Source organism: Butyricicoccus sp. AM27-36, assembly GCF_003480945.1.
GTDB lineage: Bacteria > Bacillota > Clostridia > Oscillospirales > Butyricicoccaceae > Agathobaculum > Agathobaculum butyriciproducens.
The window spans coordinates 57,672-115,342 of record NZ_QUJR01000007.1 but is presented as its reverse complement, the minus strand read 5'-3'; the positions used below and the strand labels follow the sequence as shown (position 1 = coordinate 115,342).

At 54.9% G+C, this 57,671-nt stretch carries 49 protein-coding genes, 3 tRNA genes and 2 riboswitches (2 of these 54 cut by a window edge); of the genes, 24 read left to right on the top strand and 28 right to left on the bottom strand.

Translation table 11 applies throughout. The features are described 5' to 3' along the window. Positions 1 to 38 carry the 3' portion of an MATE family efflux transporter gene (locus tag DW724_RS10725; RefSeq protein ID WP_442861280.1) on the top strand. The gene continues 1,336 nt to the left of window position 1, outside the view, so the window shows 38 of its 1,374 coding nt (coding positions 1,337–1,374); its start codon lies beyond the left edge, outside the window; its stop codon occupies positions 36 to 38. A 201-nt stretch (positions 39 to 239) separates the two neighbouring features. Here DW724_RS10725 and DW724_RS10720 read toward each other — a convergent pair whose 3' ends face one another. Further along, a complete protein-coding gene (locus DW724_RS10720; RefSeq protein WP_116705310.1) occupies positions 240 to 890 on the bottom strand; it encodes a peptidylprolyl isomerase in 651 nt (216 codons plus the stop codon). A gap of 366 nt (positions 891 to 1,256) precedes the next feature. Continuing rightward, positions 1,257 to 2,621, bottom strand: coding sequence for an alanine/glycine:cation symporter family protein (locus tag DW724_RS10715; protein ID WP_118761508.1), 1,365 nt, complete (start codon positions 2,619 to 2,621; stop codon positions 1,257 to 1,259). Positions 2,622 to 2,801: 180 nt separating this feature from the next. Continuing rightward, positions 2,802 to 2,905, bottom strand: a riboswitch (glycine riboswitch). 292 nt (positions 2,906 to 3,197) lie between these two features. Here DW724_RS10715 and DW724_RS10710 point away from each other — a divergent pair. The 4 genes from DW724_RS10710 (at position 3,198) to rsmI (ending at position 8,029) form a co-directional block, all read left to right on the top strand. Continuing rightward, complete coding sequence (locus tag DW724_RS10710; protein ID WP_118761456.1) at positions 3,198 to 4,946, top strand: FtsW/RodA/SpoVE family cell cycle protein; 1,749 nt, start codon at positions 3,198 to 3,200, stop codon at positions 4,944 to 4,946. Positions 4,947 to 4,948: 2 nt separating this feature from the next. Further along, positions 4,949 to 6,322 carry a penicillin-binding transpeptidase domain-containing protein gene (locus tag DW724_RS10705; protein ID WP_118761455.1) on the top strand — a complete coding sequence of 458 codons (1,374 nt, stop codon included), beginning with the start codon at positions 4,949 to 4,951 and terminating at the stop codon, positions 6,320 to 6,322. Positions 6,323 to 6,335: 13 nt separating this feature from the next. After that, positions 6,336 to 7,034 carry a tRNA1(Val) (adenine(37)-N6)-methyltransferase gene (locus tag DW724_RS10700; protein ID WP_118761454.1) on the top strand — a complete coding sequence of 233 codons (699 nt, stop codon included), beginning with the start codon at positions 6,336 to 6,338 and terminating at the stop codon, positions 7,032 to 7,034. Between the two features lie 146 nt (positions 7,035 to 7,180). Further along, positions 7,181 to 8,029, top strand: coding sequence for a 16S rRNA (cytidine(1402)-2'-O)-methyltransferase (gene rsmI / locus DW724_RS10695; RefSeq protein WP_243105736.1), 849 nt, complete (start codon positions 7,181 to 7,183; stop codon positions 8,027 to 8,029). A 44-nt stretch (positions 8,030 to 8,073) separates the two neighbouring features. Here the strand turns inward: rsmI and DW724_RS10690 are convergent, their stop codons facing one another. The 3 genes from DW724_RS10690 to DW724_RS10680 form a co-directional block, all read right to left on the bottom strand. After that, positions 8,074 to 8,424, bottom strand: coding sequence for a DUF134 domain-containing protein (locus tag DW724_RS10690; protein ID WP_118761453.1), 351 nt, complete (start codon positions 8,422 to 8,424; stop codon positions 8,074 to 8,076). 3 nt (positions 8,425 to 8,427) lie between these two features. Beyond that, positions 8,428 to 8,820, bottom strand: a complete 393-nt coding sequence (locus tag DW724_RS10685) for a NifB/NifX family molybdenum-iron cluster-binding protein (protein ID WP_118360585.1) — start codon at positions 8,818 to 8,820, stop codon at positions 8,428 to 8,430. Between the two features lie 170 nt (positions 8,821 to 8,990). Beyond that, positions 8,991 to 9,066: transfer RNA gene (locus tag DW724_RS10680), tRNA-Thr, on the bottom strand. Positions 9,067 to 9,252: 186 nt separating this feature from the next. Here DW724_RS10680 and rpsF point away from each other — a divergent pair. The 3 genes from rpsF to rpsR are packed head-to-tail and all read left to right on the top strand — an operon-like array spanning position 9,253 to position 10,349. Next, on the top strand, positions 9,253 to 9,549 hold the full coding sequence (gene rpsF / locus DW724_RS10675; RefSeq protein ID WP_110435639.1) for a 30S ribosomal protein S6: 297 nt from the start codon (positions 9,253 to 9,255) through the stop codon (positions 9,547 to 9,549). A gap of 14 nt (positions 9,550 to 9,563) precedes the next feature. Continuing rightward, positions 9,564 to 10,055: a single-stranded DNA-binding protein gene (locus DW724_RS10670; RefSeq protein WP_110435640.1), complete on the top strand. Its 492-nt coding sequence runs from the start codon at positions 9,564 to 9,566 to the stop codon at positions 10,053 to 10,055. 21 nt (positions 10,056 to 10,076) lie between these two features. Further along, complete coding sequence (gene rpsR / locus DW724_RS10665; RefSeq protein ID WP_110435641.1) at positions 10,077 to 10,349, top strand: 30S ribosomal protein S18; 273 nt, start codon at positions 10,077 to 10,079, stop codon at positions 10,347 to 10,349. 135 nt (positions 10,350 to 10,484) lie between these two features. Here the strand turns inward: rpsR and DW724_RS10660 are convergent, their stop codons facing one another. After that, a complete protein-coding gene (locus DW724_RS10660) occupies positions 10,485 to 11,819 on the bottom strand; it encodes a zinc ribbon domain-containing protein (protein WP_118761452.1) in 1,335 nt (444 codons plus the stop codon). 945 nt (positions 11,820 to 12,764) lie between these two features. Between DW724_RS10660 and DW724_RS10655 the strand changes: the two genes are divergently transcribed. The 3 genes from DW724_RS10655 (at position 12,765) to trpS (ending at position 17,464) form a co-directional block, all read left to right on the top strand. Next, complete coding sequence (locus DW724_RS10655; protein ID WP_158580275.1) at positions 12,765 to 15,569, top strand: L,D-transpeptidase family protein; 2,805 nt, start codon at positions 12,765 to 12,767, stop codon at positions 15,567 to 15,569. A gap of 252 nt (positions 15,570 to 15,821) precedes the next feature. Beyond that, entirely contained in the window at positions 15,822 to 16,388 is a 567-nt protein-coding gene (locus DW724_RS10650) for a TetR/AcrR family transcriptional regulator (RefSeq protein ID WP_110435644.1), read from the top strand. A gap of 14 nt (positions 16,389 to 16,402) precedes the next feature. Continuing rightward, positions 16,403 to 17,464: a tryptophan--tRNA ligase gene (trpS, locus tag DW724_RS10645; protein ID WP_118761450.1), complete on the top strand. Its 1,062-nt coding sequence runs from the start codon at positions 16,403 to 16,405 to the stop codon at positions 17,462 to 17,464. 44 nt (positions 17,465 to 17,508) lie between these two features. Here the strand turns inward: trpS and aguA are convergent, their stop codons facing one another. Next, positions 17,509 to 18,603 carry an agmatine deiminase gene (aguA, locus tag DW724_RS10640; protein ID WP_118761449.1) on the bottom strand — a complete coding sequence of 365 codons (1,095 nt, stop codon included), beginning with the start codon at positions 18,601 to 18,603 and terminating at the stop codon, positions 17,509 to 17,511. Positions 18,604 to 18,945: 342 nt separating this feature from the next. On the opposite strand from aguA, the gene DW724_RS10635 reads away from it, so the two are divergent. From DW724_RS10635 to pepF, 5 genes are all read left to right on the top strand, one after another. Then, on the top strand, positions 18,946 to 19,404 hold the full coding sequence (locus DW724_RS10635; RefSeq protein ID WP_118761448.1) for a DUF4282 domain-containing protein: 459 nt from the start codon (positions 18,946 to 18,948) through the stop codon (positions 19,402 to 19,404). Positions 19,405 to 19,559: 155 nt separating this feature from the next. After that, on the top strand, positions 19,560 to 19,943 hold the full coding sequence (locus DW724_RS10630) for a metal-dependent transcriptional regulator (RefSeq protein ID WP_110435666.1): 384 nt from the start codon (positions 19,560 to 19,562) through the stop codon (positions 19,941 to 19,943). Positions 19,944 to 20,122: 179 nt separating this feature from the next. Then, on the top strand, positions 20,123 to 21,295 hold the full coding sequence (recA, locus tag DW724_RS10625) for a recombinase RecA (RefSeq protein ID WP_118761447.1): 1,173 nt from the start codon (positions 20,123 to 20,125) through the stop codon (positions 21,293 to 21,295). After that, complete coding sequence (locus tag DW724_RS10620) at positions 21,295 to 21,762, top strand: regulatory protein RecX (protein WP_118761446.1); 468 nt, start codon at positions 21,295 to 21,297, stop codon at positions 21,760 to 21,762. The genes recA and DW724_RS10620 overlap by 1 nt, the downstream gene beginning before the upstream one ends. Before the next feature lie 127 nt (positions 21,763 to 21,889). After that, positions 21,890 to 23,689 (top strand): oligoendopeptidase F, encoded by a 1,800-nt coding sequence (gene pepF / locus DW724_RS10615; protein ID WP_118761445.1) that lies wholly within the window; start codon positions 21,890 to 21,892, stop codon positions 23,687 to 23,689. Positions 23,690 to 23,945: 256 nt separating this feature from the next. On the opposite strand, the gene DW724_RS16435 is transcribed toward pepF, so the two are convergent. The 7 genes from DW724_RS16435 to DW724_RS10580 form a co-directional block, all read right to left on the bottom strand. Continuing rightward, positions 23,946 to 24,323, bottom strand: a complete 378-nt coding sequence (locus tag DW724_RS16435; RefSeq protein ID WP_442861282.1) for a transposase — start codon at positions 24,321 to 24,323, stop codon at positions 23,946 to 23,948. 523 nt (positions 24,324 to 24,846) lie between these two features. Next, positions 24,847 to 29,118: an S-layer homology domain-containing protein gene (locus tag DW724_RS10605; protein ID WP_118761443.1), complete on the bottom strand. Its 4,272-nt coding sequence runs from the start codon at positions 29,116 to 29,118 to the stop codon at positions 24,847 to 24,849. A gap of 389 nt (positions 29,119 to 29,507) precedes the next feature. Further along, positions 29,508 to 29,583, bottom strand: a tRNA-Met gene (locus DW724_RS10600). Between the two features lie 99 nt (positions 29,584 to 29,682). Then, positions 29,683 to 31,209, bottom strand: coding sequence for a sensor histidine kinase (locus tag DW724_RS10595; RefSeq protein ID WP_118761442.1), 1,527 nt, complete (start codon positions 31,207 to 31,209; stop codon positions 29,683 to 29,685). Then, positions 31,206 to 31,886, bottom strand: a complete 681-nt coding sequence (locus DW724_RS10590) for a response regulator transcription factor (RefSeq protein WP_110435724.1) — start codon at positions 31,884 to 31,886, stop codon at positions 31,206 to 31,208. The genes DW724_RS10595 and DW724_RS10590 overlap by 4 nt, the downstream gene beginning before the upstream one ends. Before the next feature lie 228 nt (positions 31,887 to 32,114). Then, a complete protein-coding gene (locus DW724_RS10585; protein ID WP_118761441.1) occupies positions 32,115 to 35,807 on the bottom strand; it encodes a M56 family metallopeptidase in 3,693 nt (1,230 codons plus the stop codon). Positions 35,808 to 35,819: 12 nt separating this feature from the next. Continuing rightward, the gene (locus DW724_RS10580) at positions 35,820 to 36,191 is read right to left on the bottom strand and encodes a BlaI/MecI/CopY family transcriptional regulator (protein WP_118360575.1); all 372 of its coding nucleotides are present in this window, start codon (positions 36,189 to 36,191) and stop codon (positions 35,820 to 35,822) included. A 1,035-nt stretch (positions 36,192 to 37,226) separates the two neighbouring features. Between DW724_RS10580 and DW724_RS10575 the strand changes: the two genes are divergently transcribed. From DW724_RS10575 to DW724_RS10565, 3 genes are read left to right on the top strand one after another with little or no spacing between them, the layout of a single operon-like run. Further along, the gene (locus DW724_RS10575; protein ID WP_117750705.1) at positions 37,227 to 37,664 is read left to right on the top strand and encodes a hypothetical protein; all 438 of its coding nucleotides are present in this window, start codon (positions 37,227 to 37,229) and stop codon (positions 37,662 to 37,664) included. Between the two features lie 6 nt (positions 37,665 to 37,670). Next, the gene (locus tag DW724_RS10570) at positions 37,671 to 38,144 is read left to right on the top strand and encodes a ribonuclease domain-containing protein (RefSeq protein ID WP_118761440.1); all 474 of its coding nucleotides are present in this window, start codon (positions 37,671 to 37,673) and stop codon (positions 38,142 to 38,144) included. Between the two features lie 34 nt (positions 38,145 to 38,178). Next, positions 38,179 to 38,445: a barstar family protein gene (locus DW724_RS10565; RefSeq protein ID WP_158580273.1), complete on the top strand. Its 267-nt coding sequence runs from the start codon at positions 38,179 to 38,181 to the stop codon at positions 38,443 to 38,445. A gap of 54 nt (positions 38,446 to 38,499) precedes the next feature. Here the strand turns inward: DW724_RS10565 and DW724_RS10560 are convergent, their stop codons facing one another. From DW724_RS10560 to DW724_RS10510, 10 genes are all read right to left on the bottom strand, one after another. Then, positions 38,500 to 39,351, bottom strand: coding sequence for a MetQ/NlpA family ABC transporter substrate-binding protein (locus tag DW724_RS10560; protein WP_118761439.1), 852 nt, complete (start codon positions 39,349 to 39,351; stop codon positions 38,500 to 38,502). Between the two features lie 69 nt (positions 39,352 to 39,420). After that, a complete protein-coding gene (locus DW724_RS10555) occupies positions 39,421 to 40,074 on the bottom strand; it encodes a methionine ABC transporter permease (RefSeq protein WP_117750702.1) in 654 nt (217 codons plus the stop codon). Further along, positions 40,061 to 41,086, bottom strand: coding sequence for a methionine ABC transporter ATP-binding protein (locus DW724_RS10550; protein WP_118564341.1), 1,026 nt, complete (start codon positions 41,084 to 41,086; stop codon positions 40,061 to 40,063). The genes DW724_RS10555 and DW724_RS10550 overlap by 14 nt, the downstream gene beginning before the upstream one ends. Before the next feature lie 281 nt (positions 41,087 to 41,367). Next, a complete protein-coding gene (locus DW724_RS16060; RefSeq protein WP_243105733.1) occupies positions 41,368 to 42,171 on the bottom strand; it encodes a lysozyme family protein in 804 nt (267 codons plus the stop codon). A 126-nt stretch (positions 42,172 to 42,297) separates the two neighbouring features. After that, positions 42,298 to 43,419 (bottom strand): ABC transporter ATP-binding protein, encoded by a 1,122-nt coding sequence (locus DW724_RS10540; RefSeq protein WP_118761438.1) that lies wholly within the window; start codon positions 43,417 to 43,419, stop codon positions 42,298 to 42,300. 674 nt (positions 43,420 to 44,093) lie between these two features. Continuing rightward, positions 44,094 to 45,089, bottom strand: a complete 996-nt coding sequence (locus DW724_RS10530; protein ID WP_118761506.1) for a FecCD family ABC transporter permease — start codon at positions 45,087 to 45,089, stop codon at positions 44,094 to 44,096. 34 nt (positions 45,090 to 45,123) lie between these two features. Further along, the gene (locus tag DW724_RS10525) at positions 45,124 to 46,269 is read right to left on the bottom strand and encodes an ABC transporter substrate-binding protein (RefSeq protein ID WP_118761436.1); all 1,146 of its coding nucleotides are present in this window, start codon (positions 46,267 to 46,269) and stop codon (positions 45,124 to 45,126) included. Next, positions 46,266 to 47,162 (bottom strand): hypothetical protein, encoded by an 897-nt coding sequence (locus DW724_RS10520; RefSeq protein WP_118761435.1) that lies wholly within the window; start codon positions 47,160 to 47,162, stop codon positions 46,266 to 46,268. Before DW724_RS10520 ends, DW724_RS10525 begins: the two co-directional genes overlap by 4 nt. 526 nt (positions 47,163 to 47,688) lie before the next feature. Beyond that, a complete protein-coding gene (locus tag DW724_RS10515) occupies positions 47,689 to 48,702 on the bottom strand; it encodes a sirohydrochlorin cobaltochelatase (RefSeq protein ID WP_442861279.1) in 1,014 nt (337 codons plus the stop codon). Positions 48,703 to 48,866: 164 nt separating this feature from the next. Beyond that, positions 48,867 to 49,232, bottom strand: a riboswitch (cobalamin riboswitch). A gap of 87 nt (positions 49,233 to 49,319) precedes the next feature. Next, positions 49,320 to 50,672: an MATE family efflux transporter gene (locus DW724_RS10510; protein WP_118729249.1), complete on the bottom strand. Its 1,353-nt coding sequence runs from the start codon at positions 50,670 to 50,672 to the stop codon at positions 49,320 to 49,322. 161 nt (positions 50,673 to 50,833) lie between these two features. On the opposite strand from DW724_RS10510, the gene DW724_RS10505 reads away from it, so the two are divergent. The 3 genes from DW724_RS10505 to DW724_RS10495 all read left to right on the top strand — a co-directional run bounded on the left by DW724_RS10505 (position 50,834) and on the right by DW724_RS10495 (position 52,303). Then, positions 50,834 to 50,992 carry a hypothetical protein gene (locus DW724_RS10505; protein WP_055186498.1) on the top strand — a complete coding sequence of 53 codons (159 nt, stop codon included), beginning with the start codon at positions 50,834 to 50,836 and terminating at the stop codon, positions 50,990 to 50,992. 109 nt (positions 50,993 to 51,101) lie between these two features. Next, positions 51,102 to 51,848 (top strand): hypothetical protein, encoded by a 747-nt coding sequence (locus DW724_RS10500; protein ID WP_118761434.1) that lies wholly within the window; start codon positions 51,102 to 51,104, stop codon positions 51,846 to 51,848. Positions 51,849 to 51,877: 29 nt separating this feature from the next. Then, the gene (locus tag DW724_RS10495) at positions 51,878 to 52,303 is read left to right on the top strand and encodes an N-acetyltransferase (protein ID WP_118761433.1); all 426 of its coding nucleotides are present in this window, start codon (positions 51,878 to 51,880) and stop codon (positions 52,301 to 52,303) included. 123 nt (positions 52,304 to 52,426) lie between these two features. Here DW724_RS10495 and DW724_RS10490 read toward each other — a convergent pair whose 3' ends face one another. The 4 genes from DW724_RS10490 to DW724_RS10475 form a co-directional block, all read right to left on the bottom strand. Next, entirely contained in the window at positions 52,427 to 54,535 is a 2,109-nt protein-coding gene (locus DW724_RS10490; RefSeq protein ID WP_118761432.1) for a heavy metal translocating P-type ATPase, read from the bottom strand. A 209-nt stretch (positions 54,536 to 54,744) separates the two neighbouring features. Continuing rightward, positions 54,745 to 55,056 (bottom strand): DUF6110 family protein, encoded by a 312-nt coding sequence (locus DW724_RS10485; RefSeq protein ID WP_116705070.1) that lies wholly within the window; start codon positions 55,054 to 55,056, stop codon positions 54,745 to 54,747. Between the two features lie 263 nt (positions 55,057 to 55,319). Beyond that, positions 55,320 to 56,210 carry a helix-turn-helix domain-containing protein gene (locus tag DW724_RS10480; protein ID WP_158580271.1) on the bottom strand — a complete coding sequence of 297 codons (891 nt, stop codon included), beginning with the start codon at positions 56,208 to 56,210 and terminating at the stop codon, positions 55,320 to 55,322. Between the two features lie 95 nt (positions 56,211 to 56,305). Then, a complete protein-coding gene (locus DW724_RS10475; RefSeq protein WP_116705072.1) occupies positions 56,306 to 56,563 on the bottom strand; it encodes a heavy-metal-associated domain-containing protein in 258 nt (85 codons plus the stop codon). Between the two features lie 499 nt (positions 56,564 to 57,062). On the opposite strand from DW724_RS10475, the gene DW724_RS10470 reads away from it, so the two are divergent. Together DW724_RS10470 and DW724_RS10465 are read left to right on the top strand one after the other, a co-directional pair. Beyond that, positions 57,063 to 57,146, top strand: a tRNA-Leu gene (locus tag DW724_RS10470). Between the two features lie 227 nt (positions 57,147 to 57,373). Next, on the top strand, positions 57,374 to 57,671 hold the beginning of the coding sequence (locus DW724_RS10465) for a hypothetical protein (RefSeq protein ID WP_118761430.1). It continues 974 nt past the right edge of the window; the window shows 298 of its 1,272 coding nt (coding positions 1–298); it begins with the start codon at positions 57,374 to 57,376; its stop codon lies beyond the right edge, outside the window.

Genomic DNA, 57,671 nt, shown 5'->3' with positions numbered 1-57,671 from the left:
GTGTTATCTCGGTAAATTCCAGTTTACCGAAAAGATGAAATCCTTCGGAACAGCATCTGAAATATTAACAGCGAAGTAAAAAAACATCCCGAATCCTGTGTACAGTCCGGGATGGAACTGCACCCCCTCTGTCAGACCGTATGATATACAGTCTGACAGAGGGGGTGCTTTATTATGTTAAGAGGAAAACCGAAACTTACTCTCCAATCTTCACCCTCAACTCTTTACGCTTTGCACAGTCAGTCGATAATCTTAATGCTCTCAATAACCGGCTGATTTTCCGTCTTAACCGTGCCGTTATCGTCCTCGACCGGCGTATTATCGCAGATTTCATCCACTACATCCATGCCCTTGGTCACATAGCCGAAGCAGGCGTACTGACCGTCAAGATAGGTGCTGTCCTGCTGAACGATGAAGAACTGCGAGGATGCGCTGTCCGGATTGCTTGAGCGTGCCATCGAAACCGCACCGCGCGTGTGCGACAGCTTGTTCTCCACGCCGTTATCCGAAAACTCGCCCTTGATGGTGTTCTCCGAGCCGCCGGTGCCGTTGCCCAGCGGGTCGCCGCCCTGCATCATAAAGCCGGTAATAATGCGGTGAAAGGTCAGTCCGTCATAAAAGCCGTCGTTTGCAAGGTCCATAAAATTCTGAACTGAGATAGGCGCTGCATCGCCGTCCAGTTCGATGTCAATCGTGCCGTGGTCCTTGATGGTGATTTGTGCATGGTGCTGACCGATGGGCTGTGCGGTCTCCTCAGCAGTCGTCTGCTGCGAGTTATCGCTCGTGTCGGTGGCATCATCCGTCGAGGTCTGCGCGCCCGATTTACCGCCGCAGGCGGTCAGAACCAGCATCGCCAACAGGCCAAAAAGCAAAAATGTACGTTTTTTCATGTGAAATTCTCCTTTTTAGGCAATACCGCATCATTGAACAAGAGCGATTTGCGAGTAAATTTCGCATTCTGATTAGGCGCGGGTTTGCAGCAATACTTTGTGTATTGCAAAAATCCGCAACGACATCAGAGCGTAAAATTTCCGCAAAGCGCCGCAGCTTTAATTATGCGGTGTTGCCTTATATCCTGAACGGGTGGAATATGAAAATGTTCCCGCGGTACTCCCCTATTATACGGTACTGCGAACGCGAAAACCAGTGTTTTTTCGGTGTCTGCAAAAAATGCACCGCAAAACTGCGGTGCATTTTCTATCAAACGATACAGTGCGGAACCGATTTCTGCACAAACCGTGTCGTTCCGCGACAGCTTACTTCATAATGTCCTTATCGTGGGCCGCTTTGGCAACCAGACCGGACAGCGCCAACAGCGCGATCAGGTTCGGGAATACCATCAGGCCGTTGAACAGGTCGGACAGGTTCCAGACCAGATCAACATGCAGTGCGGAGCCGATCACGATGCAGACAACAACGATAGCGGCATATACCTTGACTGCCTTGCTGCCGAACATTGCCTTTACGTTCTGCTCACCGAAGAAATACCAGCCGATGATGGTAGAGAACGCAAAGAACAGCATGCAGATCGCAACAAAGATCATGCCCGCCGAGCCGAGGGAAGCCTTGAAGGCTGCCTGTGCCAGCTCGGTGCCCTGCAGACCGTCCGGTGCGCCCGGATTGAGCATACCCGAGGTCAGGATGACCATAGCGGTCAGCGTCAGTACAACAAAGGTGTCGATGAATACGGAAACGATAGCGATCTCGCCCTGATCCTGCGGACGCTTTACCTTAGCGAGCGCGTGCGCGTGCGGCGTGGAACCCATGCCAGCCTCGTTGGAGAACAGACCGCGTGCAACGCCGTAGCGCATTGCCTGACGAACCGTGATGCCTGCAGCGCCGCCGAGGATAGCCTGCGGGTCAAATGCTGCAACAAAGATGGACTTGAACGCCGGAATGATTGCCGCGTGGTTGATGCACAGAATGACAACACAGCCCAGCATGTAGAACATTGCCATGATCGGAACGACCTTCTCGGTAACAGCCGCAATACGGCCAACGCCGCCGAGGAAGATGAACGCTGCAATGATCGCACAGATGATGCCGACAACGATCATCGGTGCGCCGAACGCGGTGTTGAACGCTACGCTGATCGAGTTTGCCTGTACCATGTTGCCGGTGAAGCCCAGCGCGAAAATAATTGCAATCGAGAAAAAGCCGGCGAGGAACTTGCCGAATTTACCGGTAAAGCGTGCGCGGATGTAGTAGATCGGACCGCCGGTAACGTGGCCCTTGTCGTCCGTAGTCTTGTACTTCTGCGCGAGAACCGCCTCGCCGTAGATGGTGGACATGCCGAAGAACGCACTCAGCCACATCCAGAAAATCGCACCCGGGCCGCCGGAATACAGTGCGGTAGCCGCGCCTGCAATGTTGCCGGTGCCGACCTGCGCCGCGATTGCGGTCGTCAGCGCCTGGAACGGACTCATGCCGTCCTTGCCCGCCTTCTCACCGTTAAGCGAGAAATGGCCGAACAGATGCTTCCAGCCTGCGCCGAACTTGCGCACCTGAACGAAGCGCGTGCGGATGGTAAACACGATGCCGGTGCCAACCAGCAGGTACAGCAGCAGGCCGTTCCATACGACGTTGCTGACCTTGCTTACCCAGTCTGCCAATACTTCCATTGTCATTTTACATACCCCTTCTTTGTTTTGCGGCAAACAAAAAAGCCGAACCCAATCAGCATCGGGTTACGGCTCCAAAGAAACGGAAAGACAGCAAACAGACGGTACACCCTGCACCGTGAGAAAACATTTGCTGTGGTTCCGCGGAACTTATTTTTATATCCTAACGTCTATAAAAACAGGTTCATCTCTGTCCTTTTGCCTGAGAGATTGGCACGCAAACCCCTTTGCGCGCGTTGCACCTTCGGCAGTCCCCTTGAGGAACGTTCTCCAGAGCCACATCCATTTACAGTCCTCATCCGGAAAACCGGACACCTGAGAGTTTTGCTCCTTCGGCAAGCCATGGGCAGTTGCCCGCGCGGCTTTTTCCTGCAAACTTCGTTTGTCGCGTATGTAGTTTATGAATTCAGTGTAACACCGTGACAACATTCTGTCAATGTCAATCAAGATATTCGTGAAAGTTTGTGAAAAACAGCAAATTTCTTGACAACCTATGCTATAATAGATAGGCTATACTGGTAGTATTATTGGTAAATCCAAGTAATCAACAGCATCCCTCGAAAGGAGGAAATTTACATGAATGATGCTTTGCAGCAGCTTCTCGACAGGCTGACGGCTCTGCTGGCGGAAAAACCGCTCATCGGGGCGTGGTACACGACCGTTGTGCGCTTTGTGTTCCCGCTGCTTGCGCTGATGATCCTTGTCGGTGCGATCCGCTCGCTGTGGAAGGTCAAGCACCCGGATGAGGTCTGGGGCTATCTGGTGCTGCGCAACGGCGTGCGCCTGCCCATCACCCACTGGGAGAACATCATCGGACGCGCACCCAGCTGCGATGTGCAGCTGGAATATCCGTCGGTATCGCGTCAGCACGCCGCGCTCATCCGCGAGGATGACGGCAGCTGGACGATATACGACCTCGGTTCCAAGGGCGGCATCAAGGTAAACGACCTGTCGGTGGACGAGTATGCGCTCGTCGAAGACGGCGACACGGTCACCTTTGCGGGTATTCCCGCTATCATGGAGCCCATTACCGCTGAGGAGAAGCGCACACAGATGGTCGAACGCCGCATTGAGGGCAAGCCTGCCGGCATGTGGGGTTCGCTCGTACTGCTGACGCTGTTCCAGATCCTCACCGGTCTGCAGCTCATTATCGCACAGGGCGACAAGGCAACCACCACCATTCCGCTCACCTTTTTTGTCTTTACGGTAATCTGCTGGGCGTATTTCATCGTCATGCGCCTGTTCCGCCGCATCGGCTTTGAAATGGAGACGATAGCGTTCTTCCTATGTACGCTGTCACTCGCCGTCACCGGCTCGACCGTGCCGGACGAGCTGCCCAAGCAGCTGATTGCGATTTTGATGGGTCTTGCCATCTTTATCGTGCTCGGCTTCTTCCTGCGTGACCTGACCCGGGCGCAGAAGGTGCGCTGGTTTATGAGCGCAACGGCAGTCGGACTGCTGGCTATTACACTGCTGATCGGCTCGTCGCAGGGCGGCGCGAAGGCATGGCTGCGTCTCGGTCCTCTGTCTCTGCAGACCTCGGAAATTGCGAAAATCTGCTATATTTTTGCCGGCGCAGCAACGCTCGACCGCCTGTTCAACAAGCGCAACCTGTGGATGTTCATCGGCCTGACCGCCATCTGCGGCGGCTGTCTCGCGCTGCAGAACGACTTCGGCACCGCGCTTGTGTTCTTCGTGACGTTCCTTGTCATCGCGTACCTGCGTTCGGGCGATTTCGCCACCATCGGCCTTGTGTGCGCCGGCTGCTTCGGCGCGGGCATGGTCATGCTGACCATCAAGCCGCACGTTGCCGCACGATTTGCCTCCTGGGGACATATCTGGGAGGATGTGTACGACAAGGGCTTCCAGCAGACGCATACGCTGACCGCAGCCGCCTCCGGCGGCATGATCGGCGTAGGCGCAGGCAAGGGCTGGCTCTCGAATCTCCCTGCCGCGGATACCGATATCGTGTTCGGCATGCTTTGTGAGGAATGGGGGCTCGTCATTGCCGTGCTGACCATCCTGTGCATCATTACGCTGGCTGTGTTCGCGGTGCGCGCCTGCCGCGCCGGACGCTCCAGCTTTTACACCATCGCCGCATGCGCGGCCACCAGTCTGCTGGTGTTCCAGACCTGTCTGAATGTATTCGGTGCGGTCGATATTCTGCCGTTCACCGGCGTTACGCTGCCGTTCGTATCCAACGGCGGTTCGTCCATGCTGTCGGCATGGGGCATGCTCGCCTTTTTGAAGGCGACCGACACCCGACAGAATGCATCGTTCGCGGTTCGTCTGCCCAGCCGCCGCGAGCTTAGAGGGGAGGAGTAACCATGCGGAAAATCGAAAAACGCAGTATTTTCTGTCTGATCCTTGCCGCACTGCTCGGTCTGGGTCTGGCGTTCTTCTGCTTCCAGTTTGTCGTGGACGGCGGCGACTGGGCCTCCTACCCGTACAACCGTCATCTCTATAACAACGCCGGTCAGCTGAAAGGCGGCACCATCCTCGACCGGGACGGCGATATGCTGTCCACGCTCGACGAGGACGGCAACCGCATCTACAATGATGACGCAGCCGTCCGGCGCGCCACACTGCACGCCGTCGGCGACAAAAACGGCAACATCGGTGCGGGTGCGCTCACCTCGTTCGCGGATAAGCTGTCCGGCTACAATCTGCTCACCGGCGTATATTCTCCGCTCGGCACCGGCAACAGCCTGTATCTGACGATTGATGCCTATTTGAACAATGTCGCCTATCAGGCTTTGAACGAAATGAACGGAACGGTTGGCGTTTATAACTATAAAACCGGTGAAATTTTGTGCATGGTGTCCACACCAACATTCGATCCGGCCAATCCGCCGGACATTGCGGCGGATGATCCCGCATGGGACGGCGTTTACGTCAACCGACTGCTGTCCGCAAACTCGATTCCGGGCTCCATCTTCAAGGTTGTGACCATCAACGCCGCTATCGAGAACATCCCCGACCTGTTCCAGCGCAAGTGGACGTGCACCGGCTCGGTCAACATCGGCGGCGAGGAAGTCACCTGCCCGCACGCTCACGGCGAACAGGACATCGAGGAAGCGCTCGCCAACTCGTGCAACGGTGTGTTCGGTCAGCTGGCTGTCGAACTCGGCGGCGAAACCATGCAGAAATACGCGGATGCCGCCGGGCTTACCAAGTCCATCAAGGTGGACGGCATCCAGTCCTCTGTCGGCAAGTTTGATTTCTCGGGCAATGACAATCAGCTGGCGTGGTCGGGTGTCGGTCAGGGTCAGGATACCCTGTGCCCAATCAACATGCTCCAGTATATGGGCGCGATCGCCAACGGCGGCAAGGCTGCCGTGCCGCGTCTGATCGAAAAATCCACCACAGATTACGGCCTGCCGACCGGCATTTACTATCCGCACAAGTCGGCGCAGCTGATCGACGAAAAGACCGCGGGTACCATCGCGGATATGATGCACAACAACGTCATCGAGACCTACGGTCAGGATCGTTTCCCGGGCATGGATATCTGTGCCAAGTCGGGCACCGCCGAGGTCGGCGCGGATAAATCACCGAACGCATGGTTCACCGGCTTCCTGCGCGACGAGGCTACGCCGTATGCCTTCATCGTTCTCGTCGAGAACGGCGGCGGCGGCTCGTCGGTTGCCGGTACGGTGGCTTCGCAGGTGCTGCAGGCTGCGGTAGAAAAGGGTTATTAAGGAGAGAGAAATCATGGCGCAAAGCACTGAAATACTCCCTAACGGACTGCAATTATTACAGGACGACCGGTTTTTTAAGCTCGGACAGGACAGCGTGCTGCTCAGCGCGTTCGCCAAGCCGAGACGCAATGCCAAACTGCTCGACCTCGGCTGCGGCACAGGCGCACTGGCGCTGCTCGTATGGCGGCCGGATCTCAAGATCACCGGACTGGAACTGCAGGACGGCCCGCTCGACCTGTTCCGGCAGTCCATCACAGCAAACGAGCTGGAAAACGTAACCGCTCTGCAGGGCGATCTGCGGCAGATGCGTACGCTGCTGCCACACGGCAGTATGGATTACGTTATCTGCAACCCGCCGTATTTCGACCGCAACGCAGGCGCGAATGCGCCGACCGCCGAAAAGCGCACCGCAAGGCAGGACGCGACCTGTTCGGTCGAGGAACTGGCGGTTGCGGCCTCGTTCGTGCTGCATACCGGTGGTAAAGCCGCGTTCGTATTCCGGCCGGAACGGCTGTGGGTGCTGCTCGAAGCGCTTTCGCGCGTGCGGCTCGTGCCGAAAAGAATGCGGTTCGTGCACCAGAGCGTGCAAGCGGCGCCAAGCGTCGTCATGGTCGAGTGCCGAAAAGGCGGCAGTGCGGAAGGACTTGTTGTTGAGCCGCCGCTGATCGTTGAGAGTGATGAATATTTCCGTATTTACGGAATTGAGCATTGAAAATGGAGAATCAGCGCTATCCTTGCGCGAGTCCCGTCCGCGCTGCGCTGATACGCGCAATGCGCGATGATTTAGCCGCACCTTCATTTCCCATTCTCAATTATCCATTCTCTATTCTCCATTTAAGAAATTCCGGAGGGATTGAATTGTCTACATTATACTTAGTCGCAACGCCGATCGGCAACCTGAGTGATTTATCGCCGCGGGCACGCGAGGTGCTCAGCACGGTGGATTTCATCGCGGCAGAGGACACCCGCGTGACGCAAAAGCTGCTTAACGCCTGCGAATTGCCCAAAAAGCCGATGATCTCGTACTACGAACACAATCGCCGCGCACGCGGTGAAGCAGTTTTGGAGAAGCTGCTCGCCGGTGAGACCTGTGCGCTCGTAACCGATGCGGGCACGCCTGCGGTTTCCGATCCGGGTGAGGATCTGGTCGCGCTGTGCGCCGAGCACGATGTGCCCGTTATCCCGATTCCGGGCTGCTGTGCGGCGGTCTGCGCGCTGGCGGCATCCGGTCTGCCGACCGGACGCTGGTGCTTTGAAGGCTTCCTGTCGGTCAACAAAAAGGCCCGCAGAGAGCATTTGGACGCACTGCAGGGCGAAAAACGCACGATGATCTTCTACGAAGCACCGCACAAGCTGTGTGCAACGCTGCGTGACCTGCGCGACGCCTTCGGCGGCGACCGCCGACTGTCGCTCTCGCGCGAGCTGACCAAGCTGCATGAGCAGACGCTCCGCATGACGCTCGATGCGGCGGTTGCATACTTTGACGCCAATGCGCCGCGCGGCGAGTTCGTGCTCATCCTCGAGGGTGCGCCGGACGAGCCGGAAACCGAGCAGGACGAGGCCGAGCGTCTTGCCTCTGCCGCCAAGGCGGTCCGCCGCCGCGTGGAACAGGGCCAGACCCAGAAGGACGCGGTCAAGGCGGTTTCCGCCGAAACCGGCGTAAAGAAAAACGCGCTGTACCGCTATGTACTCGATCACGAAGAATAACGAAAAACCGTTGCAAAAAGCAACGGTTTTTTCGTTTTCTGCACCTATTTGAGATGTTTCGGACAGTCGCTGCGGCAGCAATGTCCGCGTCCCGGACACTGCGCATGACGCTCGCACAGCGCAACATCGCCGCCCTCGATCACCAGTCGTTTGCCGTTTACAAGGCAATCCGCCAGCTTGCGGCGGGCGTTGTTGTAGATCAGCTGCACCGTTGTGCGGGCCACGCCCATCTGCGCGGCAGCCTGCTCCTGCTGCAGATTCTCCAGATCCAGCAGACGGATGGCTTCATATTCGTCCAGCGTCATTTGTACGCACTCTGTCGTATTTTCCTGCGGGGAAAACTCGCTGAACGTCGGCATACTGCAGATTCTGCGGCACTTTCTCGGTCTCGGCATGGATTATTCGTGACAGTGACCGCCGCAGCCGTGGCTGCCGCAGGAATGGCCTTCGCCGTGATCATGGTGCGTGCAATGTACATTGGGATCAAACGCCAGCGTACCGTTCAGGAAAGCCTGCACCGCCTCATCTGCGTTGCCCTGCACGCCGCCGATCAGACGGATATTGGCCTCCGCAAGCGCTGCCTGTGCGCCGCCGCCAATGCCGCCGCAGATCAGCGTATCCACACCAAGCTGCGCCAGCAGGCCGGCCAGCGCACCGTGACCGCTGCCGTTCGTATCCACCACCTGCGCATGCAGCAGCTTGCCGCCGGATACCTCGTACAACTTAAACTGCTCCGTGTGGCCAAAATGCTGGAAAACCTCTCCGTTTTCATAGGTAACTGCGATCTTCATAACCATTTCCTCCGAATCATTTCTGGCATATGCCAATAACATTACCTATAGTCTATCATGTTTTCGACATATGTCAATAATAAGTTTTGGCATACCGCTATCCCATTATATAGAAAACAGACGCCGATATCCGGATAAAGCAAAAACCCTTCCGAAAATCGGAAGGGTTTTGGAGCTTGTGGCCGGACTCGAACCGGCGACCTGCGCATTACGAATGCGCTGCTCTACCAACTGAGCCACACAAGCACTTATGCGTCCTGCGACGAATCTCTGCCTCGTTCACAGTGTTTTCAGTATATCATGCTTTTGAAAGTTCGTCAATATTTTTTTGAAATTTTTCTTGACATTCTCCGTGTATCCGTTATAATGGTATAGTATCCTTGCTCACATCAAAGGATGTGGGCCAAAAGTCCAAAAGGAGGTGCTAAGAATATGGCAAAGATTTCTGGCAAGTACGAGACTATCTTCATCGTTAACCCCAAGCTGGAAGAGGCAGCGGCTACCGCTGTTGTGGACAAGTTCAAGTCTCTCGTTGAGGCGAACGGCACGAACGTAGAGGTCGAGGACTGGGGCAAGCGCCGTCTGGCGTACCCGATCGAGGATCAGACGGAGGGCGTTTACACGCTGGTTCGTTTTGAGTCCAAGCCCGATTTCCCGGCTGAGCTGGACCGTATCTACAAGATCACGGACGGCATCATGCGTTCCATCATCGTCTGCCTGGACGACTAAGGCGGTGAACACCAATGCTCAATAAGGCGATTCTGATGGGTCGTTTGACCCGCGATCCCGAATTGCGCCATACCCAGTCCAACATGGCTGTGTGCTCGTTCTCGCTTGCGATCGACCGTGGTCGCAAGGATCAGAACGGCGAACGCCAGACCGACTTCATCGACTGTGTCGCATGGGGCCGTCAGGCAGAGTTCGTTGCACAGTGGTTCACGAAGGGTTCTATGGCAATCGTAGTCGGCCGTATCCAGTCCCGCCGCTGGCAGGACCAGAACGGCAACAACCGCACTGCAATCGAAGTAAATTGCGACGAGGTTTCCTTCGGTGAAACGAAGAAATCCCGCGATGCCTACAATGCAGGCAATCAGGGCGGTTTTGGCGGCTATGACAATGGATCGCAGATGCGGCCCGAGCCTGCCGCGTCCCAGGTTGCTCCGGCTTTCGATCTCCCCGCAGGAGATTCGGATTTTCAGGAGCTTGCTGATGACGACGGCGATGTCCCATTCTAAACTGAAGGAGGTTACGTGATCATGGAAGAAACCAAGAAGGAATTTACTCCCCGTCCGGAGCGTGCAGAGCGCCCGCAGCGCGGCCGTCGCCGTCGCAAGGTATGCGCATTCTGCGTAGATAAGGTTGCACACGTTGACTATAAAGATGCCGGCAAGCTGAAGAAGTACATGTCCGAGCGCGGCAAGATCCTGCCCCGCCGCATGACCGGTACCTGCGCTGCTCATCAGCGTCAGCTGACCGAGGCTATCAAGCGTGCACGTCACATTGCTCTTCTGCCCTACACCGCAGAGTAAGCAATTCGTTTTTTATAATCAAGGATACGCAAAGCGTCGTTTTCACAAGAAAGCGGCGCTTTTTTGCACCCTTGTTTCTCGTTTGCGGCAAACAAAAAGGACGCGTTATGCGTCCTTTTTTCGTTATTCCCATGTTCAGTTCATCAGATCGAGCAGCTTATAGCAGCGTGTTTTGGTGTAGCTCTGCTTAAAGCTGTAGGATGCAAGCTGCTTTGCGGTGTCATCCTCGGTCTCCTTTGCGGCATTTTCCGCACCGGAATCTCGCTCCTGCACCCACTGCTTGTAGCTTGCCTCCTCGGAAGCGTACTGATCGGCGTTGAGCACGGTCGCAAGGTAGTCGTACATCTCACCCAGCAGGTTATCCCATTGCTCAAACGAGCTTGCGGTCATAGCCAGCTCATCCTCCTGGTTGGCTGCCGACGAAATTTTCAGATCGTCACTTTCCAGCTCATCCATCTTTTTGCTGAATGCATCGCGCTGCTCGGCCTTTTTCTGGCTGTTCTCTTCCTGCTGCTTTTCCTGCTGCTGTGCATCGGAAAGCTGCTTCTGCAGCTCCTTGACCTGCTTTTTCTGGTCAGCGGTCAGCGAATCATCATTTGCCAGAGAATCCAGCTTGCCGCTGGCGGCATCGTACTTTTTATCGTCCAGGTAACTCTGCGCCTCGTCCAGATCGGAGTTGAACTGATCGTCCGACTGAGCAGACTGCGCCTTATCGAGCAAGTCCTCGATGGCCTTGTACATCGCGGAATCCGGGTCGGTGACACGGTTCTGCAGCTGCTTGAGCGCCGCAATGGCCTCGGTGTACTGGCCGTTGCCCACATAATCCTCAGCGGACTGATAGTCCTTGATCAGCTGAATGGTCGCATCCAGAGCCGCCGGGTCCTTGGCTTCCTCCTGTGCCTTCTGGTAATACGTAAGCGCCTTGTCGAAGTCACCGTGATCCATGTACTTTTCGGCCATGATGAGGTTTTCGTCGGTCTTGTGCGAATTTGCAAAATACCACACACCGCCGCCGATCAAAGCCGCCACGATGATGACCACCAACGCAACGATCAGGCCGCGTTTTCCCTTGGACGGCTTTTTGTAAACGCGGTCCTTCGGATCGGCCTCGCCATTGTAGTAGGTCGTGCGGCGCTCGGGCATGCCCGCAGCACGGCGGACCGGCGGCGTGTCGATCGGGCGCATGGTATCCTGCGTGGGAATGTTCGGATTCGGGATATTGGGATTGGTGTCTGCCAGCGGATCGGCAACCGTGTCGTCCACCGGAAGCTGCTGCTTTTCGTCCCGCATAGCCGCGTCAAACGCGCTGGTGTCAATCGGACCGGTCTCAACAGGGTCCTTCATATCATCCGGCAGGGTGGTAAATACAGCTGTTTCGTCATTGACACCGGTCTGCTCGACAGCTGCGCCGCAGAAGGGGCAGAATTTTCCGGCGATCGGCAGCTCCTTGCCGCAGTTTTTGCAAAGCATGGGTGATTTCCTCCTTTGAAAAAGGGTCGTTTTTATGCTTATTTTATAGTATAACATGCTGTATTCAGATTGTAAAGCGTGGATGGCTGTTCCCCATATTGGGATTCGCCGCCTGCGGACGGCGGGAACGTCGCCGCGCCCCGCGGCGGGGCAAGAGGGTAGACACCAATGGTTTCTACCCTCTTAACTCCCACTTCCTTTTGTTTCTTAGTCTGGCGCAGACCAGAGACCGGCGACCGCTGCAAAATGGGGAACGGCAGTCGGGTTACCGCAGCGTGTCTTTCTCCGCCTTTTCGCATTTCACAGACAGCTTACTGCTACACATATGGTTAAATCTACGCAGGGTGCGGCACAAGGTGAATTGCCCGAAGGGTAAGAGAGAGTCCCCTGGGGGATGACAGTGCCGCACAAGTCTTTAACGCGTTATATTGTAGGACGGGGTGACCTCACCCCGCCGTTTTTTACGATTTGCTGCCATTTACATACGGCGGGATGGGGTCATCCCGCCCTACAAGATAGATTCTGCAACGGATGAAATCCGCAGGTGCTGTCCGTAAACTCCAGACTAACGAGTTGCGCGGCACTGTTATGCCGCGCCTGCGTAGAAAAAACCGTCTGTGTAGCAGTACACTGTCTGTGAACTGCGGAAAGGCGGAGAAAGGCACGCAGCGGTAACCCGACTGCCGCTCCCCTGTTTCGCAGCGGTCGCCGTTCTCCGATTTTCGCCGTGCTCTCCCAAGGGAAACGGGAGTCAAGAGGGCAGAAACCGCAGGTGTCTACCCTCTTGCCCCCTCGGCGTGGGTACGCCGTCCCCAGCGGACAGCGAAATGTTTCGGAACTGAAACCTTACTCGTCTTGACAAGCTCTGGTCCGGAACGTAAAATATAGGTAATAAGGTAAGGCAGAATGTCCGCATTCTGCAACTGTCAAAAAGGGGATAGTATTTTGAAGTTGACAAAACGCATTTTCAGCGGTCTGCTGGCCGCCATGATGCTGTTCACCACTGCTTTTGCCGTAAATGATTCGGCGACAACCACGGCTGCAAACGCGCTGATGTTTGCACTCAAGCCGATCACCGGCAGCGCGTACGACAGCACTGCTCTCCAGACCGATCTGGCAGCAGCGCAGAAGATCATCTCGCAGCGCATGCAGCTTGAGGGTCTGACCGGCGCGTCTGCCGCCGTTTCCGGCGATGTAATCACCGTTTCCATTCCGAAAACAGCTACCGGCAACACTGCCGCTTACTGGGCCGCTCGTCTGGGCGACCGCCGTCTGTGCAGTGTGACCGACTTTCTGAACGAGGAGTGTCAGTTCGACCGTGCAGATTTTGCCTCTGCCAAGGCAACCACCGAGAACGGCGCTGAAGCCGTTGAGATCGACCTGACCGACTCCGGCAAGACCAAGCTGACCGAGGCCCACAACAAGGTAAAGGCATACCTTGCGGACAGCAAGAACGACGCTGACAAGGCGCAGTGGCTCACCTTCCACTGGGGCACCACCACCTTCCGCATGCTGGTGGACGACAGCTTCTCCGACAGCAAGCTGGTGATCGGCGGCGATTCCGATCCGCTGCGTGCCGGTGCATCCAAGTACATGCCGCAGTATCTGATGCTCGATCCGCTCCCGTTTGCACTGGAGCAGACCGCCGTTCCGACGGCCACCGAGCCGACGACTCCGACCACTCCCACCGAACCCACGACTCCGACTGATCCGACCACACCTTCCGAGCCGGCGACCACGGATTTCCCGGATATCGACGGTCACTGGGCTGCCGCTTCGCTGCGCAAGGGTGTTGAGCTGGGTCTGCTGAAGGGCATCAACGGCAAAATTATGCCGAACAACTCGGTCAAGCGTTCCGAGGCTATCGTTATCCTCAACCGTGCGCTTGGCGCAACGCAGGCCGACAGTGTATCCGGTCTGGCGGCCAGCCAGCAGTCCGCATGGTACAGCGGGGATCTGGGCAAGGCCATCCACCTCGGCCTGATCACCGCAAACGACAACCGCAGCTTTGACACTGCAGCTACCCGTGCCGAGGCTTTCGTGCTGATGGCTCGTGCGTTCGCGTACGACCGCGCAGAGACCGCTACCGATGAGCTGAGCAGCTTCACCGATACCTCCTCCATGACCACCGAGCAGAAGCAGGCTGCTGCCGCTCTGATCAGCCAGGGCGTTGTAAACGGTACCTCTGCTACCAAGCTGTCTCCGTCGAACAAGCTGACCCGTGCACAGTTCGTCACCATGATTGTGCGCATTGCCGCTGCCACCAACGCAGACAGCGCACCGACCAAGCTGGCCGGCGGCACCGTACTCACCAATCCGAGCATCGCTCTGACCGGCGCTGTCGCAGACGGCGACTGGATCTTTGCCGCTCCCACGAATGAAATTTCGCTCGATTCCGTCAGCAGCTCGCACCGCATCGTCCTCAAGGGCGAGGAGCGCGCTGTACTGAATGCCACCAAGCAGACCAGCATCTCTACGCTTGCTGTTGACCCGGCAGGCACGGCGGATGTTAAGATGGACAACACTTCGTCCGTAAACACGCTCGTTATCGCAGGCAAAGGCGGCTCCGTTGGCTACAGCGGCGCAGTCTCCAACATCGAGATCACCGCTTCCGGCCGCACGATCGTGCTCGAAGGCATGACCTCGGATGCCATCACCATCACCGGCAGCAACAACACCATCCTGCTCAAGGGCGACGCGGATACCGTTTCCGTACTGCGCGGCTCCGGCAACCGCATCACGCTGTCCGGCACGGTCGGCACGATGGTTCTGGCCGGCAAGAACACCACGGTCGACGGCACCGGCAAGATCGGCACCGTAGACACCCGCATGGTCGGCTGCACGGTAACGGCTAAGGCCGACCACACGATCGACAACATCGATCCCGGTCTGGATGGCGTTCAAATCACGATGACCGTTCCGGATAAGGTTAAGGCCGGCGGCTCGCTGACTGCCAAGGTCAGCTTCTCCGGCGTAAAGGAAGGCGTTACCTGCACTGCAATCTGGTATCAGGACGGCTCCGCGATCAAGGGCTGCACAAACAACAGCTTCGAGCTGACCAACGGCAAGACCTCCAGCCACACCAGCACCTTCACCTTCACCAAGAATATGAAGACCAGCACGGCGATTGGCTTTAAGCTGCTCTACGACAACCCGTCCACCGGCGAAACTGAGCAGGTTTACGCCCAGAAGACCGTTCCGATCGAGAATTACTCTGCCGAGTGGTATGCACAGCGCGACGCTGCCGCTATCCTCAAGCAGGTATCCTCGGTTTACCGCGGCAACTACACCACGTCCTACGCCGCTAACAACGACTACTCCACCACCACCAAGGAGGTCTGGATCAACGCCAAGGGCTACTCCAGCAACACCAATTATCTGGTCTGGATCAACCGCGCATACCAGCATGTAAACGTATTCACCGGCTCCAAGGGCAACTGGAAGCTGACCAAGAGCTTTATCGTCGGCACCGGTGCTGCCTCCACCCCGACTCCGGTCGGCGTGACCACCGTCAGCTACAAGCTGAAGGCAGGCTGGACCACCGGTACTTACACAGTTCGTCCGGTTGTAGGCTTCTACCCGGGCACCGGCTACGCGTTCCACTCCCGCCTGTGCTATCCCGGCACCGATACCGAATACGACTTCAGCAGCGGCTATCCGGTTTCGCACGGCTGTGTACGCATGAAGCACAACGACATCAACTGGATTTACAACAACGTACCGATCGGTTCGACTGTCGTAATCTACTAAACCGCAGCTGCAAACACCGATATTCTCCGTTTTTCCGGAGAATATCGGCGTTTTTTTGCCGCAAAACAGTGTGTACATCATCAACATCCTGTCCTGCACCACAACGATAAATTCTCACCATGATAATGTAATTCGTCATTTTATACGCATTTTTCGCAAATGCAATTGGTTATCGTTGTGACATTTTAATGTTGACGCCGACAACATCAGGGACTATAATAAACCCATCACAACAAACAACGAGGTGAGAAAATGGCCGATCAGTATCATCACGGAAATCTCAAAAGCAAGCTGTTGGAGGAAGCGGTCACGCTGATCTCGCAGGACGGCCTTGAAAATCTTTCTCTCCGGCGGCTGGCAACGCAGTGCGGCGTGAGTCACAACGCCATCTACCGCCACTTTGACAGCAAGGAGCGCCTGATCGACGCCTGCCGTGCCTACGTCATGCAGGAGCTGACGCGCACACTCGAGCTGACGCTCAGCGGTCTGGACGAAAGCCTGCCGCAGACCATGGAGCAGCTCGGCACCGCCTATCTGGATTTTTACATGCGCAACCCGACGTATTTCAGCGCGTATTTCCGCAATGCGTCCCAGAAGCTGACGTTCTCGCTTGAGCCGATCGAGGGCAACTACCCGCCGTTTTCCGTTTTCCGCCGTGTGGCTGTCGCTATCGCGGAAAAGCAAGGCATTCCGCAGGATGAGACACGATGGCGGCTTCTGCGCTACTGGACGATGCTCAACGGCATGTTCGCCATGTGGATTTCCTCCAACGTGGAACTGCCCGAAAACTGGAAAACCTGTCTGAAAAACGAATTTTAAGGAGCGTTTACGATATGAAACAGATCATTCTTACGGGCGACCGCCCGACCGGCAACCTGCATGTCGGCCACTACGTCGGCTCACTGGCCGAGCGCGTGAAGCTGCAGAATTCCGGAAAATATGACGAAATTTACATCATGATTGCGGATGCACAGGCGCTGACCGACAACGCCGAGCACCCGGAGCGCGTGCGCCAGAACATTATGAAGGTCGCGCTGGACTATCTTGCGGTCGGCATTGATCCGGAAAAGACGAATATCTTCATCCAGTCCATGGTGCCGCAGCTGACCGAGCTGACGTTCTACTACATGAATCTTGTCACCGTGTCCCGTGTACAGCGCAACCCTACCGTTAAGGCAGAGATTCAGATGCGCAACTTTGAAGCCAGCATTCCGGTCGGTTTTTTCTGCTATCCGATCAGTCAGGCGGCGGACATCACCGCATTCAACGCTACGGCTGTTCCGGTCGGCGAGGACCAGGAGCCGATGCTCGAGCAGTGCCGCGAAATCGTGCACAAGTTCAACACGATTTACGGTGAAACGCTGACGATGCCGCAGATTGTTCTTCCGTCCAACAACGCCTGCATGCGTCTGCCCGGCACGGACGGCAAGGCGAAGATGAGCAAGTCGCTCGGCAACTGCATCTACCTTGCGGATCCGGAGGAGGTCGTTCGTGAGAAGATCATGTCCATGTACACCGATCCGGACCATATCCGCGTGCAGGATCCCGGCAAGTTGGAGGGCAATACCGTGTTCACCTATCTGGATGCTTTCTGCCAGCCGGAGCACTTCGCAGAATTCCTGCCGGACTACCAGAATCTTGACGAGCTGAAAGCGCACTACCAGCGCGGCGGACTCGGCGATGTGAAGGTGAAGAAGTTCCTGAACAACGTCATGCAGTCTCTGCTGTCGCCCATGCGTGAGCGCCGTGCGCAGTGGGAGGGTCGCCTGCCTGAAGTCTACGAGATTCTCAAGAAGGGCAGCGAAATCGCCGCTGAGACTGCTCAGGGTACGCTCGATCGAGTCCGTCACGCGATGAAAATCGACTATTTCACCGATAACGGTCTGCTCAAGTAAAAATAGCAAAATAAAGGACGAACCACTTGGTTCGTCCTCTATTTTTACACTTTCGGGATTTGCTGGGTCACGCAGTGGATATTGCCGCCGCCAATCAGAATATCACGGGCAGCAATCGCAACCACCTTACGGGTCGGGAAAAGCTCCTGCAGGATGGCCTGCGCCTTTTCATCCATCGGGTCACCGAAGGCAGGCATGACAACAGCCTCGTTCGCAATGTAGAAGTTGACGTAGCTTGCCGCCAGACGCTCTCCCGGGGTGCGGGTCGGCTCGCCGTCGCACAGGTCAAGGCCGTCGCACTCCTCTGCGGTGATGGTCACCGGCTTGGGCAGCGGCAGCTTGTGCACCTTGATCCTGCGTCCCTTGGCATCGGTCGCGGCTTCCAATGCATCCAGACTCGCCTTGGAAAGCGCATACTGCGGGTCGGTCTCGTCGTCCGTCCACGCGAGCACAACCTCGCCCGGAGCCGTGAAAGCGCATACGTTGTCAACGTGTTCGTTGGTCTCGTCGTTGTAAATACCGCGCGGCAGCCAGATCACCTTGGAAACGCCCAGATAATCGCACAAAACCTGCTCAATTTGAGTCTTTGTGAGATCGGGATTGCGTCCCGCGCTCAGCAGGCAGGCTTCGGTGACGAGCGCGGTGCCCTCGCCGTCCGAGTGAATGGAGCCGCCCTCGCAAATGAAATCGCGTTTGTCATATACGTCATTGTTCAGCAGGTCGCAGAACTTGCGCGCCACACGGTTGTCCTTCTCCCACGAGGGATACAGGCCGTCCACATCGCCGCCCCACGCGTTAAACCCCCAGTCGATGCCGCGGCGCTCTCCCCTGTCGTTGATAACAAAGGTCGGGCCAACATCACGCGCCCACGCATCGTCAGTCTCCATCACGACCAGACGAACGCGGTCGGGCAGCTGTGCACGCGCGTTGTCATACTGCCCTTCCGAGCAGAGCACGGTCATGCTTTCGCTTTCGGAAATCGTCTCGATTACACGCAGAAAGGCTTTCCGGGCCGCATAGGCGCCGTACTGCCAGCTGTCGGCGCGTTCCGGCCAGATCATCAGGCAGCCCTCATGCGGTGCAAACTCCGCAGGCATATAAAACCCGTCCTGCGCGGGTGTAGTGTGCAAAATTTTCATGGTATCTCTCCCGTTCGGTGGTACATCAAGAGTACAACATTTTGATGGAATTTGCAATGGTCGTAGGCGGTTTGAAATGAAAAATTGAGAATGGAGAATGGAAAATGAACGTAATATTGAACGGTATGCGGGCGGTCGCCGACCGTCCCTGCGATTCCACGATTGCCGCCGTTTCTTAATGATAACGCCATTCTCACCTGATAAATACACCGATTTTCCCCTCACCTGCATTCTCCATTCTCCATTTTCCATTCTCAATTATTCAACTTTCCCTTTATCAACCCCGCAGAATATGGTACACTAAAAATGTATCAACCCATTTCCAAAGGAGAGGTGCATACCATGAATTACACTTACACCTATACATACACACCGCTTTTCACAATGATTCTGCCGATTCTGGCACTTTTACTGATTCTTGCGGGCGGCATCGCGCTGTACACGCTGTTTGTCCGCAAACCGAATCACTATCACGGTGCAGCGGCAAAGCTGCATGATTTTCTCAATTTCCGGCACGCGTACACCGAGGGTCTGCTGAAAATCCTGTACTGCATGACGGTCGCTGCGCTGGCTGTTTACAGCGTTATTCTGCTGTTTTTCCACTTTTTCTGGGCGATTCTGCTGTTTATCATCGGAAATATTGCTGCACGGCTCGGCTATGAATTTATTATGATGCTGTTCAGCATGCACCGCACCCTGCGCAGCATTGACCGCAAAATGCCCGAGCCGCAGCCGTTCGAGCAGCCGGCTCCCGAGCCGCAGAATACACCGGAAAATCCGCTCCCGCCCGATCAGCCGTAACACAGACCGCTGTTTCCGCTTGAAATTTGTTCAACGCAGATTGCAAAAACACGCAAGTCATGATAAAATAGATATACTATTACAGAATTTCGCGGCAGGACCAACCCATGTGCTGCCCTACAGAAAAGAGTATCTTAGAAAAGGAGGTCCGTGCATTGAAAATTCAGGAAAGCGCGGAAAACTACCTGGAAGCCATCCTGGTTCTGACGCAGAAAAATGGACAGGTGCGCTCGATCGACGTTGCGCACTACACCGGCTTTTCCAAGCCGAGCATCAGCCGTGCCGTTGGCCTGCTGCGCGATAACGGTTACGTTTCCATCGACCAGAACGGTCTGCTGGGGCTGACCGAATCCGGCATGCAGATCGCCACCAGCATTTACGAGCGCCACACCGTGCTCACCGCGTTCCTCACCGCTCTCGGCGTGGACGCTGAGACCGCCGCTGAGGATGCGTGCCGCATCGAGCATGTGCTGAGCGAGGAAACCTTCGACAAGCTCAAGCAGCATGCGAAGGCGTATATCGACGCACAGGGTAAATAAGACCTGTTGAAAATCCTGCCTGAAAAGGCAGGATTTTTTATATCAAATTTTATCGAACAAATTTTCGATAAAATCATTGCATTCAAATCGGCACCCTGTTATAATGGGTGTATCGAATCCGAATACACCGCCGCTCTGCGGCTTTCATATTTGTAACTTTTTCAGGAGGAAATGCTATCATGGCTACCAAAAAGCAGTTGGAACCAGTCGCTCCTGCGGCTGATAAGAAGAAAGCACTTGCCGCTGCGCTCGGTCAGATCGAAAAGCAGTTCGGCAAGGGCTCGGTCATGCGTCTGGGCGAAAACACCGGCATGAACATCGAACACATCCCGACCGGCTCGATCGGTCTGGATCTCGCGCTCGGCATCGGCGGTCTGCCGCGCGGCCGAATCATTGAGATCTACGGACCGGAATCCTCCGGTAAGACCACGGTTGCGCTGCACAGCGTTGCAGAGGCGCAGAAGCTGGGCGGCACGGCTGCGTTTATCGACGCCGAGCACGCGCTCGACCCGGTTTACGCCAAGGCACTCGGCGTTGACATTGACAGCCTGCTGGTCTCCCAGCCGGACACCGGTGAGCAGGGTCTGGACATTGCGGAAGCGCTTGTGCGCTCGGGCGCGATCGATATCGTCGTTATCGACTCGGTTGCCGCGCTGACGCCGCGCGCCGAAATCGAAGGCGAAATGGGCGATTCCTTTGTCGGTCTGCATGCCCGCATGATGAGTCAGGCGATGCGAAAGCTGGCCGGCTCGATCGCCAAGAGCCAGTGTGTAGCCATCTTTATCAACCAGCTGCGTGAAAAGGTCGGCGTCATTTACGGCAATCCGGAGGTCACCACCGGCGGCCGTGCGCTCAAGTTCTATGCGTCTGTCCGCATGGAGGTTCGCCGCGTGGAGCATCTGAAAAACGGCACCGAGCTGATCGGCAGCCACACCCGCGTAAAGGTTGTAAAAAACAAGGTCGCTCCCCCGTTCAAGCAGGCTGAGTTCGATATTATGTACGGCGAAGGCATTTCCCGCACGAGCGAGCTGGTCGATCTCGGCGTGGAATTCGGCATCCTCAACAAATCCGGCGCGTGGTTCTCCATGGGCGATACCCGTCTGGGTCAGGGCCGCGATGCTGCCAAGCAGTATTTCAAGGATCATCCGGACATCGCGAATGACGTACAGAAGCAGATCATGGAAAAGGTTGCCGAGGAGCGCAGCAAGCTGGCGCAGAGCCATGCGGCACGTCCTTCCGCCGCTGTGCCAACCGAGAAGGCCGAAAAGCCTGCGGATAAGGCACCGCGTCCGTCGTCCTCCAAGGCGGTCTCCATCGATGCGGACGATTTTGACGACCTCGACGAAGAATAATGAGCGAGGATAAATACCGCGCAGCCCTCGATATGGCGGCAAAACAGCTGTCTTACCGGGCGCTGAGTGCGAAAATGCTGCGCGACAAGCTGCTTGCCAAGGGGCACGATGAGGAAGCCGCCGATTACGCGCTTGCGTGGCTGACCGAACGCAGCATGCTCAATGACGAGCTTTTCGCGGAAAGCGTTGTACGCAGCTACACGCGCAAGGGTTACGGCGCGGCACGCATCCGGCAGGAGCTGACCCGCCGCGGCATAGACCGCGACACCGCAGAAGCGGCTATGCAGACCTTCTCTCCGGATGAGGCGCAAATGCTGGCTCTGCTCGAAAAACGCCTGCGCGGTGACGTTTCCGATCGAAAAGAGGTCGAAAAAGCCGTTGCGGCACTCCAGCGGCGCGGTTTTGCATGGAATGATATCAAGCGCGCACTCGAAACCTACGGCAATTCGCTGCCGGAGGAAGAATAACAAACATCCCGCTTTTTTGCAAGGAAAGCGGGATGTTTGATTTTATCGCGGTAAATCGCTTGCATGAATCCCGCGGTTGGAGTATCATAATAGGAGTAGAAAACTCTACCGGAAAGGAAGTATTTCCATGGAAACCAATAAAATTCCCGCCCGCGCAGATGTGCCCGCAAAGGACAAATGGGCGATTCAGGATCTGTTTGCGACCGACGATGACTGGCGTGCCGCGTTAGCGAAGGCCAAGGAGTTCATTCCGCGCATCACCGCATTCCGCGGCAGACTGGCCGAAAGCGGCGCTGCTCTGCTGTCTTTTTTCCGTCTGGATGATGAAATCAGCCTTGCGTTTGACGCGCTCGTACACTATGCCCAGCGCCGCAGCGATGAGGACACCCGCGTCGCCGCGTATCAGGAGATGGTCAGCCAGGTGACGCGCTTCGCGGTCGAAATTCAGTCTGCCGCCGCGTTTGAGACCCCTGAGCTGCTCGCCATCAGCGATGAGGACATGAACCGTCTGTACGCCGAAGCACCTGAGCTGGAGCTGTACCGCCTGAATATCGACCGCATTCGCCGCCGCCGAGAGCATGTGCTGTCCGACAAGGAGGAGGCAATCCTCGCCGCTGCAGGCGAAATGGCCGCCAGCCCGGATGACATTTACTCCATGCTCAACGATGCCGACCTCAAATTTCCGGACGCGGTGGACAAGGACGGCAATAAGCACCCCGTCACGCACGGCACGTTCATCCCGCTCATGCAGTCCTACGACCGCGTGCTCCGCAAGTCCGCGTTCGATTCGCTGTACTCGGTTTACGGCCAGTTCCGCAACACCTCGGCGGCAACGCTGTCCGCGCAGCTCAAGCAGCTGCTGTTCTTTGCGAATGTCCACAAATATCCTTCGACGCTGGATGCCGCCCTTGACGGCAATGAAGTGCCGACCGAGATTTACCGCAACCTGATCGACGCAGTACACCGCTCGTTTGCGCCCATGTACCGCTATGTTGCGCTGAGAAAGAAGCTGCTCGGCGTGGACGAGCTGCACATGTACGACCTGTATGTGCCGGTCGTGGACGGCGTGGAGATGAAATTCACGTTCGAGGAGGCCAAGGAGATCGCACTGAAGGCGCTCGCGCCGCTCGGTGAGGACTACCTGAATCTGCTCCGCGAAGGCTTTGCCAACGGTTGGATCGACGTGTACGAGAACGAGGGCAAGCGCTCGGGCGCGTACTCGGCAGGCGCGCGCGTGCACCCGTATGTACTGCTCAACTTCAAGGGCACGCTCGACGACGTGTTCACGCTCGTGCATGAGATGGGCCACTCCATCCACTCGTACCTGTCCAACAAGACCCAGCTGACCGCATACCAGGACTATGTGATCTTTGTTGCCGAGGTTGCATCCACCTGCAACGAGGCCCTGCTGATGGAATACCTGCTGTCCGTCACGACCGATAAAAAGGAGCGCGCGTACCTCATCAACCACTTCCTCGAGCAATTCCGCGGCACGCTGTACCGTCAGACCATGTTCGCTGAGTTCGAGCTGGCCGCCAACGAAATGACCCAGCGTGGCGAGGGCACGACCGCCGAAGCGCTCTGCGCGATGTACAAAAAGCTGAACGAGCAGTATTTCGGACCGGAAATGAACGTAGACGAGGAGATTTCGCTCGAATGGGCACGCATCCCGCACTTCTACTACGATTACTATGTTTACCAGTACGCGACCGGCTACGCCGCTGCCATCGCACTGTCGCGCCGCATTCTGCGAGAGGGTGAACCGGCGGTGAAGGATTACCTCGGCTTCCTGTCCGGCGGCTGCTCTGCCGACCCGATCACGCTGCTGCGCGGCGCAGGCGTGGATATGGCAAGCCCGAAGCCGATCGAGGACGCAACAAAGCTGTTTGATGAAATGATCTCTGAGATGGAAAAGATTCTGAATTGAGAATTGAGGATGGAAAATGAAGAATGACGTTTCTTTTTTCATTTTTCATTGTCTGTAACACTTGATTAGAGTAAAGAAACGGGCTGTTGCACAAGGAAGAAAGCCAGTGCAGCAGCCCTTTTTCTATCTTTCTCGGCGTAAAAATGAGGAAAACAAGCGTCAAACGAGTAAAATGTCGAAAACTTAGTCAGCAAAAATAGACCCTTCCGACTTTTAGAAGTCTTTGGAAGAGTCTATTTTTTCGTTTTTCAGAAAATCAGAATTTCAGGTAGGCTTTTGGCTGGATGAGATGCTGCTTCTGTAAGCCGCGGTTGCATTTGGAAACGAAATGTGCAATGTTCTGAGAAAGCCCCAGAAAGAGCAGTTCTTCCAGAACCTTAATGTTTCCACCTGTCAGGAAGCGTTTGAAGCTGCGGTTGTGCTTGAGTTGTCCGAAAGCTCCTTCCGCCTGGATGGAACGGTTGCACCGAAGCAGCTTTCCCTCTTCGGAGGTAATATTCCGGTAAGACTGCTGGCGCATCTTCTGAAATTCCCAGCAGACGGAAATCTCTTTTCTTCTATTCTCATCTTTTGCCTTGCAGCAAACAGAACGGTAAGGACAATCAGAGCAGTCTTTACAGCGGTAAACAGAGATTTCTCGCTCTGTGTACCATCTTTGGTGTGAGAAGTATATTTTGAAACATAGTCCAGATGTCTGCCATTCTTGCAGATAAAGCAGTCATCCGGTTCGTAGTAGCCCATGTTTTCCATTCTGCCGATCTGAGCCTTAAAGGAACGCTTCTGACCGGATTCGTAATTGTTATACGCCTTTTATGTAGGCGCATACCAGCACCTTGAATAACACACGCTCGATCTGCGATTTTCGGATTCCCGAATAAGCGAAATACAATTTTGTATAGTCCAGTTCCTCAAGCTGGTCGCTTGCTTGACAGAGCGCATGATGTTTGTCGATTTAAATTTCTGTCTGCATTCGAAATTTTAACTGTTGACTTTTCTCCTCAATTTCGATATGCTGTTCTTGCTTTATCCGTTTCATTTAACGTTAAAGCAAAAGACCAGAGTTGTAAAGCCTTTTGGCTAAATAACTCTGGTCTTTTTGTTGGGCCTTGTGCAACAGCCCCTTAAAAGCAGGAATAGATGATTGCTATGAATGGATTTTACTGATACCGCGTCCAATCCGGCGCTTTCGTCAGCTTCGTCCACTTTTCGTTAACCTCGCCCTTACGGTCAAACTCGTGGCTGTTGGTCGCCTCCTGAACTGCGAGGTAATGCCAGTCGGTCGGATGATTGTCCGGCCAAACGGTCATGTCGTTCAGCAGGTCATCCTCACTCTGCGGCATACGGCAGAGCACGCGGTTGATCATCGTCATTGCCTCTGCGCGGGTGATGTAGTTGCCGGGGCGGAACGTTCCGTCAGAATAGCCTGCGATCCAGCCCAGTGTTGCGGCTCTCTCAATGTACTTTTCTGCCCAGTGACCGGAAATATCCGTGAAGTTACTGCCGGTGCTGATCTGTGTCTTATCGAAACGAGCGCAGATCGTTGCAAACTCGGCGCGGGTAATGGGAGCGTTCGGGTCGAAAGCTTCAGCATTGCGTCCCTTAACGACACCCAGTTTCGCCATCGTGGAAATCGCCTTGTTGTGCCACTGCCCATCCGTTACATCAGCAAATGTGTTTTCAGCGGTGAGGTTGCCATCACGCACTTCCTCCTTGAGCAGGCGGAAGAAAATCGTTGCAACTTCGGCGCGGCTGATGTTCGCGTTCGGACGGACGGTGCCATCGGAGTAACCGACTACATAGGCGTAGTGGTCATCGCCGTTCAGCATATCCGGCACCCCTGTTGCCGTCCAACCGGCGTAGACCGTCTTATTGCCCGTCATTTTCACCTTGGTGATCTTGTCGGTCAGCGCTTTGTCGGCGTACCAGCCGGTGAAGGTATAGCTCTCGCGGACAGGAGCCTTATCCAGCGTCACAGTCGTGCCGGAGGAATAGCTTTCGTCCTTATAGGAAGTACCGCCATTGCTCTCATAGTGCAGCGTCAGTTTCGTCGACGTACTGCCGCCGGAAGTATGACCGCCGCTGTGCGTCCGGCCAAAAGTATATGTATAGATCACAGAATCCACAATACCGTTCGGTTCGATATTCGGCGCAACGTCCCAACTGCCGGCTGCGTTTTCATAGCCTGCCGCCGGGATCATAATGGAGGGCACAGAGCTTGCGGGCAATGTGCCGCCGACGGAGCCGTCTGCCTGGGGATACAGCACAACGGTAACATTTCTGTCCTCGGCTGTTTTGCCGGACCAATAGCCGTTTACAATTTTAAACGTAACTGTGGCATTTTTTGCCCAGCGGGCATAAACGGTCTTTGCACCAGTAAATGTCTCGGTGTTGAAATCAATGATTTCCCCTGCATCCTTATAACACCAGCCGAGGAAGGTATATCCCTCTTTCACAGGCGGACGCAGCGCATCGATATGGTCGTTTGCATTTGCCAGTACCGGAACATATCGGCTCTTCGGCTGACCTTCGGAAAGCTTCCACTCTCCGCCGTTGGCGTCAAAGGTAACGATAGGCCACCATTGGGCAACAAAGTTCCAGTCACGCTTCACCGTCATCGTCTGAATCGCTCTGCTGGTGTAGAAAATATTAGAATTGGAATCTTTGTCCATCCATCCCTGGAAATAGTATCTGTCAGTGCTATTGGGAGCCGGCGCAGGAACTTCTTCTGGAAGTTCTGCAAGCGTAGAACCATAGGGAACGATATAGCTGACGGAATAGGAACCATTGTTGAAATATCCAAGGGCCGGTTGGCCATTATCTGCATCAAAAGTTACAGTGCAGTCCTCGTGGCGCCATTTGCCGTAGAGCGTCAGGTTTTTATCAGTCGTATTGCCAAACGAATATGTGGTGTCGGAAATCGGCTTATCGTTTTCAGTGATTTTCGATGTAGTGTACCAACCGTCAAAGTGCCACTTGTCGTCAGAAGATTCCTTAGGCTGCTGAATATCAAATTCAGGCTTCGCTCCGCTGCTGGTGTCTTCTTTAGACTGCTGCTCAGGCAATTTTACGTCCTCCGGTACCTCTGTACCCGGCACCCACCGATAAGTGATGGTATACGTATCCTTTTTCGGGAAGGTGTAGGTGTACTGATAGGTTCCGTTCTCTGTGATGGCATCCACATTGGTATCCGGCGCAGAATCCCCCCAAGTACCGGGTTTCTTATATTCATTCGAAGGCTGCATATCACCGCGATCGACATAAGGAATCAGATCCGTGGTGAGGGTGCCTTTGCCGTTCCGCAGAGGAACCTGAACGGTAACGGTATCGGAGTTTTCATCGTCCACACTGGCGGCTGGTTGTTTGTACCAGGTGCTGTCTGTGTTCCAACTGCCGTTTACAACGGTAAAAGTAACCTCTTTTGTGCCGAGCTTTATCCAACGCCCATAAAGGTCTGTATTTGCACTCAGATTTTCGCCATTGCTGTCATAGCGCTTGGTGCAGGCGGAGTTCTTATACCAGCCGTCAAATTCATAGCCAGCCAAAGTGGGGGTTTCGGCCCGATAGAAACATCCGCCGGCGTCACCCAAGGAAAGGGAAACCGGGGACGGCTCGTCCAAGTCCTTCGGGATCACAGAGCCGATCCAATGGAAATTCACATCAATGGACGGCAGCCAACGGCCGTAAAGCTGCAAATCGCTGCCGAATGCGGCGTATATGGTATTCTGATAGGAAACATATTTCTGGCCTTTATAGTTCCATGTCTTCTTCCCGTCTTCCTCCTTATCCACGTCGTCGTTCCAGAGACGGTACCAACCGTCAAATTTCAGCTTTACATTCTTTGTGCTGACCTCCTGCTGTCTCGGGTTTGCAGGGCTGATGGTCGTATTGCGCGCCGCATGTTCGTGGATGGGAGGGTCAAATGGCGGTTTCCAGTCGCCTACCCACTTATAATCCACACATACGGGGTCGGTAATGGTGATCACAGCCTTTTCTCCGTAAGCACTGCCCCCCTCCTTTGCGGGCGGGATGGGCACAAGGTTCAGGGTGGTTTGAATGCTGTCCCCGTTTCCGATCTTAGAAATGCTGAGATTGGCATGTCTTACAGGTGCCGACATATCAAACTGGGGAGTTTTGTCCTTATACCCCGTAAACCGGTAGTAATCGACAGAGGCGATCTCGTTGATCGAGCTGCTGGAAAGAATGTGGTGCTTCGCTTTTATCTGCGCCCAGTCATGGGAGGTATCTTTACTGCCTGCTTCCTGAAAAGAGGTCACATCGATGAACAGTTTTTCCGCATTGGGATTCACGTTGGCATCGATCTGAATCAGCAGCTCGCTCAGCGCTTCATCAATGTCGTGCGCTTGGCTCAGCCCTTTGAAATAGGCAGCGCCATCGGTTGTATTGGTGTTGCCGCAGATAGAAGCCATCGTCGCATTGAAGTTGTTCCGCTGTTCTGCCTCTGTGAGCCCATTTTTCAGGTTCAGTTTGTTGAAGTCGCCAAAGCCAAAAATCGTTGCGCCATAGTCTTTCTTCAATTTTTCTGCCGCTGCAATCGCCGCGTCGGGGCGGAGCGTCTGATATCCGCCGACCTCGTTCTGATAGGGCAGGGAACTGGCGGCGATGAAGACGATCAGATTCCGGTCCTTGTCGGACGCTTTATGAGCCTTTGCGATCTGTGCCAGACTTTCTGTCAGCTGCAGCCCGGCGTCCATACGGGAGGCCTGTGCGTGCCAGGACACCATCTTATCTGCGTCGATGACATTCTTGGCGTCGGAAATGCGCATAAACACATCGTCATAGGCCTCATTCGCAAGATAGCCATTCGGCATCTGAGGCAGCGTTTTGTCGTTGCTCCCTTCCACCTTGCTCCACTCGGTCCATCCCTTTGCGGAGTGGAACACCGGGGCGTTATCTTTACAGGTATAATAGCCTGTATTCAAACTCAGGTTCTCGGAAGGATCCAGCTTTTTTCCCGGATATTGATTTGGGACATAGGTATCCGAATTGCCGGCATTATTGATGCGTCCATAACCCGAAATCGCCACCCGGTGTTCGCCGCCTGTTGTGGGCGCCGGGATGGCATCCAGCATCTTCTCCATGGTGTTAAGAATATCCGCACGTTCCTGTCCATATAATGTGGTGTTGCTCTGGGTGTTCATAAAGGTGGACTGCTCGATCAAGAAGATGATGTCGCAGGGCTTGACCGTGCGGGTTTTGTTGGCGGAGTCGGTCAGATATGCTTCGATCTGTGCGGTGATCTGTCCGGTTTCCGCCCCATCGTCACCCATCTCATGCTTTATGGTTGAAAGGATATGCGGCGCTGCCTGCTCCGTTCCGTCCTCTGCCGCAGCCGCAGATACAGGCATCAGCGTCAATATCATAGCGACCAATAAAACGATAGATAACGCACGCTTTCTGATTCGATACATGTTTCATCTCTCTGTTTCTGTGTGACAGTACTTGAAAGCTGAACACATTATAGCGCGCTTTATCGCATTTATCAACCGGTTTTTTGTATCTGTATGTTTTTTAGAGAAGATATTCCGGAGATAGGCATGGATCATATATCCCCAAGATTTTCTGTTTGGGTCAAAATGACGATGAAAAAGCTAATAGTGGAGAAAGCATATTATTTGCGCGGATATCAATCTAAATTTTATTTTCATTATACCCACTGCACAAACGAAAAGCAACAAATCCTGCTCTCATTTTATCCCCGTTGGGGTACAGTTGGGGCTGGAGTGCCTATCCGCGCATCTTCAAATCCTCTGAAAATACAAAAAAACCGCTGATTTCTTACGAAATCAGCGGTTAAACGTGGTTGCGGGGACAGGACTTGAACCTGCGGCCTCCGGGTTATGAGCCCGACGAGCTACCAACTGCTCTACCCCGCGATATAGATTTTATCGTAACTCTCTCTCAGAGTGCTTATATACTATACCATAGGATAGCGCAGTTGTCAAGCATAATTTTCAATTTTCTATTCGACAAATTCAGTCTTTTATCTTGCTGTCCTCCGCGGGCAGCAGATCCGGCAGCTCAAACCAGAAGCAGATACCGCCTTCGACGTTCTCTGCGCCGCAGGCGCCGTGCAGGGTATCCGCGATGGCGCGGACAAGCGACAGACCTATGCCGGTGCCGCCGGCCTCTCGGGTGCGGGCGCGGTCGGTGCGGTAGAATTTCTCCCAGATCTTCGGCAGCTCCTCCTCCGGCAGACCATCGCCTTCATTGAACACGGACAGTCGCACGCTGTTGCCGGTCTTTGCCGCCGAAATCTCAATGTGCTTGCCCTCGGGCGTGTAGCGGATGGCGTTGGACAGGTAATTCATCAGCACCTGATCGAGCAGATCACCGTCCGTGCGGACCGTAATATGCGCGTTCTCATATTCCACGGTCAAACCTCGATTTTCACACAAAACAGCGGTTTTGCGCACCGCTTCCGCACAAAGTGCATGCAGATCAATATCCTCGTCGAACGTCTGCTCTGCACCCAGCTCCAACCGCGACAGACTGAGCAGCTGCATGACCAGCTTGTTCATGTGGTCAGCCTCATCGGCGATGGTGTCGCAGTAGAACTTGCGATCCTCAGGATCATCTGCCACTCCCGCTGTCAATCCCTCAGCATAGCCCTGAATGAGCGCGATCGGCGTTTTCAGCTCATGCGACACGTTCACGATGAACTCCTGCCGCATATTGTCGATACGCTCCTTCTCCTCGATCTCCTGCGCCAGCTGATCATTGGACTCCTTCAGCTCACCGATCGCCTGCTCCAAATACGCAGACAGGCGGTTGAGCGACTGTCCCAACTGGTCAATCTCATCGCCGTCCTCCTTGCCAGTGTACTGCATAGAGAAATCCAGCTCACTCATTCGGTCGGCCAGTCCCGCCATTTGAATAAGCGGGCGCGTAAACTGACGCGAGATAACATAGCCGCAGCCCAGACAAATCAGCAGCGCACAGCCGCCGGCAATCAGCAGAAACACCAGATTCAGCGAAGAATTCTGTTCGATATACGCATAGGGCATATATGCGATCAGATATTCACCGTGTTCCGCATTCAGCACGCCGATCAGACATAAATACTGGTCATTATCGCGCAGCCTGATCGTCATAAAGCGGTATTCGTTTTTACCCAAATCTACCCAGTCACGATTCTGGACCACGGACGCCAGCACCGCAAAGCTGCGGAACTTCTGCTCCATGTGTCCAAAATCAAACCCTACGTCGCCCTCCTGCATGGCAGACGAGGTCATCACATCGCCGTTATCGGTCACCACCGCCAGACGAATGGCACTGCGGCTCTCATAGCTGTCCAGCAGCGCGGCAACATCCGAGGAATCACTCGCGTAGCTGGTGCAGATGCTGCCGTAGGCATCGCGCAGCTCGCTTCGGCGTGTCATCATATAGTAATCCTGATAGAAAAACACGTTGAGCAGCACAAGAATACCGATAAACACCAGCGCGATAATGCTGATCGCGGCAAAAAACTTAAACCGGATTGACCGATGCTTCAGCTTCATACCTCAAAGCGGTAACCGTAGCCGCGCACGGTTTCGATCATGGTGCCGCACTCCCCGAGCTTGGCGCGCAGCTTTTTGACGTGTGTATCCACGGTACGCAGATCGCCGAAGTAGTCGTAACCCCAGACAGCATTGAGGATGCTCTCGCGCGACAGCGCAATCGCGCGGTTATTTTTGAAGTAGATGAGCAGCTCGTACTCCTTGGGGGTCAGGTCGATCGGCTTGTTCTCCACCATGACCTCACGGCGCAGCTCATTGACCGACAGCTTGCCAAGCTGTTCGAGCGGTGCACCGGCACGGCCTTCTCGTTTGAGCAGCGTGCGCACGCGAGCCGCCAGCACAATCGGCGAGAACGGCTTGGTGACGTAATCGTCCGCACCGCCTTCCAGGCCGCGCACCTGATCCGCGTCCTCGGCACGGGCGGTGAGCAGCATAACCGGCAGGTGGGTTTCGCCGTGCTCCTGCTCGCGCAGCTCCCGCAGGACTTCAAAGCCGTCCATCCCCGGCATCATCACGTCCAGAATGGCCATATCCAGTCCCGGACGGCGGTTCTCCAGAATATTCAGCGCTTCCTTTCCATCGGCGGCTTCGACGATGGTATGACCGTCCCGCTTGAGAAAGTCGCTGACCAGACGACGGATACGCGCCTCATCGTCTGCGATTAAAATAGTAGACAATATAATTCCACCTTACATTCTTATAATACCGCAAGTATACCGCCGGTGTTTGTTCGTTGTGTGAACAAAATCATGGGTTTTCAATTTTTGTTGAACAGGAGGTTGCTGCTTGAGAAGCGAATGGGTCTTGCCTCCCCTACTGCTGCACATACCGACTACTCAACGCAAAGGGCGGCGTAACAGCGCCGCCCAGAGGTTTTATTGGTTATTATGCTCAGCACCGCCGGATTAGGCTGTATACAACTCGTAGCTATACGGCATCCACAGTGCGGGCAGACTGCTGTCGGCTGTTGCCTTGTGCATGGTCAGCTTGACGTATTTGCCGTTTTCTTTACCGGTATTCGGGTCGGTAAACCGATAAGTTATTGACGCAAATTCGTTATTTTCGCCGTAAATCTGCTCGGAATCGCTGTCGAACCTGCCGTATTTATCGTTCAGGCCGAGGAAAGCTCGTGCTCCCTGTTCGGGGGTCTGGTCGCTTTGCAGGGTTTGCTGTATCGTTTTCTGCTCACTGTCGGAGTAAAGCGTAAACTCGAGTCTACTGCACAGCAAATCAAACTGCTCTGCGGTCAATCCCTTTGCAGAATCGGCCAGATGCTCCACCGTTGTCGGTTCGGTATTGGTAATATCCTTGAAAGTCACCCTATCAGCGGCATAGACCTTATACTGTGCTTCGGTTGTCCAGTCGATACGGCTGACATAGACCTCACAGGAATTATTATCCGTATTAACGGCAACCTGATACGGCTGGTCATGCTGTGCGCCCATATGCAGTACCGCATAATGTGCACCGAGACTTGTCAGCAGCTGTGCACGGCGAACAGTACCGTCCTTATCCGTCAGGTCGTCGAGTGCAAAATCATCCGCGGTGATATTCTGCGCGGCAGTGAACATTTCCTTGTACTTGGCAGCAATCTCCTGATTGGACGGGTCATACTGCACATCGGACACATACGCCAGATAATAGGTCAAACCGTCCTTTTCGGCAAGCTGCTTGACCGGAGACGGATAGTTTTCCGTCCAGTTTTCGCCGTATTCGCTGTGCAAAACGGCGGTTGCGTCTACATTCAGCGTCATAATGCAGATGTCATGCGCCGAGCTGCTGTCTGCCTCATCCAGCATATTGAAATGCACACTGCCATCCTCATACTGGCTGATGCTGACCGTATTATGGAACGAAAGCGGCAGCTCAAGCGTATAGTCCAGCACATCATTGCGGTATGCCACCGAGTTCAGGGTTTCGTCACCGTGTACGACGGTGGCCGCCTCCCCGTTCTGCATGGCGTACAGCGCCGCCGCCTTGTGCTGAATGTGACGGGCATCGGTGTATTCCAGCACCAGTGCGTGCAGATACGGCTCCACCGCCGTGGAGGTAAGCGACTTGCTCATGCTCTCCGGCACGGTGTACGTCCAGCCGTCAGCGGTTTTGGTGAGCACTGTCTGCTCATCTGTCAGCGCATCCTGCATGGTGCCGTCCGAATTGACCAGCCGATTGGTGAGCTGTACGCCGCCGGACGGCTCGTTCGCAAACGTAAATTTGATGGTATCACCGACTGCCAGCTCAGGCAGTTTGCCGGTCGTCAGCGCACCTCTTGCGTTCGCACCGATGCCGAGCTCCTGTTCCCCGCTCTTGGCGGTGATGTCCTCCACCACGCCGACCGGCTGCCAGTAGCCCGCGGCGGTTTTCTCCAGCTGCACCTTAACCGGCGCACTGGAATCGCCAAATGTCAGCTGTACAACGGCAGTTTCTGTATTGCTGTCGCCTTCACCGAACGAACCGGTCGCCTGCCGGATGACCTCGGTGTCCTTCACCAGCATCAGATAGGAATCGCCGCGCAGCGCCATGCCGAAATACTGCATCGCCGCCTGTGCCGGATCGGCGTAGCCTCTTATCATCTGCGTATCCATGCTGTCGATGTACTGCGGCACGGTCGGCCACGACAGACCGGTCGCATAGTACGTCCGGAACAATTCGCTCTGCGTCATGCTGTCCGTACTGAGTTCGCGGATATCGCCGATCACCGAGCTGTTTTTGTTCTCGCGGATGGTCTGCACGATGTAAGCCGAGCGCGCATCATTCACGCCGCTGCCCGACAGACGGAATACAACACGGCAGCTGTTTTCGTCATCGGCGGGTACAAGCACGAAATCCGTTGCAGACGGCGAGGACGGACCGTATTTCCACGTCCACTGCTCGCCGCCGGTCATAGCCATCTGCTGCGCGATAAGGTCTTTCTGACCGTCCGGCGTCAAAATCGGGAAAATATACTGTGCACTCTTGTGCAGCACACCGCGGGCATACTGCTGCGCGAGGTCCGCCGCGGTGCGGGAGCGAACGCCGCTGCCGTCCATCCAGTCCTGCGGCAGCCAGCCCTGACCGAACTGGTTGACCATCGTGACAACGACCTTGCTGTTATCCTTAAACGTGAAAGTTACCTTGCGGATGTCGTTGTAGGGTGCAGATTCTTCATCGCTGCCCTCAACCTGACTTGCCGCCGGGGAAAGTCGAAGCAGTGCTTCTGCCGCATTTACCGGGTCGTTGATATCATAGCCGCCTGCAATCTTCCACTGATTGCTGCCTGAGAGGAAATCAGGCAAGCCGAGATCATTCTCATACAACAGCTTAAATTCATCCAGAGAAGTCACGCGGCCATTTTCCGGCACAATCTCGCTGTTCGATACGGCCCACTCTCCATCCTGTTTAGCAAAAGTCAGCTTTTGTACCACACGTCCGGGAATGGTTTCGCCCGGATTATCGCTAAACTCTCTATCCGTGATTAAATAGGTGTCTTTTCCGTCCAATTTGACCGTATAACCGAGATTTTCCGACTCATTCGCCTGTTTTTGTGCCAGCTGCATACGCAGCTCTTTCGTTAGACCCTTATCATTATCGCCCACCGCGATCATGCAGCCGAGCGAGCCGACCAGAAGCGCGATCATCACAACGAGCGCGACACCGCGTTTTTTGACCGACTTGTCAAACAATCCCTCAAACCGACGCATGAGCGTCTTTTTGTCATCACCGAAGCAGGACACCAAAGCCTTTCTCTTTTGCGCCTGCGCGATAGCTGACCGCAGGATGGTCTCGCCGTAGGCTCGGCGGTACGCGCCGTCGTGTCCGCGAACAACCGCGTCGTCGCACGCCGCCTCAATGTCCTCCTGCGCGAATCGCGCGATCAGATGCACCAGTGGATTGAACCAGTGCAGACAGCATGCCGCCAGAAGCAGCAGCTTGAGCCACAGATCGCCATGCTTGTAATGCGTCAGCTCGTGGCGGAAAATGAACGCCGCGTCCGTCCGGGAAATGTGCTCATCCGGCAGATACAGCGTCGGATGGATAAATCCTGCCAGCATTGGGCAATCCGCCGCCGCAGATACCCGCAGTGGGATTTCCCGGTCAATAACCAGATCGGCGCACTGCTCCTGCAAAATCGTGTGCAAATCCGCGCGTTCGACCGAACGGGACTTACCTTTCAGGCTGCGTATCAGCCGGTAATAGCCAATCCCCTGCCAGAGTACGCAGGCAATCACGCCTGTCAGCCACAGCGTCAGCAGAATGTCGGTAATATCCACGGTCTTGACCGTGCCGGTATCTGCCGCGCTGAGCGTTTGCGCCTGCGTGCCCGTCACCCATCGGGTTGGGTTCTGCGCAACCGGCAGTCCGGCCTGCCGGAACGCCGTCTGGTTGCTCTGCACCACATAGTTGGTGCGCGGCATGACCTGCACCGGCGCCTGCGGCAGTGTCAGCTGCACCGGAACGAGCAGCCGCAGCGCGAGAATTGCCCACACCACACATACCATACGGGCCGGATAGCGTTTTTTCATCAGCCGCCGCAGAATGAGCGGCACGAGCGCCGCCAACGATACGGTCAGGCCGATCTGCATCAGGTTGTTGAGCAGTTTTTCCGAGAATTGCAGCATAAGATCCCCTCCTTAGTGCGCCTGCCTGTCGAGGAACGCGCGCAGCTCGTCGATGTCCTGCTCGGTCAGTGCGCCCGCATCCGACAGACTCGCGACCAGATTTTTCACCGAGCCGCCGCACAGCCGGCGCAGAAAACCGACGCTCTCGCGCTGACGGTAGTCCTCCTCGCTGACGAGCGGCGTGTACAGGTTTTGCCGTCCCTCCTTCGTGCAGGAAAGAAATCCCTTGTCGCACAGGCGGGACAGGAACGTGAGCACGCTGGTCATTTTCCAATCCTTATCCGCGTGCTGCTGCACCTCGGCCGCCGTGACCTGTGTGCCCAGAGACCAGATTGTCTGCATGACCTCCAGCTCCGCATCGGGCAATCGCTTGTCGTTTCGCATAGTCTAACCCTCCTTTTATTCTACAAATGTAAAACACCTTTTATTGCTTATATTCTACAGTAGTAGAAGACGGTTGTCAATCCTTATTGCACAAATTCCCGCAAAGTGCGCTGACATATACAAATTGTTTACATTTTGTAATTTTTATTGCGTTGACAGTGCTGTTTTTTTAGGATATGCTTTAATTAGATACGTTTGATTTATCCATTCGACACGAATTTTTCTGCATCGGCTGAGCGGGGTGTGCGAACTGCGTAAGCGTGTTCGCCCCTAACGGGCGGAGAGTCTTTCGCTGAACCTCAGCGGGGGATTCGCCGTCTGCGGACGGCGGGAGCGTCGCGGCACCCGCCGCGGGGGCAAAAAGGAAGGACAACCTGCGGTTTTCCTTCCTCTTTGAACTCCTACCTTTCCCTTGCTTCCTAATCTGGCGCAGATTGCCTATATGTGACCGCTTCGAAAATAGGGGAACGGCAGTCGGGTTACCACTGCGTTTGTTTCGTGAAATGTTCGCAGTTCACAGATAACGTACTGCTACACAGGTCGGAGGGTCAACGCAGGCGCGACATACCCGTGTCGCGCAACCCGTAGGCACGTTGTAACGCCCAGCACCTACGAATCTATCTGCTTAGTAGAATTTATCTGCGCAGGTGCTGTCTATCATAACCCGCTCACGAATCGTGCGGCACTGTCATGCCGCAGCCAGCGGAGATTAAACCACATATGTAGCAGAACGGTATCCGGCACTGCGTATAGGTTTCGACATGGGAGCACACTGTGCTCCCCTACGGTAGAAAAAATCCTCTGCCGTCCTCCTGATCGAAGCGGTCGCCGATCTCTGGTCTGCGCCAGACTAAGAAATAAAGGGAAACGGGAGTTAAGAGGGTAGAAACCGTAGGTGTCTACCCTCTTGCCCCGCCGCGGGGCGCGGCGAACTCCCGCGCTCCGCAGAGCGCAGCTCCCCGCTTGATTTCAGGCGAAAACCCGCCGTTCACAACCAGAAAAAGTTTACAGAAAACCCAAAGGAGTTAATTTTCCATGCGAAAAACCGTTTCGCTCGTATTGGCCATCTGCGGCACGCTGCTGCTTCTGCTGCTGTTCGCCACCGGACGTTTGATCTATACCCACGTTTACAGCCAGGACTTTTCCGACATAGCGGAAACCGGACCGCAATCCACCATCACCCTTACCGAGAATGACGTGGAGGTACCGCAAACCGACGACAACCAGAAAACCGCTATCATACAGCTTCTCAGTGAGCAGACCTACACCGCCTATCCGCACTTTATCAAGCCCAGCCAGAACAAGCTGACTGCCAACCGCCTGACCGTAACCTTCCAGAACGGCAACTCGATCGGCGTGAATACGGACGGCTATGTGTTCGTCAACGGCAAGCTGCGCGCCATCAAGAGCGGTGATGGACGCAATCTGTACCACGATCTGTTCGTGCTGTTCTATCCTACGGCGAAGGAGTAACAGCATATGAAAAAATTAACCGCTTTATGGCTGTCCCTGCTGCTGGCGTTCGGCTCGCTGACCGGCTGCGCCGGTCAAATCGGCATCATCGGCGGTGCGGACGGACCGACCGCCATCATCACCTCGGACAGCGCTTCCGCTGTTTCCGTCACCGAGGATGGGCAGTACGACAGCAAGGACGAGGTTTCCGCCTATCTGACCGAATACGGACACTTACCCTCCAACTACATCACGAAAAAGCAGGCGCAGGCACTCGGCTGGCAGGGCGGCTCGCTCGAGCCGTATGCACCCGGCTGCTCAATCGGCGGCGACCGGTTCGGCAACTACGAGGGCACCCTGCCGGACGGCAGCTATCACGAGTGCGACCTCAACACCCGCGGAGCCGACAAGCGCGGCACGGAACGGCTGGTCTACGCGGACGACGGCCGAATCTACTACACCGCCGACCATTACGAGAGTTTTGAGGAAATCACAGAATAGCTTTTACAATAATTCAATTTCGGGGGAAATGAGAATGAAAGAACTGCTTCTGGACGCAGAAACGCTGTACACGCGCGAGCAGCTGCACGATGTGCTGGCCAAGGTGTGCGGCTTTCCTGCCGACTACGGCCGCAATCTGGACGCGCTGTACGACCTGCTGACCGCCTATCCGGCGGCGCGGCTCACGCTGCGGCACCCGGAGATGCTGGTCGCGCATCTCGGCAATTACGGCGAGCTGGTGCTCCGCGTGCTGGCGGACGCGGCCGCCGAAAATCCGGCATTTACGCTGAATGTACAGTAACAGGCAAAACAAAAACCGAGGCATCCGCCTCGGTTTTCGTTTTATCGGGTTGTTTTAGAATACGGTAACGACTGCACCCTTATAGGTCTCGTCAACGTAATTCTTAACATCGTCGCTCTGCAGCGCCTTCTTGAGCGCCTGAATCTTGTCGCTGTTCTCCTCACCGGAACGGCAAGCAACTACGTTTACATAGACCTTAGCGTAGTCCGGGTTCTCGGTGATGAGGGAGTCCTCAGAGGCGTTCAGGTCTGCCTGCAGTGCATAGTTGCCATTGATAACAGCAAGGTCAACGTCTGCCAGAGAACGCGGCAGCTGCTCTGCAGCGATCTCCTGGATGTCCAGGTTCTTCGGGTTCTCGGTGATATCCAGCTTGGTAGCGTCAGAGGTCGGGTCAATGCCGTCCTTCAGCTTGATCAGACCGGCATCCTGCAGCAGAAGCAGTGCGCGGGTCTCGTTGGAGCCGTCGTTCGGGATAGCAATAGAAGCGCCGTCCTTCAGTTCCTCGATGGAAGCGGTCTTGCCGGCGTAAATGCCGAACGGCTCGTAGTGCATATCGAATGCAGAAACCAGATTCGTGCCGTTCTCCTTGTTGAAGTTGTTCAGGTACGGGGTGTGCTGGAAGTAGTTTGCATCCAGATCACCATCAACCAGTGCGGTGTTCGGCTGCACATAGTCGGTGAACTCAACAACATTCAGGGTGTAGCCCTCAGCCTCGAGTGCGTCCTTTGCCGCATTCAGGATTTCAGCGTGCGGAGTCGGGGTTGCGCCAACGGTGATCGTCTTGTCGTCGCCTGCTGCTGCGCTGCTGCTGTCAGCTGCAGCGCTGTCGGTCTTGCTGCCGCCGCAAGCGGTCAGGGCGGTCAGGCACAGGGCGCCTGCCAGGATTGCTGCGATTGTCTTCTTCATTGGAATTCGCTCCTTTTCGATATATATCATTTTTAATGATAACAAAATAAAATTGAGAATGAAAAACGATTATCTGTTTCTCTTATCCAGATGGTGTGCAAGACGCATGCCGACCTCCTGGAAAATCTGAACAACGATAACGATAATGATAACCGCTACCAGCATGATCGGGAAATTATAGCGGTTATAGCCGTAGTTTACGGCTACGGTACCCAGACCGCCGCCGCCGATAAAGCCTGCCATTGCGGAATATCCGAGGATGGTAACGACCGAAATCGCGCCGCCGACCATCAGGGACGGCTTTGCCTCCGGCACGAGCACCTTCCACACGATCTGCCACGGACTTGCACCCATGGACTGTGCGGCTTCGATCACACCGAACGGCACCTCCTTGATGGAGGACTCGACCATGCGGGCTACATACGGTGCTGCCGCAAAGGTCAGCGGAACGATCATCGCAGTGGTGCCGATGGCCTTGCCGACGATCGCGCGCGTAATCGGCGTAATCATAACGGCAAGAATCAGGAACGGGACAGAGCGCAGGATATTGACAACCACGCCCAGAACCGTGTTGACGAGCGGCATCGGACGGATGCCGCCCTTATCGGTAACAACCAGCGTCAGACCGAGCGGCAGACCGATCGCATACGAGATAACGGTCGAAACAATGACCATATACAGGGTTTCCCAAAGGCTCTGCGCCCAAACATTAAACGGAAGCATAATCGGCTACCTCCTCTGCGTGTACGTTCTGGGTTTCGAGGTACGCCAGTGCGCGTTTTGCCGCGCGTTCGTCCTCGGGAAGCTGCAGGATCATCTGACCGTAAGCCTTGCCATCCATGTTCTTGGTGTCCGCGAACATAATATTTACCGGCGCCTTGCACTCGAGCACCATGTTGGAGATTACCGGCTCGAACGACGAATTGCCGTCAAATACAATGCGGCAGTACCGCTTGCCGGTCGCAAGAGAATTGCGCTTGCCGTCCGGATAGATAAGCTGCTTGGCCATTGCGGATTTCGGTCGGGTGAACACCTCGTCCACCGTGCCGACCTCGGCAATACGACTGGAATCAATAATCGCAACTCTCTGGCAGATTTCCTCGATGACCGCCATCTCATGCGTGATAACGATGATGGTGATGCCGAGCGTCTTGTTGATCTCCTTGAGCAGTGCGAGGATCGACCGTGTTGTCGTCGGGTCGAGTGCGCTTGTCGCCTCGTCGCACAGCAGGATTTTCGGGTTGGTCGCAAGTGCTCGTGCAATCGCCACACGCTGCTGCTGACCGCCGGACAGCTGGCTCGGATAGTTATCCGCACGGTCTGACAGACCGACGATCTCGAGCAGCTCACGCGCCCGTTTTTCCGCATCGGCTTTGCTCGTTCCCGCAATCTCGAGTGGAAAACAGATATTCTGCAGTGCGGTTCTCTGCTGCAGCAGGTTGAACTGCTGGAAGATCATACCCATCGACCGGCGAGCCTCGAGCAGCTGCTTTTTGCTCAGTCTGCCGAGTTCCTCTCCGTCCACCGTTACCGTGCCCTCGGTGGGCTTCTCCAAAAAGTTGATACAGCGTACCAGTGTGGACTTGCCTGCGCCCGAAAGACCGATAATGCCGAAAATCTCGCCGCGATAGATATCAAGGTCGATACCGTTCAGCGCAACTACCGTTCCGGCTCTGCCGCGAAAGGTCTTGTTCAGACCCTGAATCCGGACGATCACATCCTGTGCCACATTCATTCCTCCTTACATTTTCAAAAGAAAAGCGGAAAGCAGGTTTCTGCTTTCCGCCCGTTTTCTGTATCAGCCGCATGAAAAGCGGCCCGCCTATGCGTTTCAGCCTTACGGCTGCTTCGCAGAAAAACGAGCAGAACCACACATCATGCACATTTCCATTCGAACTGCACGCACGGTGATTTCCTCCTTTTCCTGCGGTTTAAATACTCTAAGCTGTGGGATAAGTATAGCTTTTTACAGGCGGTTTGTCAAGTAGTTTTGTCCAAACAGAGCGTAAAATACGATCACTCAATCAAATACTGCTTAACCAGACGGGCATAGAACATATTGCCGTAGGCATACCGCCAGCCGCCGTTTTCCTGGACTGCCATCGGGTTATCATACTGGATGGTATTGCCGCCGGACTGCTTCTCCGCGAATTTCTCAGCCAGCTCGGTGCTGTACACACCGTTGAACTTGGCCGCATAATCGAGGAAACCGCTACCGTAATTATACGCCTGAATGATGCAGTCCAGATCACAGTCCAGCGATTTGCCCTTGCTCAGCAGGTGTGCAAAATAGGTGCAGCCCTGCCGGATCGAGCTCTCCTCCTCGAGTGAATCGTTCGGCAGTCCGGCGCTGCCGGAGGACTGCATGATGTCGGTCAGCTTGCCGCCGCTCTCCACCTGCATGATGGCCAGCAGTACATCCGTGTACTCCGGAATGCCGTTCTGCTCGGCATATTTCTGCACCACCGGCTGATAATACATAACCGACTGATAGACATTCACCGCCTTGGCTACCTGCTTGACCTCCTCGGTCGCGCTCGTGCCGGAATTGCCGGTATCACCGTCCGCGCCGCTCTGCTGCGGTGTGCTGATCAAATGCCGAAAGGCGAAAATAAGCACAATGAGCAGGACTGCCAGCCCGAGCAGCGCAACCTGCCGACGGCGTGCCCGCTGTCTGCGGCGCACTTCCGCCTCGGGCAGACGGCGTCTGACCGTTTTCTGCGTTCTTACCGGCTGCATATGCCGCGTACTGCGATGTGCATGGGCGGTTTTCCGCCGATAGCTGCCTCTGTTATGTCGTTTTTGTTGCTTTCTTGCCATGTTATCGCTTTCCTGTGACAAAGTGGTTGCTCTCACCGGTGACCGGGCGGAACCTTCCCTGTCACCATTGGCATTATTGGCTATTTTACCACAACATTGCGTTTTGAGCAACATTTCAGGCGATTATCATGTAATATTTTCCAATTCCGATTTGCTCCGCAGCAGCCCCTCCTGCTGTGCCCAGTCGCGCAGCACGCGGTTTTTTTCGTTGACTGGACCGAACAAATCCAGACAGCAGACCGCGTTTCCGCACTGCCGTACAAGCGCCTGCGCACGCGCGTAAGCGTCCTCACCGATTGGCTGGTACGCCCGCTCGGTGACGGTCTCGACCGCCAGAGCACGAGCCGTCGGCAGCTCTACATCGTTCTCCGGCAGAACGCCTGCCGCGAACGGAATGCCGCGCCGCTGCAGTCTGCGGTACAGTGCCGTTCCGCTTCCGCCGCCGCCGATAACAAACACGCGCGGCTCGCCTGTCACCCGCTCGAGCTCCAGACTGCCGAACTGCTCGTTATAAGTGCCGCGCTCGAGGTCATACAGGGTGCGGATGTAGTCGCCGATGAATACCTGCTCCGGCGTGCCGCAGCGCTCAATTCTGCCGTTGTGAACGCAGATGAGCCGGTCGGACAGCTTCTGCGCCAAATCGATTTCGTGCAGCGAGAGAATGACCGCCACCTGCTTTTCGCGCACCAGCTGCTTGAGCACGGTCAGCAGTTCCAGCTTGTAGCGAATGTCGAGGAAGGAGGTGGGCTCATCGAGCACAATGACCTCCGGCTCCTGGCAGATGGCGCGGGCCAGCAGCACACGCTGCCGCTGTCCATCGCTGATGCAGGAAAAATCGCGGTCGGCAAGTTCATCCGCGCCGACAAGCGCAAGCGCCTCGTCCACCTTGGCGCGGTCCTCGTCGTTGAGCAGACCAAGCCGTCCGGTGTACGGATAGCGGCCTGCAGCCGCCACATCCCAGCAGGTCATCAGCTCCGGCCGCACATGCTCGGTGAGCAGCACGGACATCGTGCGCGCAAGGTCACGTTCAGGCAGAGTCTGCAGCGATTTGCCATCCAAATATACCGTACCGCCGATGAGCGCCAGCTGACGGATGAGGCTTTTGAGGATGGTCGATTTACCCGAGCCGTTCGGACCGATGAGCGTTAAAATCTCACCGCGGTGAACATGCAGGGCGATGTCGCGGATGAGCGGCACACCGCGGTAGCCGACGGTCATTTCTTTTGTTTCGACGAAAGGATGGGCCATTTTGTACCTTCTTCTTTAACATGATTGCTTACGAAGCAAGAGAATCTTGCCTCCCCGGCAGGGGTGCCGTGCCCACGGCGAGGGGCATAAGGGTGGACACCAAGGTTTCCACCCTTATGAATCCCGTTTCCTTTTGGGATAGCACGGCAAAATTTGCAGAACTGAGACTCGCAAAGGAACAACAGTCGGGTTACTTTTGCGTGTCTTTCTCCGCCTTTTCGCAGTTCACAGATAACATACTGCTACACATGCGGGCTACTCTACGCAGGGCGCGACATGCCCGTGTCGCGCAACTCTTTTACGCGTTATTCCAGACAACACCTGCGCAGATAGATTATACCAAACCGATAAATCCGCAGATACTGTCTATATACTCCAGGCTAACGACTTGCGCGGCACTGTCATGCCGCGCCTGCGCTGATTGAACCGCCTGTGTAGCAGCAAGGAATCTGGCACTGCGTATAGGTTACGACACGGGAGCACACTGTGCTCCCATACGATAGGAAAAATCGTCTGCCATTCCCCCTTTTCGAAGCGGTCGCCGGTCTCTGGTATGCGCCAGACTATCTAACAATAGGAAACTGGAGTTCCAAGAGGATAGAAACCTTGGTGTCTATCCTTTTGGTCCCCAAGCCAAGGGTTGGCTCCCACTCCCTCTGCGTGAGGACGCAGACTCACCCTCTGGAGGACTTCCGATGCACCATAATATAAATGACGACCGGTGCACCAAACAGGGCTGTCACGGTGCTGATACTCAGCTCCGTCGGTGCAAACACCGTCCGCGCGATGAGATCGCACAGCAGACAGAATCCCGCACCGCCGAGAAAGCACGCCGGTATCATCAGGATCGGCTTTGCCGTGCCGAACAGGCTTTTCGCAAGATGCGGAACTGCGATGCCGACGAACGAGATCGGTCCGGCAAACGCCGCTACACACGCCGAGAGCACGCTCGACAGCAGGATCAGCACCACGCGGAACGCGGTGATATTGACGCCCATACTGCGGGCATACCCCTCTCCGAGCTGGTACGCGCCGATCGGCTTGGACAGCAGGAACACGCACACGAGCGCCGCGAGCACGACCGGCGTCATCACGCGGATATTGTCCCAGGAAATGCCCGAAAAGCTGCCCATCGACCAGTTATGCAAGTTGACAATATTGGAATCCTCGGCAAAGGTAATGACGAAATCCGTCACCGCCGAGCAGATATAACCGATCATCACGCCGCTCACGACCAACAGCGGCATCTGCCGCACGCGCTGCGCGATGAGCAGCACAAAGCCCATCGAGAGCATGGCTCCCGCAAAGGCGGCTGTTATCATGACAGCAGAGCCGAGCACACGCCCGCAGGACAGCGCGCCTATCATCGTCAGCGCAACCGTCAGCTTGGCGCCCGAGGAAATACCCAGCACGAACGGTCCCGCGATCGGGTTGGCGAAAAAGGTCTGCAGCAGAAAGCCGGAGACAGACAGCGCACCGCCGAGCAGGATGGCCGCGAAGATACGCGGCATGCGAATCTCCCACACGATGACCGCATTGGCGCCGCTGTGCGTCAGCAGAATCTGCGCGACCTCTCGGACGGACACGTGCAGGCTGCCCGAGTTGACATTCCACACGAACAGCACGGCCAGCAGTGCCAGAAGCACGGCAAACGCGCCCGCATAGCGCATTTTAGGCTGCGGTTTCACGGGAAATCCTCTCCTTTCAGGACAGCTTGTGTAAGTATTTCAGCGTGGACGGGTCTCCGTCTGCAATGACGGTATGGAAGTCGCGGATCAGCTCGTCCAGTTCCATTGTGGACTGGTACAGATTCTTCTCTGTACACCACACATTGCCGGTTTTCACGGCCTTGAAGTCCGCAAGCAGCGTACTTTTTTCCAACAGCTGGTCAAGCGTCTGCAGCTCACTGTCGATGGTGGCGTTGTAGATCATCACATCCGCGTCCTTGGCTCCGGCGTAAAAGCTTTCCATCTGCATATTGACGGTGGACTTTGCCGTATCGTCCGTCAGATCATCAAAAATGTACTTTCCTCCTGCCAGACTGAGCATCTCCGCGATATAATCCGTGGATTTGCGAACATTGACCGCACCGTTTGACGTGATGTAAAAGAACGAAACCGTCTTGCCGGCTGCCGGCTTCTGCAGGATGTCCACAATGCCGTCCACCTTATCCGCAAACAGCTTTTCCGCCTTGTCCTCGCAGCCGAGCAGCGTGCCGTACACCTTGATCCATTCCATGCGGCCGAGTGCGTGCGGCTCGTAGCTGGAACGCTCGACAAACACCGGAATACCCAGCTTTTCGAGCTGCTCCTTTACCTCAGGCGTATGGTAGATCATGGTGTTCTCAATAGCAAGATTGCAGTCAGCGGAGTAGATGGTCTCGTAATCCGGCGCGCTGTACTTGCCCGCGTAGACGATTTTTCCGTCCGCCATCGCCTGCTTGGCCTCGTCGATGTACCAACCGTCCTGCCTGGTGCCAGACAGTGAAATGCTGTCCAGCGCATCCAGTGCAACGAACTGGTCCATGACACTTGAGGAGACCAGATAAATGCTGTCCAGCGGCTGCTGCAGCACCGTAATATCCGCGTCCAGACCGTCCGGCACGGACGCGTTTTCCGGAACGACCAGATAACGTGCGTCGTCCTTCACGGTAATGAGCGAATAGCCGCCGTCATAGTGATCGACCGAGAAGCACTCGGCATACTCCAAATCCATGCTGTCGGTCGGCTGCATGTCGCTCCACGAGACCGCCGCCTGCGTCTGTGCGGTCGATTGCCGGGCAGTTCCGCAGCCGGACAGACCGCCGAGCAGCAGTGCCGCACTCAGGCACCATGCTGTAATTCTTCTCATTTTGCTGCCGGAGCGATGGACGCAGAGTCAAAACGCAGCGTGTACTCGATCTCGTGCGGCTCACTCATTGCGGTAGTGTCGGCTACGACCGGCATCGCCCAGTCAAAGCCCGCAACCGGAATTTCAAACGTGGAGTGCTCATTTTCGATCACAGCATCGTACTTTTCGTCGTTCACCTTCATATAATCGTAGTTTTTGCTGCTCCAGATGATCTTAGCCGTCACCTTGCCGCCCGAAACGGTCAGCGCTGCGGGAGATTCCACGCTTGCACGGCCGGAGCCGCCGGAAAGCGTTACATCAGCGGTGTAGGTGCCGTCTGCGAGAGACAGGCTCTCAGCGGTGGTCATTACGCCGTCTGCCAGTGCATCTGCCGGCAAAGAGTCCGCACGGAACACCAGAGTGCGGTCGTACCACTTCTCCTTCTTCTTGCTGAAGGCTGCGCAGTCAATTCCCTCATCGAGCGCCTTAACCGGAACGGTAAAGCTGTGTGTGCCGTCGGCTTCCTCGGTAAACGGAATGTAGTCGGCTTCAGCGGCAGCGGCAGCCTCCTCGCCGGTGCCCATATAGACGTACAGATAACCGGTACCGCCCATGTGCATCTTGGCGGTCATTTCGCCGTTCTTGACGGTCAGCTCGCATGCGGTAACGTTGAACATGTTGGAGCTGGAATCGACGGTTACATCGTAGGTGCCGTCCTTCACTTTGTCGCCGGTGATCGGCGTCATGCCGTCCTCAACAACGTCCTCGACATCGGCCATATCGGACGCAGAAGCGACCTGAGAGGTGGTGCTGCTGTCCTGCGCGGAGGTATCCTGCTGGGTGCTGCTGCCGCAGGCGGAGAGCAGCATGAATGCCGCAAATACGGCGCTTAACAGTGCTTTTTTGTTCTTCATTGTGGTTTCTCCTTTGTTTTGCGATATAAACGGGATTTTGATGAATGGTTGCCATTCGGGGCATTTGCGCTTGAGAAGCGAACGGAATCTTGCCTGCCCGGCAGGGGCACAAGAGGGTAGACACCAAGGTTTCCACCCTCTTGTGAATCACCCCTTTCCTAAGAGAGCACAGTGGTTGTTCAGAACTGAGCCTATAAAGGAACGGCAGAGGATTTTTTCTTCCGCAGGACGCACGATGTGCGTTCATGTATCCGCATATTCGCAATGTCAGATACCGTACTGCTACACATGCGGGTTACTCTACGCAGCGTGCGGCATAACCGTGCCGCACAAATCGTTAATCTGGATATTGCAGACGGCACCTGCGAATTACGCCTATCACGTTCTCTTCACTCTCAACGATTCACTCTGGGTATAATTCTCCATTTTCAATTCTCAATTCTGCACACCGAAATCGACAATCAAAATTTCCACAAAAACAGGGTCCGTCCGCATTCCACGGTCCGGACCCTGCTGTTTACTTGATTTACTTCAGGGAATCAATCGCTGCCTGTGCGTGTGCAACAAACAGATCCTGGATTGCCTGCACGGAGCCAAGGCCCTCAACTACGGTGGTTACCTCGAAGCCAGCCTTCTCAAACTCGGTCTTCCAGGAGCCGTCCTCATCGCCTGCCATATCGTTATTGGCGTGGTCGCCTGCAACGATCATCAGCGGACGCAGAACAACCTTCTTATAACCGCCTGCCTTAACGGCTGCGATTACGTCATCGAGGGACGGAGTTGCCTCAACAGTGCCGACAAAGTAGTTGTCGTAGCCTGCGGCCTTGAGGGTTTCCTGCATCTTGGTGTAAACGCTGTTGGAATCCGCCTCGGTGCCGTGACCCATGAAGCAGATTGCGGTCTCGCCGTCGTCATACTCCTTGGTTGCGTCTACAATGGCATTCATAACCTTCTGGAAGTCGTCGTCAGAGGTCAGCAGCGGCTCACCGAGCACGATCTTCTCGAAGGAATCCGAATAGCCTGCCAGCTCATCCTTGAGGTCGTTGTACTCCAGGCCGTTCATCAGATGGGTCGGCTGAACAACCAGGGTCTTTACCTTGTTAGCTACGGCGCGGTCCAGTGCCTCGGTTACGTTGTCAATCTTCTCGCCGTCACGCTTGTTTACATGGTCGATGATGATCTGGCTGGTGAAGCCGCGGCGTACCGCGTAATCCGGGAACGCCTTCTGCATAGCCTTCTCGATGGCGCCGATGGTCTCACGGCGGCTGTCGTTATAGCTGGTGCCGAAGCTGACTACAAGCAGCTCGGTATCGCCAATTTCATCCTGATTCAGCGGATCGTCCAAGGAAGCGTCACCCGTTTCATAGTTTTCGTCCGGATCGGTCTGATCCTGCGCATCGGTCTGTGCAGTGGTGTTATTGTCCTTCGTGTCGTCCGCAGCTGCGGTCTTGCTGCCGCCGCAAGCGGTCAGCATGGACATCAGCATGCCGGAAACGATCAGCATAATGCCGAGCTTCTTCAGTTTGCTTACTTTGCTCATGGTTTTCCTCCTTCGTTTTGCCTGCAAAGCGAAAGCGCACACTTTGAAAGAAAAAGGGTACGGAAAACACACAGTCCCCCCATCAATATATGATGAAAGGGACTGCCTGAATCAAAAATCATGCGGTATCAGTACAATCAATAACTCGTGACCCGGAAGCAGCTTCCCGTACCAACAGACCGGCAGGTTTCCTGACTTGCGGCTCTTAAGACAATACCGCATAATTGCACAAGAGCGATTTGCGAGTAAATTCTCGCGTACTGACGAGGCGTGGTTTTGCGGTAATATTTGATGTATTACCGTGAAATCACAACGAAGTCAGGACACAAAGTTTCCGCAAAGCGCCGCAGCTTTCATTATGCTGTGTTGCCTTAGAACTGCCGCCTTCCCGATACCGCAATATCAGTGACGTAAATGGCAGTCCATTTCCCGCTTACAGTGACGAGATCGTGCAGGATTTGCACCTGCTTCCCTTTTACCCGCTGTCCTGTTCGAAAACATACAGCGGCACCGACTGTTCGCTTATTTACTTATTGCGCGGGAAATTCCCGCATTGCACGAGTATTATACTATATTTAACCGTCAATTACAACCGTTTTCCGGAGAAAAACGCGCGCTTATGTCTCCTGCGGCCGGAAAACCTTTTTCCGCACGATCAGGTAGCACACAAAGTGCGCCAGGATGGTCAGTATCCACGAGATCGGGTAGGACGCATACAGGATGAACAGCGTATGCTGCACGCGAAAGACCGTAAAAATCCAGATGATACGGAACACACATGCGCCAATCAGCGAGACGATCATTGGCAGCATGGAATAGCCCAGACCGCGTATTGTGCCCGCGAGCACATCCATCATGCCGCACAGGCAGTAGGTGACGCTGATGACCGACAGGCGCTGCATACCGAACGAGATGACCTCCAGATCATCCGAGTAGATGTGCAGCAGATGATTGCCGAGCAGATGTGCGCCGTTGCCGAGCACCAGACCGATCAGTGTGACGATGCACATGCAGCGCACGAGTGTCTGGTCGATGCGATGATAATTCTTTGCACCGAGATTCTGGCTGGTGAAGCTGATGGAGGTCTGATAGAGCGCGTTCATCGAAATGTACACAAAGCCCTCAATGTTGGCGGCTGCCGTGTTGCCCGCAACCGTTACTGCGCCGAAGCTGTTGACCGAGGACTGAATGAGTACGTTCGAGATATTGAAGATAACGCTCTGCATACCGGCAGGCAGACCGACCTGCATGATTCTCAGGAACTTATCCATGTGGAAGTGCAGACGGCGCAAGTCGAGATGGCACATGCCGTCCGATTTTACAAGGCACAGCACGGTCAGCGCCGCAGAGACACACTGGCTGAGCACGGTGGCGATCGCAGTTCCGGCAACGCCCATGCCGAGCAGGCACACAAACAGCAGGTCGCCGAGGACGTTCATCACGCCTGCCGCCATCAGGAAGTACAGCGGACGCCGGGTATCGCCCACGGCACGCAGCACGGCTGCACCGAAGTTGTAGATCATGGTTGCCGGCATACCGATGAAGTACACCTGCATGTACAGCACGGCCTGGTCGATAACCTCGTCCGGTGTGGCCATCAGCGTCAGCATGGGACGTGCGAGCACAACGCCGAGCACGATCAGTATTGTGCCGCCGATTAAGCCGGTGAGCAGCGCCGTCTGGATGGTCTGCTGTACGCCGTCGTAATCCCGCTCGCCGTAATGCCGCGCGACAAGCACGTTCGCGCCGACCGAAATACCGATGAATGAGTTGACCAGCAGGTTGAACAGCGAGGTGGTCGAGCCGACCGCCGCCATCGCATTGCTGCCCGCAAATTTGCCGACTACGACAATGTCGGTCGCGTTGAACAGCAGCTGCAGCACACCCGAAAGAATCAGCGGCAGCGAAAACAGCAGGATTTTGCTCAGCAGCGGACCGCTGCACAGGTCCATCTCGTAGCTGCGTTTCATTCGTTGAAGCACTTCCCTTCTTGCGTAAAGTTTCTCTATTGCCTATATTATCTATCGGAATATCGGTGGTGTCAATGGGTGATTGTGTTTCGGGGGTATTCATGGTATAGTGAAGTCACAGTAGAATGATAAATCGAAATTTGACAAAGGAGTGTGATTATATGGGTAAAGCGATTTTGGCAGCAATCGTTACATTGATTGTTGGTTATTTAGGTATGGTCGTAGGACTTGAACTTTTAGGTAATTGGGTTGAGTTTGGATTGCTCATTGCTATTGCAGTAATGGGTGCTTTTATCATCTACTTCAATGACAAGAAGTAAGACAATTCCAGTTTAATCAAACAAAGAAATTATCAGAGAGGAAAAATAAGGAATTTGAAAGTGAAAAGAAAGTGATTGCAGATAAAGCAGCATCCAAGGAGGCGATTATATGAAAAAACGCCTGTTATCTGCCGTTTTGGCGCTGGTTCTATGTGCTTATCCCGCTATGGCGGCTGATTTCGGCACGCTGACAATCTCCTCTGACCGTGAGGTCATAGATGATTCTGTACTGTATGAGCTTGCCGAAGCGGACGAACCCAGCACGCTCACCTTGCGCACACCGGACGGTGAAACCGGTTCTCTGACATTTGACGGAGCAAAATATCACCTGCAGCCGTGCGGACAGACCGACGAATTCACCTATTCGGTTTTGTTTTCCGCAGACGGCGAAAACGCCTATGGTCTCCCCTACACCGAATGGTTTATGGCCGATTCCGACATTGGGCAGCACATTTTTGATCCGGTGACCGAGTGGGACGCCCGGCATATCTGTTCCGTGCCGCGCTGGCGCGACTGCGGTACACTGCGCCTGACCGGACAGAATAAACTCAAGCCGCCGTATGCGCTGCTGACGCGCTTTTTTGCAATCCATCGAGATCGGAATACTGCCATTTCTCTGGAAATGCAGCCTACTCTGGGACAGCCCCTGTTCCTTGCATACCATAACGGAACTTACACGCTGACCGAAACCGGTCCGGACCGGTTTATCCGCACCGAGTGGACACAGCTTGTGCCGCTACCGACGGATGACCTGCGCACGCTGTCCCTCACGCTGATCAACGCCAGCGGCGAACAGCGCCCGCTGTTTACGTTTCCGCATCCGGTAACGTATCTGACATTACCTTCTATTGTGTAACAATCAAATTTGCAGGAGAGTCCCCCGCTATGATTAGAGAATTACGAAAAGCAGATATCAATCAAGTTGCCGATATATGGCTGGACACCAATATAAAGGCACATTATTTTATCCCTGCCCAATATTGGAAAAGTAATTTGGAGCTTGTGAAAGAACTGCTGTTGCAGGCAACTGTCTATGTCTATGAGGACAATCAGAAGATACAAGGATTTATCGGGCTGAATGGCGAATATATTGAAGGCATTTTTGTTTCTGAGGCAATGCAGTCGCAGGGTATCGGTAAAATACTGCTGAATTATGTAAAGAATACAAGAAGCAAACTGATTTTGAATGTATATCAAAAAAACACACCAGCAATATCTTTTTATCAAAGAGAAGGATTTGAAATTCAGTACAGCGGCCTGGATGAAGCTACCGGAGAAAAAGATTATAGAATGGCGTGGCAGCAGAAGTAAAATACAGTTTTTCAAACAGTTATAGAAACACAAAACCCCGTCAAAGACGGGGTTTTGTTATACCTGAATCGCAAAAAGAAAGAGTGGAAAGCGCTTCACTCTCCACTCTTAACTCTATTAAAATTACTTGCTCTCCAGCAGACGGGTCGTCTCGGAGGAATCAATCAGGTTTGTCATACTGCGCAGGCTGATGCCCAGCGTAGACAGGTTGTGCATCATCGCAGAGGTTGCGGGAGCCAGCACGCCGGCAACGCCCAGACCGATCAGCGAACCGTTAAAGCCGATTACGAAGCGGTAATTGGAGTTGATGCGGCTCATCAGACCCTGTGCGATACGGCGCAGAGCAACCAGCTCAAACAGATTCTCGGCTGCGATGGTGATGTCCGCAATCTCACGGGCGATGGCTGCGCCGTCGCTGATGGCTACGCCAACGTTAGCCGCCGACAGCGCCGGAGAATCGTTGATGCCGTCCCCGAGCATGATAACGGTATGGCCTGCCGCGCGTTCCTGCTCGACGAAGTTCGCCTTGTCCTCAGGCAGCACCTCAGCGCGGTAATCGTCCACGCCGACCTCCGCCGCGATAGCCGCCGCCGTGCGCTCACTGTCGCCGGTCAGCATAACCGTGCGCTGAATGCCAAGGGCACGCAGTGCCTTCATCACATCGCATGCTTCCGGACGGAGCGGGTCCGCGATGCAGATAACAGCCGCCAGCTCACCGCCGATCGCCAGATACAGATGAGAAAACTCAACCGGAAGTGCATCGTACTTATCCTGCTCACCGGCCGGAACCACGCACTTCTCATCCTCGAAGATAAAGTGTGCACTGCCGATAACGACCTTCTTGTTTTCAACCATGCTGGAAATGCCGTGCGCTACGATATACTCAACCTGCGAGTGCATTTCCTCGTGCGCCAGATTGCGCTCACGCGCAGCGCGGACAACGGCGTTCGCCATGGAGTGCGGGAAGTGCTCCTCCAGGCAGGCTGCAACGCGCAGCATGTCGTCTTCGGAGCGACCGCCGAACGGAATAACCCTGGCAACAACCGGGCAGGCATGCGTCAGTGTGCCGGTCTTGTCAAATACAATGGTATCTGCCTGCGCGACAGCCTCGAGGAACTTGCCGCCCTTGACTGTGATATGATACATGCTTGCCTCACGCATGGCGGACAGAACCGCCAGCGGCATAGCCAGCTTGAGCGCGCAGGAGAAATCAACCATCAGCACGGACAGTGCACGGGTGACATTGCGGGTCAGTGCGTAGCTGAGCGCACTGCCGACCAGCGTATACGGCACCAGCTTGTCCGCCAGATTGGCGGCATGGCTCTCAGCAGCACTCTTGAGCTGCTCGGACTGCTCAATCATGGAAACGATCTTGTCGTAGCGGCTCTCGCCGGAGGACTGGGTGACCTCGATCACGCAGTCGCCTTCCTCGATGACCGTGCCGGCGTAAACCTGCGTACCCGGACGCTTTGCAACCGGCATGGATTCTCCGGTAAGCGATGCCTGATTAACCATGACTTCGCCTTCAACAACCTCACCGTCCAGCGGGATGACGTTGCCCATGCGAACCAGAATGTGATCACCGACAGCGATGTTTGACAGCGGTACAAGTACCTCTGCGTCATCGGTTTTGAGCCATACGCGTTTTACGTTGAGCGACATACAGCGTGCCAGATCGTCAACCGACTTTTTGTGCGTCCACTCCTCGAGCAGCTCACCGATATCGAGCAGGAACATAACCGAGCCTGCCGTGGAGAAGTCCCGGCGTACCATCGAAACACCGATGGACAGCGCGTCGAGCAGTTCAACCTTCAGCTCTCTGTGAATCAGGCGCTTGAGACCGCGGCCGAGGAACGGCAGCGACAGCCAGATCGTGCGTGCTATCTGCAGCGGCGTTGGCAGGAACAGCGTGCAGGCAAACTTCGTAATAACCTTGCCAACCAGCTTTTCCTGATACTCACGGTTGAGCGCACGGCCGCTGTGGGTCGGCGTCAGCGCCGTGACAGACGGTGCAGTATAGTTAAACTGAGCGATCGCGCGGATGATATTCTCGCGGTCACCGATGTAGCGGATGACAGCACAGCAGGTACGCTCGTGCACGGCTGCGTTGAGTACACCCGGCTGATTCTGCAGATACGCCTCCAGCAGATCAGCCTGCTCCAGCGTCATGCGGTACTGCTTCATGCGCACACGAAGCCGTCCGCGGCTTTCGTGTTCAATGAATGCTTTCATAGTAAAATTACCTCCAGCTTACTTCCGGTAGATAGGAAAAGAGGGGCTCTGCCCCTCTTTGATATTCGTCCCATGAAAACCGGGAACATGTACCTCGGTTTTCATTCCCTAAGAGGGAGAAAGCTTCCGAACGGGAACTTTCGGGCGACTTTGGAACGGCTCACAGTCCGTTCTTCCTGTCCGCCAAACCACGGTTTGGCGACAGGTTCTTATGCCTCAACCGGAGCAGCAGTCGGGTCCTCATCGGTCAGCTCAACCTCAATGTCTGCATCCTCAACAGCAGCAGCCTCTGCCTCAGCAGCGCGCTTCTCGTTGATCTCCTCTGCGGAAGCGAGGATGTCGCCGACGTTCTCCTTAACGCAGTCAACGGTATTCATAACGGTATCCTTCATGCGAAGAACCGCTGCGGTAGCATGGGTATATACGTTCTTAGCATCCTTGCTGCTCAGCAGCTTGATACCTGCGGAACCGAACAGAGTGCCACCAACAAATACGGCGATGTCCTTGTAAATCTTCTTCATAATATGTTCCTCCTATCAATCTCACTTGCGCTTACAGCCGGTAATCATCGTCATTACCATGCAGAACAGCGCGGCCCATGCCCAAAAACGATGCTGCTTCATACAGTACACCTCCAAACATGGTGTGTTTTTTGTTTGCGATTATCATATCATAAATTTTCTCGCTTGTCGCACAGCTTTAGACATGAAACGCACGGAATCGGACATTTTTGCAGTTTGTTGCCGCTAATCTTTAGTTTTATTATCAAAATAGTTGCATTTTGCTAACTTTTTCGGGCTTGTCGGCGGTACTGTGAGGGCGTCAGCTGATAGCGGCGCTTGAACGCCACACCGAACTGACTGGCGCTGTTATAGCCGACCGCCGCCGCAATATCCACGATGGAGAGCGAACTCCGATGCAGCAGTTCGGCAGCATGCTGCACCCGCTTTTCGAGCAGATACTGGTGGATCGGACGACCATAGGTCTGCCGAAATATATCCTTCAAGGCGGTCGGCGAAATGCGGAACCGTGCAGACAGCTGGTCGATCGTAAGCGGGTCGGACAGGTGCGATACCATATACTCCTGTACCTGCCTCACTGTATCGGTCAGATAGTGATCGCGGGAGACGGATTCCGGCGGTATCGTCAGCAGCGGACTGTCTGTACTGATGAGGTACAGCAGCTCAATGGCTTTGATTGCACTGTAGGCGGCTCTGTCCCGTTCCGGAACGGATTGCAGTGCCGCAGCCAGATTATCAATCCACACCGCGCTGCGCAGCACTACACAGCCCAGATGCGGAGTGACTCGTGCTTTGATTCGTGCTGTGTTGACCGTCAGACGGCACGGTGCCGCTGCGCTCTGCTCGATGAGCACCAGCTCACCGCTGAACAATCCGTCCGCGACCGAAAGGCTCTGCACGCTTGCGCCGAGCAGCAGCAGTACCTCGTGCTCATGCAGAAACACTTGCCGCCCATTGGTCATGGTCAGCCGCAGACCGCCCTGCCGGCAGAACAGCACCTCGCACGGCACCTCGGATGGCTCCGCAGGCATGGCCGGCGGCACGGTCAGCGCGCAGTCAAAATCGCACACGCGCACGCCATCCATCGGCTGGGTCCAGCGTACGCAGCCGGACAGCGATGCGCCGGTATTCGGTTTGAGCAGAGTTTCCAGCACTGCGATTTCCTCCGTTGGTATATATCGGTTTATTAGGTTAGATTTTGCTAACCTATGTTGAAAAGCAAAGCCGCTGCAAAGCGGCCTTACTCTGCTCATTTATGCAGAAAGGAAAACAGTCCCTTTTTCTCATATCGCTCCTTGGAAAAGGACGTAACGGTGTAGCCGGTAGCGTTTACCGCATCGCGGACAGCCTGCTCATCGAGATCCTGCTCAGTGAGGATAACCGTCTGCCCCTTGCCGTGAGAGGAAGTGACCTTCTTCACGGGAAATGCCTTGCGAACTGCGTCGTTGACATGGCTTTCGCACATGCCGCACATCATGCCGTCAACGCCGAGAGTAATTTTCAACATGGGTGTAATGCTCCTTTTGTACCCGAGCTGGTTAGCTTTTACTAACTAACAATATATCACGAAATATCGCAGATTGCAAGGGGGAATCCTTAGTTTTGCGTAGGAGTTTGCTCATGCAGGATTCGCCGCACCCGCGGCAGGGGCAAGAGGGTAGACACCTGCGGTTTCTACCCTCTTAACTCCCGTTTCCCTTTATTTCTTAGTCTGGCGCAGACCAAAGACCGGCTATCCACGGGAAAGGGGTGATTCACAAGAGGGTGGAAACCGCAGGTGTCTACCCTCTTGTGCGCCCGCGCGGCGTCAGCGCAGATTCCTCTCGCTTCGCAAGCGCCCCACTCCCGATGAGCATATCATCAAGATTGACAAATACCCGCAAAAAGGGTATACTAATCTTACCTGCGGGTATGGCGGAATTGGCAGACGCGCCAGATTTAGGTGATGTCACCTCAGTGAAGGTTTTGCCGTTCCATTCGTCGCCTGCTCCCCCAAAACTAAATATGCGCCTGTGATGGAATTGGTAGACATGCGAGATTTAGGTTCTCGTGCTTTCAGCGTGTGGGTTCGAGTCCCTTCAGGCGCACCATGGTCGTTGGCTTGCGCTAACGACCATTTTTATATGCGATTGTCAAGTGTGAAAATATGGTTTAGAATAAAATGGAAATTAGGGTTGAGCAAAACTCCAATTTGATCATGAGTCCATACAATAAATAGTGCCATCCGACTTGCTTGAAGCCTATATATTGTGACTCAACTTTGCAAAACTCACGTTTTGCTCAACCCTAAATAGAAATAATCCAAGAGGTGATTTTAATGGAGTGGGCTTATTTTCAGCAAATCGTTACCCTGTTACTTGGTAGAATGGCAGTTTTTCAGGTGCTTGACGATAGGATAGAATTCACTATCGAAACCGAAACATTTACATATTTTCGAGAAGAATTTGATTCTACTATTGCACAGCTGAAAATGTACAGATATACACCTACACAGTGTTATTCACCTCGGGAGTACGAGGTGTTTGTAGAACCTGTTGAGCCACGTTATGGGTATCGAATTATTGACGAGCCCATTGAGATAAGTGATGACAGCTCTGCATATAGACTTGGATCAC

Bases quoted from the DNA above. Each gene is read 5' to 3' on its own strand.
- DW724_RS10720 (WP_116705310.1), bottom strand. From the start codon at position 890: ATGAAAAAACGTACATTTTTGCTTTTTGGCCTGTTGGCGATGCTGGTT.
- DW724_RS10710 (WP_118761456.1), top strand. From the start codon at position 3,198: ATGAATGATGCTTTGCAGCAGCTTCTCGACAGGCTGACGGCTCTGCTG.
- DW724_RS10620 (WP_118761446.1), top strand. From the start codon at position 21,295: ATGAGCGAGGATAAATACCGCGCAGCCCTCGATATGGCGGCAAAACAG.
- DW724_RS10495 (WP_118761433.1), top strand. From the start codon at position 51,878: ATGATTAGAGAATTACGAAAAGCAGATATCAATCAAGTTGCCGATATA.
- DW724_RS10570 (WP_118761440.1), top strand. From the start codon at position 37,671: ATGAAAAAATTAACCGCTTTATGGCTGTCCCTGCTGCTGGCGTTCGGC.
- DW724_RS10650 (WP_110435644.1), top strand. From the start codon at position 15,822: ATGGCCGATCAGTATCATCACGGAAATCTCAAAAGCAAGCTGTTGGAG.
- DW724_RS10490 (WP_118761432.1), bottom strand. From the start codon at position 54,535: ATGAAAGCATTCATTGAACACGAAAGCCGCGGACGGCTTCGTGTGCGC.
- DW724_RS10520 (WP_118761435.1), bottom strand. From the start codon at position 47,162: ATGAAGAACAAAAAAGCACTGTTAAGCGCCGTATTTGCGGCATTCATG.
- DW724_RS10670 (WP_110435640.1), top strand. From the start codon at position 9,564: ATGCTCAATAAGGCGATTCTGATGGGTCGTTTGACCCGCGATCCCGAA.
- DW724_RS10550 (WP_118564341.1), bottom strand. From the start codon at position 41,086: ATGAATGTGGCACAGGATGTGATCGTCCGGATTCAGGGTCTGAACAAG.
- DW724_RS10515 (WP_442861279.1), bottom strand. From the start codon at position 48,702: ATGAGCAAAGTAAGCAAACTGAAGAAGCTCGGCATTATGCTGATCGTT.
- DW724_RS10635 (WP_118761448.1), top strand. From the start codon at position 18,946: ATGAATTACACTTACACCTATACATACACACCGCTTTTCACAATGATT.
- DW724_RS10500 (WP_118761434.1), top strand. From the start codon at position 51,102: ATGAAAAAACGCCTGTTATCTGCCGTTTTGGCGCTGGTTCTATGTGCT.
- aguA (WP_118761449.1), bottom strand. From the start codon at position 18,603: ATGAAAATTTTGCACACTACACCCGCGCAGGACGGGTTTTATATGCCT.
- rpsR (WP_110435641.1), top strand. From the start codon at position 10,077: ATGGAAGAAACCAAGAAGGAATTTACTCCCCGTCCGGAGCGTGCAGAG.
- DW724_RS10530 (WP_118761506.1), bottom strand. From the start codon at position 45,089: ATGCGCTATGCGGGCGCGTTTGCCGTGCTTCTGGCACTGCTGGCCGTG.
- DW724_RS10575 (WP_117750705.1), top strand. From the start codon at position 37,227: ATGCGAAAAACCGTTTCGCTCGTATTGGCCATCTGCGGCACGCTGCTG.
- DW724_RS10540 (WP_118761438.1), bottom strand. From the start codon at position 43,419: ATGGCCCATCCTTTCGTCGAAACAAAAGAAATGACCGTCGGCTACCGC.
- DW724_RS10555 (WP_117750702.1), bottom strand. From the start codon at position 40,074: ATGCTTCCGTTTAATGTTTGGGCGCAGAGCCTTTGGGAAACCCTGTAT.
- DW724_RS10580 (WP_118360575.1), bottom strand. From the start codon at position 36,191: ATGCGAAACGACAAGCGATTGCCCGATGCGGAGCTGGAGGTCATGCAG.
- DW724_RS10705 (WP_118761455.1), top strand. From the start codon at position 4,949: ATGCGGAAAATCGAAAAACGCAGTATTTTCTGTCTGATCCTTGCCGCA.
- DW724_RS16060 (WP_243105733.1), bottom strand. From the start codon at position 42,171: ATGGCAAGAAAGCAACAAAAACGACATAACAGAGGCAGCTATCGGCGG.
- pepF (WP_118761445.1), top strand. From the start codon at position 21,890: ATGGAAACCAATAAAATTCCCGCCCGCGCAGATGTGCCCGCAAAGGAC.
- DW724_RS10585 (WP_118761441.1), bottom strand. From the start codon at position 35,807: ATGCTGCAATTCTCGGAAAAACTGCTCAACAACCTGATGCAGATCGGC.
- DW724_RS10605 (WP_118761443.1), bottom strand. From the start codon at position 29,118: ATGTATCGAATCAGAAAGCGTGCGTTATCTATCGTTTTATTGGTCGCT.
- DW724_RS10505 (WP_055186498.1), top strand. From the start codon at position 50,834: ATGGGTAAAGCGATTTTGGCAGCAATCGTTACATTGATTGTTGGTTAT.
- DW724_RS10525 (WP_118761436.1), bottom strand. From the start codon at position 46,269: ATGAGAAGAATTACAGCATGGTGCCTGAGTGCGGCACTGCTGCTCGGC.
- DW724_RS10475 (WP_116705072.1), bottom strand. From the start codon at position 56,563: ATGTTGAAAATTACTCTCGGCGTTGACGGCATGATGTGCGGCATGTGC.
- recA (WP_118761447.1), top strand. From the start codon at position 20,123: ATGGCTACCAAAAAGCAGTTGGAACCAGTCGCTCCTGCGGCTGATAAG.
- DW724_RS10685 (WP_118360585.1), bottom strand. From the start codon at position 8,820: ATGAAGATCGCAGTTACCTATGAAAACGGAGAGGTTTTCCAGCATTTT.
- DW724_RS10565 (WP_158580273.1), top strand. From the start codon at position 38,179: ATGAAAGAACTGCTTCTGGACGCAGAAACGCTGTACACGCGCGAGCAG.
- DW724_RS10700 (WP_118761454.1), top strand. From the start codon at position 6,336: ATGGCGCAAAGCACTGAAATACTCCCTAACGGACTGCAATTATTACAG.
- DW724_RS10510 (WP_118729249.1), bottom strand. From the start codon at position 50,672: ATGAAACGCAGCTACGAGATGGACCTGTGCAGCGGTCCGCTGCTGAGC.
- DW724_RS10595 (WP_118761442.1), bottom strand. From the start codon at position 31,209: ATGAAGCTGAAGCATCGGTCAATCCGGTTTAAGTTTTTTGCCGCGATC.
- rpsF (WP_110435639.1), top strand. From the start codon at position 9,253: ATGGCAAAGATTTCTGGCAAGTACGAGACTATCTTCATCGTTAACCCC.
- DW724_RS10660 (WP_118761452.1), bottom strand. From the start codon at position 11,819: ATGCTTTGCAAAAACTGCGGCAAGGAGCTGCCGATCGCCGGAAAATTC.
- DW724_RS10690 (WP_118761453.1), bottom strand. From the start codon at position 8,424: ATGCCGAGACCGAGAAAGTGCCGCAGAATCTGCAGTATGCCGACGTTC.
- DW724_RS10715 (WP_118761508.1), bottom strand. From the start codon at position 2,621: ATGGAAGTATTGGCAGACTGGGTAAGCAAGGTCAGCAACGTCGTATGG.
- trpS (WP_118761450.1), top strand. From the start codon at position 16,403: ATGAAACAGATCATTCTTACGGGCGACCGCCCGACCGGCAACCTGCAT.
- DW724_RS10560 (WP_118761439.1), bottom strand. From the start codon at position 39,351: ATGAAGAAGACAATCGCAGCAATCCTGGCAGGCGCCCTGTGCCTGACC.
- DW724_RS10485 (WP_116705070.1), bottom strand. From the start codon at position 55,056: ATGAAGAAGATTTACAAGGACATCGCCGTATTTGTTGGTGGCACTCTG.